The organism is Bacillus cihuensis, from assembly GCF_000504145.1.
In the GTDB taxonomy this organism is placed as follows: Bacteria; Bacillota; Bacilli; order Bacillales; family DSM-1321; genus Peribacillus; species Peribacillus huizhouensis.
In genome coordinates, this window is the sequence record NZ_KI632495.1 from 599334 (window position 1) to 657004 (window position 57671).

Annotated in this window: 63 protein-coding genes, 2 other RNA genes and 5 pseudogenes (2 of these 70 cut by a window edge); 9 read left to right on the top strand and 61 right to left on the bottom strand. The window is 36.0% G+C overall.

Going from position 1 to position 57671, the window contains the following annotated elements; genetic code table 11:
- Positions 1 to 759 (bottom strand): annotated as a pseudogene (locus tag V179_RS27545) (aldo/keto reductase) (it extends 174 nt beyond the left edge of the window).
- Positions 760 to 953: 194 nt separating this feature from the next.
- Between V179_RS27545 and V179_RS0108725 the strand changes: the two are divergent.
- Both V179_RS0108725 and V179_RS0108730 read left to right on the top strand, forming a co-directional pair.
- Positions 954 to 1871, top strand: coding sequence for an AraC family transcriptional regulator (locus V179_RS0108725; RefSeq protein WP_028391108.1), 918 nt, complete (start codon positions 954 to 956; stop codon positions 1869 to 1871).
- 385 nt (positions 1872 to 2256) lie between these two features.
- Positions 2257 to 2967 carry a hypothetical protein gene (locus tag V179_RS0108730; protein ID WP_028391109.1) on the top strand — a complete coding sequence of 237 codons (711 nt, stop codon included), beginning with the start codon at positions 2257 to 2259 and terminating at the stop codon, positions 2965 to 2967.
- A 238-nt stretch (positions 2968 to 3205) separates the two neighbouring features.
- Here the strand turns inward: V179_RS0108730 and V179_RS0108735 are convergent, their stop codons facing one another.
- From V179_RS0108735 to V179_RS0108800, 13 genes are all read right to left on the bottom strand, one after another.
- On the bottom strand, positions 3206 to 3874 hold the full coding sequence (locus tag V179_RS0108735) for an HAD hydrolase-like protein (RefSeq protein ID WP_028391110.1): 669 nt from the start codon (positions 3872 to 3874) through the stop codon (positions 3206 to 3208).
- A 125-nt stretch (positions 3875 to 3999) separates the two neighbouring features.
- Positions 4000 to 4410 (bottom strand): hypothetical protein, encoded by a 411-nt coding sequence (locus tag V179_RS0108740; RefSeq protein ID WP_028391111.1) that lies wholly within the window; start codon positions 4408 to 4410, stop codon positions 4000 to 4002.
- Positions 4411 to 4742: 332 nt separating this feature from the next.
- Positions 4743 to 5273: an SMI1/KNR4 family protein gene (locus V179_RS0108750; protein WP_028391112.1), complete on the bottom strand. Its 531-nt coding sequence runs from the start codon at positions 5271 to 5273 to the stop codon at positions 4743 to 4745.
- Between the two features lie 193 nt (positions 5274 to 5466).
- Entirely contained in the window at positions 5467 to 5811 is a 345-nt protein-coding gene (locus V179_RS0108755; RefSeq protein WP_028391113.1) for an Imm8 family immunity protein, read from the bottom strand.
- 505 nt (positions 5812 to 6316) lie between these two features.
- Positions 6317 to 6778, bottom strand: a complete 462-nt coding sequence (locus V179_RS0108760) for a DinB family protein (RefSeq protein WP_028391114.1) — start codon at positions 6776 to 6778, stop codon at positions 6317 to 6319.
- A gap of 245 nt (positions 6779 to 7023) precedes the next feature.
- Complete coding sequence (locus V179_RS0108765) at positions 7024 to 7920, bottom strand: RCC1 domain-containing protein (RefSeq protein WP_028391115.1); 897 nt, start codon at positions 7918 to 7920, stop codon at positions 7024 to 7026.
- A 217-nt stretch (positions 7921 to 8137) separates the two neighbouring features.
- Positions 8138 to 9103 (bottom strand): hypothetical protein, encoded by a 966-nt coding sequence (locus V179_RS0108770; RefSeq protein ID WP_028391116.1) that lies wholly within the window; start codon positions 9101 to 9103, stop codon positions 8138 to 8140.
- A 340-nt stretch (positions 9104 to 9443) separates the two neighbouring features.
- Positions 9444 to 10856, bottom strand: a complete 1413-nt coding sequence (locus V179_RS0108775) for a sensor histidine kinase (RefSeq protein ID WP_028391117.1) — start codon at positions 10854 to 10856, stop codon at positions 9444 to 9446.
- 3 nt (positions 10857 to 10859) lie between these two features.
- Positions 10860 to 11570, bottom strand: coding sequence for a response regulator transcription factor (locus V179_RS0108780; RefSeq protein WP_028391118.1), 711 nt, complete (start codon positions 11568 to 11570; stop codon positions 10860 to 10862).
- A gap of 159 nt (positions 11571 to 11729) precedes the next feature.
- Positions 11730 to 12089 carry a YxeA family protein gene (locus V179_RS0108785; protein WP_028391119.1) on the bottom strand — a complete coding sequence of 120 codons (360 nt, stop codon included), beginning with the start codon at positions 12087 to 12089 and terminating at the stop codon, positions 11730 to 11732.
- A 14-nt stretch (positions 12090 to 12103) separates the two neighbouring features.
- On the bottom strand, positions 12104 to 14035 hold the full coding sequence (locus tag V179_RS0108790) for an ABC transporter permease (RefSeq protein WP_028391120.1): 1932 nt from the start codon (positions 14033 to 14035) through the stop codon (positions 12104 to 12106).
- The gene (locus V179_RS0108795; protein WP_028391121.1) at positions 14036 to 14791 is read right to left on the bottom strand and encodes an ABC transporter ATP-binding protein; all 756 of its coding nucleotides are present in this window, start codon (positions 14789 to 14791) and stop codon (positions 14036 to 14038) included.
- A gap of 503 nt (positions 14792 to 15294) precedes the next feature.
- Positions 15295 to 15711, bottom strand: a complete 417-nt coding sequence (locus tag V179_RS0108800) for a hypothetical protein (RefSeq protein WP_028391122.1) — start codon at positions 15709 to 15711, stop codon at positions 15295 to 15297.
- Between the two features lie 190 nt (positions 15712 to 15901).
- On the opposite strand from V179_RS0108800, the gene V179_RS0108805 reads away from it, so the two are divergent.
- The 3 genes from V179_RS0108805 (at position 15902) to ffs (ending at position 18731) form a co-directional block, all read left to right on the top strand.
- Positions 15902 to 17176, top strand: a complete 1275-nt coding sequence (locus V179_RS0108805; protein WP_028390633.1) for an IS110 family RNA-guided transposase — start codon at positions 15902 to 15904, stop codon at positions 17174 to 17176.
- 841 nt (positions 17177 to 18017) lie between these two features.
- Positions 18018 to 18402, top strand: an RNA gene (gene rnpB, locus V179_RS29915) — RNase P RNA component class B.
- Positions 18403 to 18466: 64 nt separating this feature from the next.
- Positions 18467 to 18731, top strand: an RNA gene (ffs, locus tag V179_RS29920) — signal recognition particle sRNA large type.
- Between the two features lie 316 nt (positions 18732 to 19047).
- On the opposite strand, the gene V179_RS0108810 is transcribed toward ffs, so the two are convergent.
- The 19 genes and pseudogenes from V179_RS0108810 to V179_RS32380 all read right to left on the bottom strand — a co-directional run bounded on the left by V179_RS0108810 (position 19048) and on the right by V179_RS32380 (position 30272).
- Positions 19048 to 19611: a hypothetical protein gene (locus V179_RS0108810; protein ID WP_028391123.1), complete on the bottom strand. Its 564-nt coding sequence runs from the start codon at positions 19609 to 19611 to the stop codon at positions 19048 to 19050.
- 372 nt (positions 19612 to 19983) lie between these two features.
- Positions 19984 to 21189 (bottom strand): macrolide family glycosyltransferase, encoded by a 1206-nt coding sequence (locus V179_RS0108815; RefSeq protein ID WP_028391124.1) that lies wholly within the window; start codon positions 21187 to 21189, stop codon positions 19984 to 19986.
- A gap of 762 nt (positions 21190 to 21951) precedes the next feature.
- Entirely contained in the window at positions 21952 to 22281 is a 330-nt protein-coding gene (locus V179_RS31640) for a DUF5661 family protein (RefSeq protein WP_235179091.1), read from the bottom strand.
- An 18-nt stretch (positions 22282 to 22299) separates the two neighbouring features.
- Positions 22300 to 22866, bottom strand: a pseudogene (locus tag V179_RS27550) (cupin domain-containing protein); the annotation flags it as partial.
- A gap of 144 nt (positions 22867 to 23010) precedes the next feature.
- Positions 23011 to 23235: a hypothetical protein gene (locus V179_RS31015; protein WP_028391125.1), complete on the bottom strand. Its 225-nt coding sequence runs from the start codon at positions 23233 to 23235 to the stop codon at positions 23011 to 23013.
- 363 nt (positions 23236 to 23598) lie between these two features.
- Positions 23599 to 23694, bottom strand: coding sequence for an IS3 family transposase (locus V179_RS30620; protein WP_161632340.1), 96 nt, complete (start codon positions 23692 to 23694; stop codon positions 23599 to 23601).
- Positions 23695 to 23794: 100 nt separating this feature from the next.
- On the bottom strand, positions 23795 to 24571 hold the full coding sequence (locus V179_RS0108830; protein ID WP_028391126.1) for a sulfite exporter TauE/SafE family protein: 777 nt from the start codon (positions 24569 to 24571) through the stop codon (positions 23795 to 23797).
- Between the two features lie 50 nt (positions 24572 to 24621).
- A complete protein-coding gene (locus V179_RS0108835) occupies positions 24622 to 24849 on the bottom strand; it encodes a sulfurtransferase TusA family protein (RefSeq protein ID WP_028391127.1) in 228 nt (75 codons plus the stop codon).
- A gap of 23 nt (positions 24850 to 24872) precedes the next feature.
- A pseudogene (locus V179_RS0108840) lies at positions 24873 to 26007 on the bottom strand (MBL fold metallo-hydrolase).
- Between the two features lie 39 nt (positions 26008 to 26046).
- Positions 26047 to 26426: pseudogene (locus tag V179_RS27555) on the bottom strand (DsrE/DsrF/DrsH-like family protein).
- Positions 26419 to 27015 (bottom strand): sulfurtransferase TusA family protein, encoded by a 597-nt coding sequence (locus tag V179_RS0108850; RefSeq protein ID WP_028391129.1) that lies wholly within the window; start codon positions 27013 to 27015, stop codon positions 26419 to 26421. The pseudogene V179_RS27555 and the gene V179_RS0108850 overlap by 8 nt, the downstream one beginning before the upstream one ends.
- Before the next feature lie 52 nt (positions 27016 to 27067).
- Positions 27068 to 27364 (bottom strand): rhodanese-like domain-containing protein, encoded by a 297-nt coding sequence (locus V179_RS0108855; protein ID WP_028391130.1) that lies wholly within the window; start codon positions 27362 to 27364, stop codon positions 27068 to 27070.
- Between the two features lie 23 nt (positions 27365 to 27387).
- Positions 27388 to 27750 carry a rhodanese-like domain-containing protein gene (locus V179_RS0108860; RefSeq protein ID WP_028391131.1) on the bottom strand — a complete coding sequence of 121 codons (363 nt, stop codon included), beginning with the start codon at positions 27748 to 27750 and terminating at the stop codon, positions 27388 to 27390.
- Positions 27751 to 27779: 29 nt separating this feature from the next.
- A complete protein-coding gene (locus V179_RS0108865) occupies positions 27780 to 28259 on the bottom strand; it encodes a DsrE/DsrF/DrsH-like family protein (RefSeq protein ID WP_028391132.1) in 480 nt (159 codons plus the stop codon).
- A 68-nt stretch (positions 28260 to 28327) separates the two neighbouring features.
- On the bottom strand, positions 28328 to 28519 hold the full coding sequence (locus V179_RS0108870) for a sulfurtransferase TusA family protein (RefSeq protein ID WP_028391133.1): 192 nt from the start codon (positions 28517 to 28519) through the stop codon (positions 28328 to 28330).
- Between the two features lie 84 nt (positions 28520 to 28603).
- On the bottom strand, positions 28604 to 28864 hold the full coding sequence (locus tag V179_RS0108875; protein WP_028391134.1) for a metal-sensitive transcriptional regulator: 261 nt from the start codon (positions 28862 to 28864) through the stop codon (positions 28604 to 28606).
- A 393-nt stretch (positions 28865 to 29257) separates the two neighbouring features.
- Positions 29258 to 29401 carry a DUF302 domain-containing protein gene (locus V179_RS32375; protein WP_407637245.1) on the bottom strand — a complete coding sequence of 48 codons (144 nt, stop codon included), beginning with the start codon at positions 29399 to 29401 and terminating at the stop codon, positions 29258 to 29260.
- 145 nt (positions 29402 to 29546) lie between these two features.
- Positions 29547 to 29930, bottom strand: coding sequence for a hypothetical protein (locus V179_RS0108880; protein WP_028391135.1), 384 nt, complete (start codon positions 29928 to 29930; stop codon positions 29547 to 29549).
- Between the two features lie 99 nt (positions 29931 to 30029).
- Entirely contained in the window at positions 30030 to 30272 is a 243-nt protein-coding gene (locus V179_RS32380) for an Ig-like domain-containing protein (RefSeq protein ID WP_407637246.1), read from the bottom strand.
- 317 nt (positions 30273 to 30589) lie between these two features.
- Between V179_RS32380 and V179_RS0108885 the strand changes: the two genes are divergently transcribed.
- Complete coding sequence (locus V179_RS0108885) at positions 30590 to 31429, top strand: carbonic anhydrase (protein WP_028391136.1); 840 nt, start codon at positions 30590 to 30592, stop codon at positions 31427 to 31429.
- A 596-nt stretch (positions 31430 to 32025) separates the two neighbouring features.
- Here the strand turns inward: V179_RS0108885 and V179_RS27560 are convergent.
- The 7 genes from V179_RS27560 to shc all read right to left on the bottom strand — a co-directional run bounded on the left by V179_RS27560 (position 32026) and on the right by shc (position 37846).
- Positions 32026 to 32472 carry a flavoprotein gene (locus V179_RS27560; RefSeq protein WP_235178996.1) on the bottom strand — a complete coding sequence of 149 codons (447 nt, stop codon included), beginning with the start codon at positions 32470 to 32472 and terminating at the stop codon, positions 32026 to 32028.
- Positions 32473 to 32896: 424 nt separating this feature from the next.
- Positions 32897 to 33277 carry a DUF6518 family protein gene (locus V179_RS0108900; protein WP_028391138.1) on the bottom strand — a complete coding sequence of 127 codons (381 nt, stop codon included), beginning with the start codon at positions 33275 to 33277 and terminating at the stop codon, positions 32897 to 32899.
- A gap of 293 nt (positions 33278 to 33570) precedes the next feature.
- Positions 33571 to 33843, bottom strand: a complete 273-nt coding sequence (locus tag V179_RS0108905) for an HU family DNA-binding protein (RefSeq protein WP_028391139.1) — start codon at positions 33841 to 33843, stop codon at positions 33571 to 33573.
- A gap of 210 nt (positions 33844 to 34053) precedes the next feature.
- Positions 34054 to 34194, bottom strand: a complete 141-nt coding sequence (locus V179_RS32195; RefSeq protein ID WP_084552282.1) for a DUF3888 domain-containing protein — start codon at positions 34192 to 34194, stop codon at positions 34054 to 34056.
- Between the two features lie 211 nt (positions 34195 to 34405).
- Positions 34406 to 35308: a TIGR01777 family oxidoreductase gene (locus V179_RS0108910; RefSeq protein WP_028391140.1), complete on the bottom strand. Its 903-nt coding sequence runs from the start codon at positions 35306 to 35308 to the stop codon at positions 34406 to 34408.
- Between the two features lie 33 nt (positions 35309 to 35341).
- A complete protein-coding gene (locus V179_RS0108915) occupies positions 35342 to 35887 on the bottom strand; it encodes an HXXEE domain-containing protein (RefSeq protein ID WP_028391141.1) in 546 nt (181 codons plus the stop codon).
- A gap of 90 nt (positions 35888 to 35977) precedes the next feature.
- Positions 35978 to 37846 carry a squalene--hopene cyclase gene (gene shc, locus V179_RS0108920; protein ID WP_028391142.1) on the bottom strand — a complete coding sequence of 623 codons (1869 nt, stop codon included), beginning with the start codon at positions 37844 to 37846 and terminating at the stop codon, positions 35978 to 35980.
- A gap of 123 nt (positions 37847 to 37969) precedes the next feature.
- On the opposite strand from shc, the gene V179_RS0108925 reads away from it, so the two are divergent.
- Positions 37970 to 39100 carry a DUF2515 family protein gene (locus V179_RS0108925; protein WP_235178999.1) on the top strand — a complete coding sequence of 377 codons (1131 nt, stop codon included), beginning with the start codon at positions 37970 to 37972 and terminating at the stop codon, positions 39098 to 39100.
- A gap of 649 nt (positions 39101 to 39749) precedes the next feature.
- Here V179_RS0108925 and V179_RS0108935 read toward each other — a convergent pair.
- From V179_RS0108935 to V179_RS0108945, 3 genes are all read right to left on the bottom strand, one after another.
- The gene (locus V179_RS0108935; RefSeq protein ID WP_028391144.1) at positions 39750 to 40859 is read right to left on the bottom strand and encodes a lactonase family protein; all 1110 of its coding nucleotides are present in this window, start codon (positions 40857 to 40859) and stop codon (positions 39750 to 39752) included.
- A gap of 275 nt (positions 40860 to 41134) precedes the next feature.
- Positions 41135 to 41845: an ankyrin repeat domain-containing protein gene (locus V179_RS0108940; protein WP_028391145.1), complete on the bottom strand. Its 711-nt coding sequence runs from the start codon at positions 41843 to 41845 to the stop codon at positions 41135 to 41137.
- 199 nt (positions 41846 to 42044) lie between these two features.
- Positions 42045 to 43355 (bottom strand): purine/pyrimidine permease, encoded by a 1311-nt coding sequence (locus tag V179_RS0108945; protein WP_028391146.1) that lies wholly within the window; start codon positions 43353 to 43355, stop codon positions 42045 to 42047.
- Positions 43356 to 43649: 294 nt separating this feature from the next.
- On the opposite strand from V179_RS0108945, the gene V179_RS0108950 reads away from it, so the two are divergent.
- Entirely contained in the window at positions 43650 to 44549 is a 900-nt protein-coding gene (locus V179_RS0108950; protein ID WP_028391147.1) for a LysR family transcriptional regulator, read from the top strand.
- A gap of 123 nt (positions 44550 to 44672) precedes the next feature.
- On the opposite strand, the gene V179_RS0108955 is transcribed toward V179_RS0108950, so the two are convergent.
- On the bottom strand, positions 44673 to 45116 hold the full coding sequence (locus V179_RS0108955) for a carboxymuconolactone decarboxylase family protein (RefSeq protein WP_028391148.1): 444 nt from the start codon (positions 45114 to 45116) through the stop codon (positions 44673 to 44675).
- A gap of 28 nt (positions 45117 to 45144) precedes the next feature.
- Positions 45145 to 45798, bottom strand: coding sequence for an FMN-dependent NADH-azoreductase (locus tag V179_RS0108960; RefSeq protein WP_028391149.1), 654 nt, complete (start codon positions 45796 to 45798; stop codon positions 45145 to 45147).
- 199 nt (positions 45799 to 45997) lie between these two features.
- On the opposite strand from V179_RS0108960, the gene V179_RS0108965 reads away from it, so the two are divergent.
- A complete protein-coding gene (locus tag V179_RS0108965) occupies positions 45998 to 46489 on the top strand; it encodes an RrF2 family transcriptional regulator (RefSeq protein WP_028391150.1) in 492 nt (163 codons plus the stop codon).
- Positions 46490 to 46542: 53 nt separating this feature from the next.
- Here the strand turns inward: V179_RS0108965 and V179_RS0108970 are convergent, their stop codons facing one another.
- From V179_RS0108970 to ltrA, 16 genes and pseudogenes are all read right to left on the bottom strand, one after another.
- Complete coding sequence (locus tag V179_RS0108970; RefSeq protein ID WP_028391151.1) at positions 46543 to 46968, bottom strand: DUF4304 domain-containing protein; 426 nt, start codon at positions 46966 to 46968, stop codon at positions 46543 to 46545.
- Between the two features lie 34 nt (positions 46969 to 47002).
- Complete coding sequence (locus V179_RS31995) at positions 47003 to 47137, bottom strand: hypothetical protein (RefSeq protein WP_268745183.1); 135 nt, start codon at positions 47135 to 47137, stop codon at positions 47003 to 47005.
- 291 nt (positions 47138 to 47428) lie between these two features.
- On the bottom strand, positions 47429 to 47842 hold the full coding sequence (locus tag V179_RS0108980) for a cupin domain-containing protein (RefSeq protein WP_028391152.1): 414 nt from the start codon (positions 47840 to 47842) through the stop codon (positions 47429 to 47431).
- A 15-nt stretch (positions 47843 to 47857) separates the two neighbouring features.
- Complete coding sequence (locus V179_RS0108985; protein ID WP_028391153.1) at positions 47858 to 48178, bottom strand: carboxymuconolactone decarboxylase family protein; 321 nt, start codon at positions 48176 to 48178, stop codon at positions 47858 to 47860.
- Positions 48163 to 48597 carry a MerR family transcriptional regulator gene (locus tag V179_RS0108990; protein ID WP_028391154.1) on the bottom strand — a complete coding sequence of 145 codons (435 nt, stop codon included), beginning with the start codon at positions 48595 to 48597 and terminating at the stop codon, positions 48163 to 48165. Before V179_RS0108990 ends, V179_RS0108985 begins: the two co-directional genes overlap by 16 nt.
- Before the next feature lie 44 nt (positions 48598 to 48641).
- Positions 48642 to 49379, bottom strand: coding sequence for an SDR family oxidoreductase (locus V179_RS0108995; protein ID WP_028391155.1), 738 nt, complete (start codon positions 49377 to 49379; stop codon positions 48642 to 48644).
- 191 nt (positions 49380 to 49570) lie between these two features.
- The gene (gene rpsI / locus V179_RS32385) at positions 49571 to 49633 is read right to left on the bottom strand and encodes a 30S ribosomal protein S9 (protein ID WP_407637247.1); all 63 of its coding nucleotides are present in this window, start codon (positions 49631 to 49633) and stop codon (positions 49571 to 49573) included.
- A gap of 93 nt (positions 49634 to 49726) precedes the next feature.
- Complete coding sequence (locus tag V179_RS0109000; RefSeq protein WP_028391156.1) at positions 49727 to 50221, bottom strand: CDI toxin immunity protein; 495 nt, start codon at positions 50219 to 50221, stop codon at positions 49727 to 49729.
- Between the two features lie 239 nt (positions 50222 to 50460).
- Positions 50461 to 50943 (bottom strand): hypothetical protein, encoded by a 483-nt coding sequence (locus V179_RS0109005; protein WP_051404897.1) that lies wholly within the window; start codon positions 50941 to 50943, stop codon positions 50461 to 50463.
- A 536-nt stretch (positions 50944 to 51479) separates the two neighbouring features.
- Entirely contained in the window at positions 51480 to 52250 is a 771-nt protein-coding gene (locus tag V179_RS32000) for a serine hydrolase domain-containing protein (protein WP_028391158.1), read from the bottom strand.
- A gap of 17 nt (positions 52251 to 52267) precedes the next feature.
- Positions 52268 to 52975, bottom strand: coding sequence for a serine hydrolase domain-containing protein (locus V179_RS32005; RefSeq protein WP_028391159.1), 708 nt, complete (start codon positions 52973 to 52975; stop codon positions 52268 to 52270).
- 696 nt (positions 52976 to 53671) lie between these two features.
- Positions 53672 to 54103: a hypothetical protein gene (locus V179_RS0109020; RefSeq protein WP_028391160.1), complete on the bottom strand. Its 432-nt coding sequence runs from the start codon at positions 54101 to 54103 to the stop codon at positions 53672 to 53674.
- Positions 54104 to 54283: 180 nt separating this feature from the next.
- Positions 54284 to 55066: a class I SAM-dependent methyltransferase gene (locus V179_RS0109025; RefSeq protein ID WP_028391161.1), complete on the bottom strand. Its 783-nt coding sequence runs from the start codon at positions 55064 to 55066 to the stop codon at positions 54284 to 54286.
- A 676-nt stretch (positions 55067 to 55742) separates the two neighbouring features.
- Positions 55743 to 56081, bottom strand: a complete 339-nt coding sequence (locus V179_RS0109035; RefSeq protein ID WP_028391162.1) for a YolD-like family protein — start codon at positions 56079 to 56081, stop codon at positions 55743 to 55745.
- A 164-nt stretch (positions 56082 to 56245) separates the two neighbouring features.
- On the bottom strand, positions 56246 to 56683 hold the full coding sequence (locus tag V179_RS27565; protein ID WP_051404898.1) for a DUF4362 domain-containing protein: 438 nt from the start codon (positions 56681 to 56683) through the stop codon (positions 56246 to 56248).
- A 418-nt stretch (positions 56684 to 57101) separates the two neighbouring features.
- A pseudogene (gene ltrA, locus V179_RS31655) lies at positions 57102 to 57671 on the bottom strand (group II intron reverse transcriptase/maturase); it runs 516 nt beyond the window's last position.

Here is a 57671-nt window from a genome sequence, read left to right on the forward strand (position 1 = left end):
AGGCTTCTGAACAAGCACCCATGCAAGTGCAATTTGAGCGGGGGTCGCGTCTTTACCTACAGCAATCTTTTTTACCAGGTCGACCTATACCTGATTTGCTTCGATATTCTCAGGTTTAAAGCGAGGAACAACACTACGGAAATCAATGCTACCGAACGTTGCATCTTTATTAATTGTTCCAGTAAGGAATCCCTCGCCCAACGGACTGAAAGGAACAAAGCCGTTTCCAGACTGTTCAAGGGTAGGCAGTAGTTCTTTCTCAGGACTTCTCCACATCATTGAGTATTCACTTTGAATCGCAGTGAGTGGATGAACAGAGTGTGCACGGCGAATCATTTCCACCCCTGCTTCAGAAAGTCCCAAATGCTTAATCTTACCTTCCTTGATTAAGTCTTGTATTACTCCGGCTACCTCCTCAATCGGAACACTTGGGTCCACCCGATGCTGATAGTAAAGATCAATGGTGTCAACCCGAAGCCGTTTAAGTGAGCCTTCAATTGATTGCCTAATACGCTCCGGTTTACTGTCAAGAACCTGTTTGCCATTTTCCATTTGGACACCAAATTTTGTAGCGATAGCCACTTTTCCCTTGAATGGAGCAAGAGCTTCTCCTACCAATTCATCATTGACATATGGACCATATACCTCGGCAGAAGAAAGTAAACCCCGGTCAATTGCCTCATGGATCAGCGAAATCATCTCTTTCTTGTCCGAAGCAGGACCGTAACCATAGCTCATACCCATGCACCCAAGGCCGATAGAAAAAGATTCAACTCCTTAACCTATTGTGGAGATGTAAGAATAAAAAACTGTGACTCCCTTATTATGCAATAAAAAATAAGAAACCCTTATACTAATCCTACCAAAATATTGCCTAATCCTCTCACATTACTTACATTCTGGGGGAATATGTATTAATATGGAACTAAAAATAAGGACACTAGGAGGTTTTTATGTCCGAACAAATCGATAAACAGCGAGCTGAACTCACCCAACTTATTGAGAGTTACACAGGCAAGGACGGTTCTTATGCTACTACTATTCCTTCTTTATCTTTCTCTCGTTTCTCTGATATTACAGGTCCAAATTACGGAGTTTACAAGCCTTCATTATGCATTATCGTTCAAGGTAGGAAGGAGGTATTACTGGCACAGGAGAGCTATGTATACGGTCCTGCCAATTACCTTGTTGCATCTGTTAACTTGCCAATTGCCGGACAAGTTACTGAAGCCTCTCCCGAAGTTCCTTATCTGGCTCTCAAACTGGAATTCACAACGAGTGAAATATTAGAGGTGTTACGTGAATTCCAAATGGGAGATGACAAGAAGGAAAATGCTAAACGAGGTATGTATGTCAGCAAAATAGAGCCATCTTTGCTAGAGCCGGTAACAAGATTAGCTCGTTTGCTAGATACTCCGGAAGACATCAAGGTACTTGCTCCTCTAATCGTAAAAGAAATCATCTATAGGGTTCTGCAAGTAGAACATGGGGGGATGCTGAAACAAATAGCAATAAAAGGAAGTTCTACCCATCAAATCAGTGATGTGATTGAACATATCATGAACAACTATGAAAAGTCTTTTAAGATTGAGGAACTTGCGGAAATAGTAAATATGAGTGTTTCTTCACTTCATCGGCACTTTAAAGAGGTAACCGCGATGAGTCCAATTCAATTCCAAAAACAACTGAGACTTCAAGAAGCCCGAAGCCTGTTATTATCCAAATCAGCAGATGCAGCAGATGTTGCATTCCGGGTAGGTTATGAAAGTCCATCACAATTCAGCCGTGAATATTCGCGCATGTTTGGTCTACCACCAAAAGAAGATATAAAGCGCCTGAGAGAGCAATATGACCAAAGGGTAAAAGCTTGACGGGGGTTCATTCTATGTACTAAATTATAGTGGCAGTTACACTTTAAATAATATAAAAAGGTGCATTAATCCACTCCCGGATTAATGCACCTTTTTATAATCTTCCTCAACAAAAAACAGAAGTCTTTTACTTAAAGCATCAATTCCAACAGGTATTGGATAATAGAACACACAACTATAAACAAAACTGACCGTATATGTTATCTCTATAATCTGCTAAGGAACAGTACCCGATATCTCCATACAACTCTTATGTCGCTTTGGATAAAGTTTGATTAAAAAGAAATGAAAATCTCTGATTCCCATCTACAAAGCCCATAATTTACACTATAATATTAAATGCAGTACCTTATCAAACAAATGGACAAGTTGGGGGCCGTATTTATTGAAAGCGTTAAAATCAATCTTATTGGGCTTATTCGGTATAATTGCTGTGCTTATTTTATTCCTAGCCATTGTGGCATTCATTTCATTTATTCAAGAAAAATTATTTGTTCCTGATAATTCCCTTTTGTGGATTTTTAAATCTCCCGCATCAAAGTTTATTTTTTTATATGAGTTTTACCTAATGTTTAGCCTTTTCCTTCTTCTTAATAAAGATTTAAGAAAATGGTTTTCTGTATTTTTTAAAAAACATCGCAGAACAGTATTTCCCATTTTCTGCATAGTTAACATTATGTTGTTTTATGCTATTGTCACGGATGTGGCGGTTGTTACTAAAAATAAAATTATTAACCATTCTTTCCTAGTACCTCAAGGAAAGCAATACAGCTTCAATAATATTACTAACATTACCACAGGCATTTATGGAAAAAAACAATTCTTTGGTCCCTCAAAAGGTGACTTTTATTACATCATAGAATTAAAAGGCAATACAAAAATTGATTTGGGAGATAACGGAGTAAGTCCAATTATTTTCAATGAAGATGATAATGATGAAGCAGACTTCCGGTTTATTCTTGCAAAACTCGACCGGCAATGGGTTGACATGGGTGTTCCAAAAAAAGCCAGTATGTCCAATTTCAAATATACCTTTGCTTCTTTAGACAGAACTTATTCAGATAAAATTCGCAGTATTTTAGAGAATAACAAATAAATGTACATTTTCCACAAATAGAACTTACAACTAGAAAAACCAGGTGGCTTTGCCCGGTTTTTCTTATTTTCGTTTAGTAAAACATTTTTATAGAAAGGAAAGTTGTTGCTTATCTTTTCTTCAATTAAATGGCCCTATAACGGAAAAAAGCGATCTTCTTTATTGAAGAATCACGCCCTATTCTGGAAGATTGATATGTAAGGTATAGAATCCACAGATGTTAAGAAAAGCCCCCTGTTCAATAAGCTATTTTATTTAATTTAGGTAATATTGTTTGTAGTTCAATTAAGTCATCAATTACCATATCAGCCTGAGAAAGTTCATCTTCTTGTGCAAAATCAAAATTACACCCTATTGAAACTAAACCATTATCTTTAGCTGCATTTATATCTGATAGGCGATCTCCAACTACTACTCCATTGGTAATGTCATATTTTTTTATAATACTCTGAACTAAGTCTGATTTATTCAACGATTCAATTTGTTGGATACTAAATGTTTCAGTAACCCAATTATCCAAATTATAATAACTCACAATTGCTTTTAAATATTCCGTTAAACCATTACTTGCTATGTATATTGAACAATTATTCTCTTTTAAATTATTGAAGACTTCCTTTACATTGGGATATAAAGCACCTTTCCCACTTTTTATATTTTCAACTAATCTTTCCAAAAAATAAGAATCTGTTTGTTCTCTTACTTCTATGGAATGATTAGGTAACAAAGTTTCCCATACTTTTGGTAAAGGTACACCCATAATTTCACGGTATTTATCAATAGGGGTTACTGTATCCCATTTATTTAGTGACCGTAAATGGTTAAAAGTATCATCAAGTGATAATTCTAATATTTTATCTGTCTGAAATAGCGTTCCATCCATATCAAAGATTAGTGATTGAGACATTATTTTTCTCTCCCTTTTAAAATGACTGATTACTTTCAAAGTTAATTACATATTCGATATAAGTCTATTTTTCACCTTTTTATCAATTCTTTTCTTTAAGTATCAAATGAATAATTTATACAAATCTAGTTTACATAAAGACTCTTATCGGCAATAACAAAAGGATCTTCGATTGGAGATCCTTTTTTTATTCTTTTTACAAATAAGTTTAATGCTTCTACTAAAGAATCGATTAGATACTTTTTTATCTCAATGGATGATTTATTTTGCCACTTACTTTTTGGCATTCCGATATCTACAGTAATATATCTTTGTTTCTTATATAATCTTAATTTTTCACAACCTTCAAACTCAAAAAACCAAATGTCTCCATCCACTCTCAAAATAGGTGCAAATTCATCTAGCTGTGGTGAATATATTTTATTACAATGCTTCTCTAATAATAACCTTAGTTCAATGAGATGTGGTTGTTCAGCCTCTGCGGAATATCGGTCACCCATTTGAGATCCAAATGTAATGTAACATTTATCATCCATCTATCTTCTACTCCTTTTCCCATGCTATCTTTCTCTATTTTCTGGACCTGGATGTCTTTCAACCTATCTTCTTTCTAACTGTAACATTCTTTTCCTTGGGAGAGTCGAGGAATGTATATGATATACAAATCTAGTTAACATAATCACAATTACAGGAAGTAACCAACAAACAAACCCCTTGGTGCTCAAGGGGTTCCGAATGGTTCATTTTTATCGTTTATACATGATTTTATACATCGTTGCTGAATCAACATTTTCGGCTTCTGAAGAAGCCTTGTAGCTGCATACAAAAGGGGTGTTTTATGCAAATTCTTCTTACACTAAATCACCCTTTACTTCAATAAACCATTTTTTTTCATTTCGGCTAAAAAATCAGGGTCAACCCATACTTCCTCTACTTCGTAGCCTTCCAAATCTTCGCCAGAATAGGATTTAATCATTTTAAGGAAGTCCTCGAAATGATTAGCAATAGGTAGGAGGTTTTTATTTTCAATATAATCATTTTGACATTCATTTTCGTGGTCCCAAAGGAATAAATGCCCGTTGTCACCATCTAAACAGACCAAATTACCGCCTTCTGTTCTAGCAATAGGTATGTAACCTTTTGGTATTCTTTCTTTGAAAACTTTGAAATTCTCCTTTAAATCATTAATTTTCTCTATACCTATTCCAAAAAAATCGGATATTGAAATTGAAAGAATTTCTCCATTTGGAAGTTCAATTATATTGTTTTCGTGGTCTCCTCCATTGTATTCCATTAAAAAATCAATATAGTCTTGTGGTAATTTATATCCAATAACATCTTCCAATTCTGCTAATTCTTTATTATTAAGTTTTTTATTATTAGGTCTTATCGGTATCAAATTGTCCCCTCCCGGTCAATGGATAATTTAATTATAAACCGATTTCCTTCTTCAACTAACCTGCCAGTTCGTTGAAGAAGGTTTTTTTGAATGTATGATTTTAGATAGAATCATACATTCGAAAAAGGCCGTCATTTGGCAGCCTTTTTATGGCGCTATCGCACCCGTTAGTTCAACAAGAATCGATTAGGTATTACTCATCCGCATAAATCATATACCTGCTTATTGCGTGAATTACATCATCCCAAATTTCCCTTTTACAAAACCTAAGTAGTTGTTCAATCTTGCCTTCAATTCTGGGAAGGCTATAATCACTTGTAATAAAACAGCCCCGACCAAGTTCTATTTCTATTGTATCACTTAATTTTTTAACCAATCTTTTAGGACTTATGATTTCAATTCTGAAAACTTCGAACGAATGTGAATTTTTCTCGCCCTGTTCACCAATGAAGACATCTAAACAAATATAAAAGTCATCTGGTTCGTTACACCAGTCACTGTGCATAATATGTGTTCCAGATAATACTGGTGTAATCATATTTTTTAGCCCCCTTTTTTTTATTTTCTACTAATATTAGAGAGGTCTTCTTGAAATTCCTTCTTCCACTAAACTGTCTATTAGTTGAAGAAGGGTTCTTTTCGAATGTATGATTTTGTATATTTTCGTACATTGAAAAGACCATCAAATTGGTGGTCACGCTGTTGAATCAAAGCGCCCTTTAGTGAAGTAAAGTAAGAATTTAGCTCATTCTTTTAAAAAACAAGAAGTAAGAGAAACTACTAAGCCTAAAAATGAAACCAAAAGTCCAAATGAAGTTGCTGAACCGCTTGATGTTAGTATAAGTGCTATTCCAAAAAGTGAAATGGAAATTCCTAAAAGTGAAATTCGCATTCATGTTCCTACAATAATATAAAATGTCATTTATATTTTAACATAAATATCCAATTTAATAGACGGGTATTATTCCACAATCTGGCCCGATTACTGAAAAAGACACAATACCTCTTCAAGAATTGCGCCCTTTACTTGAATAAGAACTAAATTATAAGTCGTAATTTTTAATTAAGATTTGATTGTGAATATGATGTTCCATATGCTCAATATAATCTTGTATAAGCCACTCTAGTGTCTTATGTTGATTATTTCCAATGTCACAAAGGTTGGATAGCTTTTCGTTAGGAATATTCTTAACAATATTAACAATTTGCTTATTTAATGTCTGAAAAAGGTTCACTATTTCATCAAGTGGTCTATCTTGATAATTATGAACCATTACCCATTGGTCTTGATTATACGATTGAACAACATACACGGGTTCTTCATATTGTATTTTTATAAACCTTTCAATATTATTTATCGCAGAGTCACATAGATGTCCTAAAATCTCTTTTTTAGACCATTTATTTGGTAATGGTCGATTAGAAATTTCTTTTTCAGACATAGAGTTGTACTCTTCTGGTAATCTTTTTATCCAATGATTAATTCCCTCAACTACCTTTTGCATATTTCTACTCCCCCTAAATTTCTTTATAAAACCAATATTCAGTTACCATCCTTAAAATTCCTTTATTAAGCAATCCTCTCATACGAATCATCCCTGTTCAAAAAGCTTGTTCCATAATCTGGCCCTTAAATGAAAATTAGCGCTGATCCTTTTTACAAAAATGCTCCCTTTAATGGAATAGCCTTTTTTCTGAAGCAATGCTCATTAACTCGTTCAGTGATTCTCTGGTTTGTTGTTATTAGAAACTAATTGCCGGGCAGTTGGATGCTGCACCAGCCGCTTACATCGCATTGGCCATATTCATTATCACCCACAGCCACCACCGTGCCATCCGATTTAAGACCGACTGTATGAGTACAACCCGCCGCGATCGCCACAATATCGCGCCAATCACTTACATTACATTGGCCATACTCATTCCAGCCCATAGCCGACACTGTACCGTCCGATTTAAGGCCGATGGTATGATTACTCCCCACTGCTATCGCCACAATATTGCGCCAGTCGCTTACATCGCATTGGTGATGTTTATTCAAACCCACAGCCGACACTGTACCGTCCGATTTAAGACCGATGGTATGAAGATAGCCAGCCGCGACCGCCACAATATCGCACCAGCTGCTTACATTGCATTGGCGATACCGATTATTACCCACAGCCGTTACCGTTCCGTCCAATTTAAGACCGATGGTATGCCAGTCACCCGCCGCGATCGCCACAATATCATGCCAGCCGCTTACATCACATTCACCTTCATTATTTCGGCCAAATGCAACCACCGTGCCATCCGATTTAAGCCCAATGGTACGACGCCAACCCGCCGCAACTGCTACAATATCGTGCCAGTCGTTTACATCGCATTGGTCATGCTTATTCCAACCCACAGCCACCACAGTACTATCAGATTTAAGACCGACTGTATGAGCATTACCCGTGTTCGTTGCCATATGAACATTACCCGCCGTGACCGCCACAATATCGCTCCAGCCGTTTACATCACATTGGCCATATTTATTATCACCCACAGCCGACAACGTTCCGTCAGATTTAAGCCCAACGGTATGACGACGACCCGCCGCTATGGTATCTTTAGGCCACCGTTTCACCTTTAGCACCACTTCTTTCAGTGAAATGTAATCCACGTTTTACCTCCTCGAATATAAGCAATCCTGCAGTTATCTGACAAGTATATGTAACTTTACGATTACTCGTCAAACGTAAGCAACTGTATGGTTGTGTGATAAAGGAATCATTTCTAACCGTCCTTCTAGTTTATTCCATTATCTGGCCCGATTGTTGAATAATAAAAGCGCCCTTACTCTATTGAAGCACAGCATCATCACAAGACATGCAAATAAATTACGTTCTTTTATGTGTCCATATAATTGAACCAAGACCACCAAGTTTGGAACCAATTCCATGACCAACATCGTCTTTCTGTTTTCCAAGTGCTCTTGCAAAATCCCTAGAAGCATCATTTGTGCTTGTTCCCGTTTTAATATGATGCCGTTCGATTTTTGCGAAAACAGATCGTAGTTCTCCATTACCTCCGTGCATTGTTCGATAAGTTAGCCCTCCGGCAGTCGTTATTTCATGCCTTGTTAATCCTTTTGCAGTTTTTAATACTTTTGCTGCAGCAATCTTACCGAATGGAAAACCACTTATCCCCAAAGTAAAGATAGTTGCCGCTGCATATTCAGGTGTAAGTAATTTTCTGGGATTCCGTATCATATCAGCTGTTTGATGACCACTGGCTGCAAATCTAACCCCGGCTGAAACAGCTCCAAAAGCAGACCAAAACCCAAGAAAAGGGACAGATACGGCAAATGCCCCGGCAATAATTATTCCCTTCTCCCATCCAGATAGTCCGATCCACCAGTTTTGCAGACTGTCAAATAAACAAGCAAAACAAGCTTCCTGGCCGCCATATGACCTTTCCCAATTGACTAGAATAAGTGCGAACAAGACTATTGCTGCAATTAGAGTAACCGCTTGATAATACTTCTGAATGTTTGTCATTAATGCAGGTAAACGATTCTTTGCTTCTGTATTTCCATGTATTATTGTAAAACCAAGGTCTCTTCGTTCACGATAAAAATACAGTAAATTGCCTAATCGCCGTCTATCCTTTATTAGAGATTTGATCAGGTTCCACAATTCGGTTACAGGATTAATGGTTTTTTCATCTTCAAGTTTCGGAATATGCTCCCGTACTCGATTCAATTCCCAATAATCAATGAGTATAGCAACAACTAGCATCAGTAAGTTTTGTCTCTGGTGAGCAGAGAAAAGAGTGATTACAAACACCTTTTCTCTGAACTTCATCCACTCTTCTATTTATGTATCTTCATGTATTGTTCTTTCATATATTCTTGTTATCAGCTGATGAGTTAATGGACTTTTTACCCCTTTGGATTATCTAACGGGGTGTTTAGTTGTAAAAGGACTAACTTAATTAAGTAGTTCAGTGTAAACTGAATTTTTAGGGGTCCTGCCGACAAAACGCGAATATTATACGTTAAGACATTTTTGGGAAGGGAAACCCTGATTTTTCTACGCTAAGAGGAGAAATCAGGGATTTAAATCATTGTTCGTTTTTGAAAAAACAAATTGGTGCAGGTAAATCTTACAATATTGATATTTACATTAATTTTACTAGAGGTCTTTAAAATTGAATTTCAATCGTTGTCCCATGACCAACCACACTATCAATTCTAATCTCCCCATCATGTGCCCGAATGATATCGTTGGCTATGGCCATTCCAAGTCCAGAACCTTTGTGGGACTCTCCGGTATTCGTTCCTCGATAATAGCGATCAAAAATTCGATTGAGTTCTTCTTTCTTTATCCCTTTGCCATCATCTTTTATCGTAATATGTGTTCGGTCTTTCTTTTTAACACTCACAACTATTTTCACTTTGCTGTCATTATGGACGATTGCATTATATATTAAATTCGTTAGTGCTCTTCGTACCAGAATTTCATCAACATACTCTCGGATCATTTCTTGGTGTACCTGAAATTCTATATTTCGATTGGAGTATCTGGCATCATTTAAAATATCGATCACAATATTCCGTAATAGCGTTACAATGTTAATCGTTTTTTTGTTTAAAGTTAGTTCTTTATTTTTCAATCTCATTGTTAAGTTTAAATCTTCTAATACATCCTTCATATATAGCGACTTTCTTTCGATAATTTCTGCGTATTCTCTCATTTCATCTAATGAAAATTGATATTCTGGGTCCTTCATCATTTCCGCATAACCTCGAATAGAGGCAAGTGGTGTTTTCATATCATGGGAGATGTTTCCGATCCACTCCTCTTTCATTTGTTCCAATTTCTTTCGTTCCCTTTCGTTTTCAGTTAGCTGATTGGATAAATAATTGACATTATAAAAAACATCTTTATAGATTCCTTTAGGTTCATAATTTATATTATAGTCCTTATTTGCTAGTCTTTTTATTCCATCAATTAATGTATGAAGTGGCTTTGTAAGTCGTTTGCTAAATAAATAGCCGATTAATAAAGCAATAAGACCATCTATGAGTAATATAAGAATACTCCCTATTTTAAAATTGTGTAAGAGGTCACGGGAGTCATAGGATAATGTGATTTTTTCAATAGAAGGATTTTCAAATCCAATTAAGTAACTATAATTGTAGTTATCGATCTTTTTACCACTCACAAAAACAGTGGCATATATATCTTTCTCTACATATTTGTAAATATTGACAACTTCTAAAGGTGTGTACTTTTTCTTTATCCCTTCAGGTAGCCTATAACCGTATAGCTCCTTTCCATTTTCGTCTAAAATTTGGAACCATGCTTCATGCTTGATAAGTTCTTTTTTTCCTTGGTTGCTAATGGCTATTTCATTATTTGAAAACGTAATATGTTCCTGAAAACGCCTTGTAAAGGATTCTGCAGAAATGGTTTCTCTGTCTTGAAAAATCGGTACATTAAATGCAGATTGGGCAATAAACAATGCCAAAAAGGTGAGAATATTTATGAAAATAACGAGGATGACAACTATAACGACAGATAGGAGAAATCTTCCTGTTAACCTCCATCTCATTTCCTAATCACCCTTTACGACAAGCTTGTAGCCTAACCCTTTTACAGTCATTAGGTACTTGGGGTTTGAAGGCTGTTCTTCAATTTTTTCTCGCAATCTCCGGATATGTACCATGATCGTATTATCATATCCGATAAAATCCTCTCCCCAGACGCTATCACAGAGACTTTCTTTACTAATGACCAAATTAGGGTTTTGAAGAAAATATTTCATTAATCCGAGCTCTTTTCGTTTTAATTCTATGATTTCACCGTTCTTCGATAATTCTGCTTTTTGTTCATTTAACTCAAAGGGACCTTCTTTAATAATGGAATCCATCTTTTTTTCTGTCTGTGAAAAATCGGCCCTTCGTAATTGTGCTTTTACTCGATATGCTACTTCCTTTGGGCTAAAGGGCTTTGTAATATAATCATCCCCACCAAAGGCGAACCCTAAAATCCTGTCAATTTCTTCTACTTTTGCGGATAAAAAGAGAATCGGCACATTAGAAATATTCCTTATTTGCTTACAGACATCATAGCCTTCCCCGTCTGGCAGCATGATATCGAGTAACACAAGATCAGGTTGTTTTTGTTGAAATTGATTGAATCCATCTTTCGCTGTAGTGGCGGTTATGACATTTTCGATACCTTCTTTCATTAATACCGTTTGAATAAGCCTTAAAATATCCTCTTCATCATCTATGATTAAAACCTTTTTATTCGTTAGCGACATTCCAATTACTACCTCCAAAATTGTTATAGCTATTCCTTCATTATATAGAAATTGAGTCCCGGATTGAAATCAGGCTAAAAAGTGTCTTTTTCTATCAGAAAGCTTCCTTTAATTCAAAAAAGAACCCTTAATCAAAAAGATTCTTCCCTGAAGTATTCTTTACTTTAATTTATCTTTTGCTTTTTCAGGTAGTTCTTCTTTTGTAACTTCCTGATATGATGTAACCCCTTTTCCATCCTTTACGAACAGACTTAAATAAGCTTTTTCGCGGAGTTGTTTAGTGGCAGTAAACGTAAGTGTTTTTTTCTTGCCCTCTTGATCATAAGCAGGTAATTCGTATTCATAACTGACATATTTCTGTCCATTGTCTGCTTTGTCTTCGATTTTCTTACCTTGCCCTTCAATCCGGGTATAGTATTCATCGGCACCTAATCTGTTAAGGTTTACGTCTTGAATAAACACTAACCCTCCTATTAAAATAGCTGCTATAACCGTACACGATATGATTACTTTCTTCATTATTATTCTCCTTTTTATTTTGATTTCGTTACAATTTTGTAGTAAGCATTCACGGTTAAGAAATAATAAACGATGTATATACATGTATACACGCCCATGCATATCAAAACCGGAATAACCAAGCTGGTTTGCATTAATCTCGATAAAGCCGTTAGGGCAACGGAACAATGAGCGATCCCTGCTATTAATGGCAGAGCAAAGACAAATAAAACTTGTTTAGCAATGGATCTCTTTACTTCTTTTTTGTTGACACCGATTTTGTGTAGAATTTCATAACGACCCTTGTCTGAATTTGCTTCTGTTAGTTGCTTAAAGTAAATGATACTTCCTGTAGCAGCAAGGAAAACTAATCCTAAGAATCCACCCATAAAGATCATTAAGCCTGATGATTCCATTCCAGCAGAATAATCTGCATAAAAGCTTGAGAATCTTGCTTCGTCTGGCAGAATCAATTGTATATCTTTTGTTAATTGTTTAGCTTCATCTTCATTAGTAATTTCGTAAACTTCCATTTTCACACTGTTTGTTTCTTTTCCTAATTGAGTAAACAACTGATCACTAACCACAAGGGTTGTACTAGCTGTATAATAATTGAGGACATTATATTTTTTCAGACTCTTAAATGTAATATTCTCGACGCGATCGTTCACCTTCAAAGAAATCGTTGAACCTATATAATTCGGTGACAATCCTTCATAGTACCCTGCATCCAGTGCAGCTGCTTCATTTCCCATTAAGGAAAGCTTGTCGGTTCTTTTTTGTACTTTTGCTAGAGTATTAAAGTCATTAACCGAAATTACGGTATACATCATTTCATTACTGAACAAATTATTTTTTAAGGTTGTGACATCTGCATTGATTTGCAGTGTTGGAATCGACTTATGATAAATAACGTCATAATTTTTATTGTTTGAAATAATATCTCTTACTTGATTCGTTACGTTCTTGTCTTGATTAATAAACATCATGCTATTTGGATTGGCGAGTTCTACATTACTTCTATTGTTGTAATACAAGCTGTAGGCTGTTCCAACAGCAGTTAATGTTGTCGCACTTAGCACAGCAATGATCGTTAACGTACGAGCATTCCCTTTTATGCGATAGAGGAGCTGGGATGTTCCGATTAAGTTAATCCCTTTCCAATAGGACCTTTTATTCTTTCTAGACATCTTTAATAAGTACACGGTTAATGTACTAAATAAGAAGTATGTCCCTAGAATGACCGTCGCTAAAATAACAAGGGGCGTTACCATTAAGCCCATTTCTTTCCATGCATTTGACTCCATTAAATTTTGAAGTGCGAGCCAATAACCGATTCCGACTAATATAACGGATAATAGCGCCATAATGAACGACGATTTAGGCTCTTGTTCCCCTTCTTTATCGGCTTGGAATAATTCGATTAATTTAAAACGATAAATTAATCGGTATCCTTGAAACGACGTAATGATGGTTATAAGAGAGAATACCATGATTGTGTTCACAATGGCTGCTAATGAGATGGTGAAATCTCCAATGGCCTCAAAGCCCATGACACCCATCAAAATCGATACAAAAAACTTCGATAAAACGGAACCGAGTAGAATTCCGATAATCAGAGCTAAAATCCCCATAATAAAGTTTTCGTAGAAAAGCATGCGACCAATTTGTTTCTTACGAACACCCAGTAAAGAATAAAGACCGACTTCTTTTTTCCGTTTCCTAGTAAAGAATGAGTTCGAATACCAGATAAAAATAGCCACAAAGACCATTAAGACAACTGCTGCCCCACTAAAAGCTGAGCTGATTTTAGGTGAAGCATCAGAAGTAGCTTGGAAGGTTTCATTATATTTTAATGAAACGAAGGTAAAGTAAATGACGATATTGAAAATCATTGAAGCAAAATATAGAAAATAGTTAGTAAAATTTTGCCGAATATTTTTTCTAGCAATACTAAAGAGCGTCATTTAATGCCCACCCCCAAGAGAAGCGAGGACATCTAAGATCTTTTGAAAGAATTCCTGACGAGATTGGTGATTTTTATGAATTTCTGTATAGGTCCTACCATCCTTAATAAATAAAACCCTTTTACAGAAGCTTGCAGCGTAAGCATCATGAGTGACCATCATAATGGTGGATTGATTCTGTTCGTTTAATGCGTTTAAGCTTTCTAGTAGACTTGTAGCCGATTTGGAATCTAGTGCCCCTGTTGGCTCGTCTGCTAAGATTAAGCTTGGATTTGCGACAATGGCTCGTGATGCTGCTGTTCTTTGTTTCTGACCTCCGGATATATGATAAGGGTATTTATCTAGAATTTCCCGAATTCCAAATGTATCGGCGATTTCATTCACGCGTTTTTCAATCTCATTTGCCGGTACTTTTGATAGCGCAAGTGGAAGCAAAATATTTTCCTTTACCGTTAACGTATCAAGCAGGTTATAGTCTTGGAAAATAAAACCAAGCTTATTTCGGCGGAAGTCAGATAATTGTTCCTCATTCATTCTGACAATATTTTGATTGGCAATCATGATCTCTCCTGATGAAGGCGTATCAATCGTGGACAAAATATTTAGCAAAGTTGATTTACCAGCCCCAGAAGGTCCCATAATTCCAATAAATTCACCTTCTTTAATTTCCAAATCAATATCCTCTAACGCTTTATATAAATTTCCCTTAGTTCCAAATACTTTTTGAACATTTTTCGCACGTAAGATTGTTTGCATTGATATATCCTCCTTGTATGACTACAAATCAGATTATACTGACTGATCCTTACACTATTTTAATCTAAACCTTACATAAACCTTAAAAAATAACAGCAAATACCTTCATGGTAACTGCTGTTTTTAAATAATCATTGCTTTCTTGGAATAATTTCTGCCACATAATCAAAGTAAAAAGTACGTTTCCCCTTTTTGGCCATAATGAATAATAGGGCATCAGTATAGTTGCCCGCATGATAATTACAAATAGTAAGATAGCCGTTGTTATCCACACATGAATGGTATAAAAGTGGGATTCAATTTCTAATAATCAATCTTTTTTATAAAAAAACAGTTCTAAAATAAAAGCAAGCAATCGTTTTGATCAATCTTTATTCAAAACGATTGCTTTTTACATTCAGTAAAATCAAGGATTTAGAGTGATTTATAATCAAACTTTATATTAAATAAACAAAAAACCCAGTTATTCTACAAGAATAACTGGGTTTCATATTCTTCAAAATCTAATATCGCTGATGGAATTGGAAATGGTCATATATGTCACCGACTATTTCTATGATATAATGGTCATCCTCTTGTTTATAAGGTGAATTTACAAGATGCATCGAATGAAAATTGAACATGTATCCTCCATTTTTGATTTTAACAAAATCATCTCTCCATAGTTCCGCTTCCCAAATATACTCATAAGTCGAAGTTGAAACTAACTTAAAAGCTGATTGCGGGATGTTTACTTTTCCAACGCTTCCCCCAAAATCAACCTCTCCCCAAACATATGCTGCGGGTGATGATTTCAAACGAATAATAAACTTTTCACCTGCATAAAACTTGTTTGTATCCTTATCATAGACGTCAGCTACCCAATTGTAGCTCCATTCCGGAGTATGAGTAACTAATGAATCTAACCTCGCTATATTCACATTTACTCTTTGTGTAATGGAAGCTGTTGCACCATCATTATCCGTTACAACAAGTGTTACATCATTGAAGTAAAGCTACCCGTTAGAATTCCTGTAGATGGTTAATATTCACCTTTGATAAAAATAGAGCCCCTCAGTAAGATGATTATACAGACACAACACAAAATCATTCTTAGGAGGAAGCTCTACTATGAAGTTTAAAATGCAAGACAAACAAAATCAACTGATTGAAAGAATTTCTAGCCAACATCTCGTTGTCGGTGTGGATATAGCACAAGAAGTTCACGTCGCTCGTGCTGTTAACTTTCGAGGGATTATAGTCGGTGATCCTCTCTCTTTTAATAATAATGAAGAAGGATTTGCTAGATTACTACAATGGATGAACCAGTTACAAACCCTAAAAGGATTTGATTCTACAATAGTTGGTATGGAACCTACGGGTCATTATTGGATTAACTTATCAAAATGGCTATATGAACAAGATATTGAAGTAGTAACTGTTAACCCCCATCTTGTAAAAAAGAACAAAGAAAACCGAGATAATTCCCGTTCAAAAAGTGATAAAAAAGACGCTCTTGTCATCGCTGATATGGTGAAGAATGGTTACTATTCCTTTATTCGTCCTGCTTCAGAGGCCTTTGAAAAACTACGAGTTTTAATGTCTAACCGTGACATGACAATTAAACGACTTGTTAGTGCTGTCAATCAAATCAATCGTTGGGTAGATATTGTTTTTCCTGAACTTCGACAGGTATTTAAAGATGTTAAAGGAAAAGGTGCAATTGCCACCCTTCGATTATTTCCAACACCACTTGAACTTCGTTCAATGAAAGCACAGGATATCGTTAATGGCTGGAAAACCCAGATGAAACGCCAAGCTGGATTAAAAAAAGCACAATTACTAATTGAATTAGCTAAGCATTCTGTTGGTACTCACCAAGCTCTTGATGCTTATAAATTACACCTAGAACAATTAATTGAAGAATTTGATCTAGCAACAATCCAACTTGAGCGAGTTGAAAAAGAAGTCACTGAGGTCCTTAAACAAATTACTTTCGCGAGAAAGTTACTTACCATTAAAGGAATCAGTGAAATTGCACTTGCAGGCATTTTAGGTGAAGCAGGAGATTTAAGTGGGTTCGCTCATGGTAATTCTTTATTACGTCATGCCGGTTTACATCTAGCAGAGGCTAGTTCGGGTAAATGGAAGGGTCAAATTGTCCTTTCTAAACGTGGGAGGTCCCGTTTGCGGCGTTTCTTGTACTTAGCGACAATGAGTCTTGTCATGAACAACCCTGATTTTAAAGAGCTACACTCTAACAATGTTCATGTAAAAAAGATGAAAAAAATGAAATCCATCATGAAATTAATTAATAAATTTGCAAGAATATTAGTAGGAATGGCGCGAAAGAATGAATCCTATCGCCCTGACGAAGTGCACCCTATCACACCATTGGCAGCCTAACGTAAACTTACTGCAATTCTTTTATAACCATATCAAAGTAGCTGATAGCTTTTAAGATTAATATCTTTCGAATATTGGCTTATTCGTAGGATCTCAAAAGAAAGTACGAAGTACCGGATTTATTGTGCAAAAGGGCTCTGACCCGTTCCGTTAGAAAGACTGGCCTCTACCACTTGGATAGGTGTGACGAAGGAATGAGAGGGCATTTGACCCGTTGAGACATGGGAGTGAAAACCTCCAAGGGTGGCGTGGAGAATACGTACATTATATGGAAATCATTGGAGCTATCACTGCCTCCTTTATTTAAGTACGCCTTCATGTAGCCAAATTGTCAAAACTCATTCAATCAATCCCTTATTTTTCTTTCAAGTGATTTGAAATCCTGCGAATAAGTGAGTATTCGAGAGATAATCGTATCTAACTGAGGGAGTACAATAAGCACAGCTTCACAAATATGTATAAATATCATTCCGAAAAGACATGTAGAACAGTATTTTGATTTAAGTGCTCAAGAAAGAAAAGCTATGGATAAGTTGTTATTTGAGGGTAAAAAGATCATAGAAGAACAACATTAGCCGGATGGTTTTAATATCAGCATCAATTGTTGTCAATTCGAAGGACAGACCAAATTCCATGTACATGTCCATCTCATTCCTAGATATATAGGAGATATGGAAGATCCGCCGGTGTTCGGGGCGTTATTCCTGAAAAGCGGATATATGGATCATTTACTGTCAAACTAATACGGAAACATGTACCAAAGTTGGAAACCGTTAACTAGTGATTTTCTCTTTTCTTGAATGGTACACTAAGAATGTAGCTGATGAACAACAAAACATGAAATGGTGAGTAGTCGCAGCTCTTGTTAGAAGAGTTGAGGAAAGTCCAGGCTCGCCCGGTGCTGAGATGCCCGGAGTGTTCGTGCCATCTGCAAAGGTGGGCAACAAGAATTTACTTGTCTGACGGCGGAGAAATCATGCTAAGTCCAACGTGATATGCTGAGAGTATTCTGAAAGTGCCACAGTGACGGAGTTCGTCTGGAAACGGACGAAATGGAACGAGGTAAACCCCACGAGCGAGCAACCCGAAATTAGGTAGGGGCACCATCCTGCGGGAAATGAACCAAAAGGATGGATCAATCATAGATCGATAGTTAGATGACTACACCTGTCGTGCGAGATTGGCATTCGTTTATAGCACGCAGGAACAGAACCTGGCTTACAGCCATTTCATGAGCCGAATTCAGCCATGAATGATCAAATCACATAAGGTATGTTTGAATTATACATACCGTACTAGACGGGGAGTTGGCGGTGCCCTGTAACCCGCAATCCGCCAAAGCGGGGTTGAATGCCTGCTTGAGGTTTGAACATGTAAGGTTTGCCTTGTAAAAGTGGTGATGAGAATGGGGTCCTGTGCAATGGAAACCTATGAACCTGGTCAGAGCCGGAAGGAAGCAGCCATAAGTAGATTCACCCATGTGCCGCAGGGTTGCCTCATTTGAGCTTACGTTTACAAGTAACGCTTGGTTGTTCCTATCGATGGCAGGGTACGGTGTTACATAAACGATGATAGAAAGTGTCCTAGGGTAGGACATTTTTATTTGTGATAGGATTCATTATTTTAGCTTTATTATTAAATTTGAGCATTTCTGTTTGTGTTGCTCCGCAATTGCGCCCTTTAATGGAGTAACTAAATTTGACCTCAATCTTAAAATTAATTAATTCTTATTAAACTAACGCACCCTTTAGTTTAAGTACATTTATTCACAAACTTCTTTTTTGGAATGGCAATGTTAACAATATAGTAGTTATTTCAATCATAAAAAAAGAACCAAATTAGGTCCTTTTTGTGTTTGCTTATTAAATTGTTCAATTGCTAGTTCTTAAAATATCCGACAATCCATTGTCATTCCCGTATTGAAATCCCCCGATTTTCCCTTCTTCGTTTGTAGAGAAGAGAACTTCACCTTCTACATTTACAGTTTTTTCTATGTCTCCATTTTTCTGATAACCGACCTTTGCTATGAAAGTATAACGATATGGAGTTTTCTCACTTTGCTCAATCGTGACGCCCTTAAAGCTTAACTTATAACCAGTGTTGTAAGCAAAGGCTGGGTATTGAGTACCAAATGCAGCTATGAATGAATCCAGCCCAGAATCTGTAAAGTAAGGTCCGTATACCTTTGCTACATACTTATCAAACTCTTTGTTCTCTTCTTTATTATTATGAACAGTCCTATATTTAGGATTCCATATTAGTTCCATAAACTCCTCATCTGGACCAGTAAACTGATGCTCAAGAACTTTTTTAATTGCTTCTTTATTTGTGTCTTCTGCATCAGCCTTTGAGCAAGCAGCTATTAAAAACCCTGACATTAACAACATTAAACTTATAAAAATAATGGATTTTGACTTGTTATTATTTTTTGACATTAGATTACTCCTCTTTTTAAAGGTAATACGTTCGCGATATATTTGCAATACATTTAATATTCAGATTAATACATTTTTTCTTCAACTAACCTGTTCCGTTACTTTAAGTACATTTCTTCACAAGCTCTTCTAATTATTAACATAGATACCCATTTTTCTTAAAAGGTGTTGTTCAACAATCTGGCCCGATTATGGAACAACTAGAAAAGTATATTTCTTCTAACTCATAATGAAACATTATAGGAAATGAAAAAGAATCTTCAACGAAAACGAAGATTCTTTAGATGATTCAATTGACCTGTTACCTCGGTAATCTCTTCTAGGACTAGGAGTGATTCAAATGTCAATCGACTATTTTTCTGACTGAACCCCTTATATGCCTTGGAAGATACCCGAACTTACCTTTTTTAAGTACTCATCTATAGCCGTTAGAGCTGCTTTTTCTCCACCTGCCTTTTTAAAGCTATTGCTCAACTTCTTAGCATTTTCCCGATAAGTAGGATTGGACAATACCTGTTGAACTGATTCTTGTAGCTTTTCTATGCTTACTTCATGTGGATCAATTTTAAACCCGGCTTGAAGTTCCTCCAATCGATTAGCGATCATAGGCTGATCTGAGGTCTGAGGGATGACGACAAGGGGCACTTCATAATAGAGAGCCTCGCTCGTACTATTCATCCCTCCATGAGTAATGAAAACGTCCGTATGCTTTAAAACTTCAAGCTGTGGTAGATATCTACGTACAATGAAGTTTTCCGGTAAAGGCTGCAGCATGGCTAAATCAGTAGCCATGCCCACTGAAAAGATGACTTTCCCCTCAAAGTCTCTAAAAGCCTCTATGCAAGTTTGAAAGAAAGATTCAAACCCTTGCAAGATGGTACCCATTGAAATATACAGTACTTTCTGGTCTTTTAGTTCCTCTAACGGAAAATCATGTGTTTGCACCCGTTTGGTGATGGAAGGACCGATAAATACATATGAATCATCCATATATTCTCCACCTGGTTGAAATTCTCTGCTTGTATAGACAATATTCAAATCAGAAGTATTCATCATAAATTGGAGAGGATGCTTTATCTTCACACCGAAACGTTCCTGGATCCGTTCCGTTATAGTCGAATTTTTTTTCTCTATTTCCAGCGATGGAGTTAGAGGTAGACCCCTGCCACTTTCTAGCATTTTCAGGAATTGCTCCTGAGGCATAGCGAAGGACGATGATGAAGAGATAGAAGGAAGGTTTAAATAGTCTTTGATCAGCAGTCCCGCACCAAACATATCATGATACACATAATCAAATGGTATGGAATCAGCTAATTCATGAACAACAGCCAATATATCATAGGAAAGTTTTAAATGGACTTGCATAAATTCATGAATACTGGTAACTTTTTGAGGTGTGAATCCCTTTAAATGATTTGGATGAAGATATACATACGCACCCAAACCTTCAATTCTCTCTTTAAATTCTTCAGTGGTTACGTAATGAACAGTATCTCCACGATCAATTAAAGCTTTTACTACACCCAGAGTCGGATTAACATGCCCCTCAGCTGGAAAGCTTATCATTAATACATTCATTAACTTTCATTCCCCTTTCCTATAACATATAAATCACTCAATCTATTTTCATGATACAATACCATTCTTATTTTTATCCAATATAAACCATCTTACTTGCCTAAAAGGAGACTTTAGTTCTAATGCGACAATAATTTGATAGGAATATAGAGCCTATATTACTATGCTAATTTGTGAATTATGATGCCATTTCAAACAACTTATGTATGAATTAAGCTTCTTCAACAAGTGAAATCTGATCTAGAAATGAATACTCTATACAAAACTAGTTAACATAAAATCAACTATATGAAGTTAGCAAAAACTACAAACCTAGACGTATCAAGGGATTGGCGTTTTTGTAACTGTTAGTTTGGATTAAAGTTTGATCAAAAATACCTCACAAACCCATATTTTATGATAAATAAAAAGAAGCCATTTTGACAAAAGATTGATCAAAATGGCTTCTTTTTCAGCAGATATAGGTTAGGTTTTTATAAAAAAGTTTGATCATTTCTACTTGTTTTGTTCCGAGCCCGATTGTGGAAGATCGAAAAATTTAACAGAGCATCAAAAATTGAGCTTTAGTTATTGTGTTAACGCCTCCATTAGTTTAAGTTTAAGTGTGTTTCTTCACAAACAACAGTCGATTGGTACACTTGAGAATTATTCTCTAAGTTAACTCTATTCAGAAGTCCATTATTGCAAAAATAAACCATCCTGAAACACAGGATGGTTCTTATATTTTATTTCAATATGAGTTTTGCAGAGGTATACTGTATTTCATTTGTTCCAATATGCTTTTGCTTCTTCCTCAAGTATTTTTAATCTTTTGTAATAATCAGGAAATTCATTGAGATGAGCTAGAGCAATTTTCCCAGTCATAATAGGGTCATCCCCAGTAACATTCGTTTGGCTGGACTGTTTTCCATGTTCAAGTTCAGTATTCACTCCCATCCAAAACTCATCTAAATCAAACTTACTTTTATCAAAGTCAATACCTAAAAGTAAAGCTATCGCTGCTGCCTCCTCTTTAGAAAAGCTAGTTTTAACGATGTTAAAATTATTAGTTTGAATCCTATTTGGATACTTTGTTGGATGAAAATAGTGCATATCACAATCAAAACGGTGTTCTGCAGCCAAAGCATCTGCTTTAGTTACATGTACTGTGTCAAATGGATGTTGTGGAGGTGCGTATATAGAATAAACTTTCAACGGGATATTACCTGTATTGGTTACATTATGCCATGTTCCAGCAGGTATCATAATGGCGGAATCGTCATAAACATTTCGCACAAAGTTTAAATTATCTTTTCTCTTGCCCATTTGAACAATCCCTTGACCTTGTTCAATGCGTAAAAATTGGTCAACGTTAGGGTGAATTTCTAAACCGATATCTTCCCCAGCTTTAAGACTCATCAATGTAACTTGCAAATGATTTCCTGTCCATAATGCGTTACGGTAGTTATTGTTTTGTTTTGTAGCTTCATTAATATTGATTACAAATGGTTTCCGTCCATAATCTTTTAGCCCGACTTTATTTCTTCCATTTGATGTTTGAAAAATATCCAATCGGTTAGCAACATTGTGCGTAGTCCAGTAATTGGGCTGTATTATTTTGTTATTTATTGTTCCATTAAAAAAATAAGGATTTGGATATTGATATTGGTGGGAATACGAAAAAGGAGCATCGTACATTTTTCTCAACGCCTTCACAAATTTTTCAAATTATCTTATGCACTATGTTAAGGAAATGTACTAATACTCAGGGTTACTCCATTTCATATATAGTGTGGTTGAAACGGCAAAAGAGAATGATTTGAGTTCCTGTAATTTTCTTCGCTATTTGTATGAAACGCTGCCGAATATGGATCTAACGAATAAAAAAGAAATAGATAAAGCCTTGCCGTGGTCTTCTAGTTTACCCTCGGCATGCAGAATACCGATAAAAAGTGAAGCAAACAAAACATAGTCCCGAAATACACCCACCCATGTAGTATTTGGAGGCAATTTGACGTTTACCTTTAATAAATCAAATGCAACATATGGACCGTTGCTCTTTTCCACAAACCATCCCCAATTTATAAGGTGAAATAATAGGCTTTGTGAAGAAATGATAGGGCTTAGATACAAAAGTCAATAAGCATGTTTGCCGCACACTCCGCAATATAAACCATAAATCTGGTCTCGTAGGAATGACAAGTGCAATTGATTATCATGGATTTCATGGTGTTCATGGAATACCTGGTTTACATGGCGTAGGTGGTTTCGGTGGCATTCATAGAAGTGTTGGCCAATAGAAATAAGTCCTTCATTAACTACACCCACACAAAAGCCCCTCTCAATTACTTAGGTGTATCCTTTGGAAAGGAAATTAAAAAAAAGCTAGGCAACTTGAAGGAGATACTGTCTGAATTTTGCAGGCGGCATCTATTTTAGGCTCGATTGTCCTCGATAATGGTTGTAATAGGTCATATAATTTTTTACTTCGCGTTTCACATCTTTTAATGTCTCACAGTTTTTCAAATCAATTTCATTTAAAAAGAATGCTTCTTAACTTTAACTGTATCTATTTCAATTATTCTGACTTAGGAGCGCCTATTTCTCTTGTATAATTTTGAAAAACTTAAAAAATTGCTATCCAAGTCTTCACTGCTGTCACTAGAATTAATATCCCCATTATGCCTTGCAAAACTTTTGTGTTCACTTTTTTTCCCATGTTGGCTCCAATAGGTGAAGCAATTAAACTCGCAACAACCATAATAAGTGCAGGCAGGACTGGTACTTGACCTGTTGAGATTTTTCCAGTAACAGCCCCTATTGACGAAATAAGTGTAATTGCTAAGGAAGAAGCAATTGTCATTCTTGTTGGTATTTTTAAAACCACAAGCATGATAGGAACTAATAGAAATGCGCCTCCCGCACCTACTATGCCAGCCCCTATGCCTACTGTAAAAGCAAATAATGCCGCAAGCCATTTATTAAATTTTACTTGTTCTAAAAGGATATCATCCATGCCCTTATGGGGAACAAACATCATGAAAACAGCAATAAGAGCTAAGATTCCATAAACGATGTTAATTCCACTTTCCGGCATGAGAGTAGAGCCAAATCCTCCAATCAAACTTCCAATCAAAATGCTAATTCCCATGTAAGTAATTAATGTTTTATTTAAATAACCACCTTTACGATAAGCCAAAACACCACCAACTGTCGCAAAGAACACTTGGATGGCTGTAATTCCTGAAACTTCATGAACTGTAAAATCACCTACACCTAACATGACTGGAATATATAATAACATCGGGTAGTTGATAATTGCCCCACCAATTCCTAACATCCCTGAAATAAAAGAACCTACAAACCCAATTAGGAAGATTGTCATTATTAAATTAATATCCATGTTGTCCCCCTCTTTAGAAAAAGGGAACCTAATTTGGTTCCCTTTACTTTTTAACCCTTTTTAATCCAAAATGTTAACACGCTGTTTTCTTCTTCATACTTTAATACTTCGTGTCCGCCGGATTTAGCCCATGCTGTTAGATCGTTTTTTGCCCCTTTATCAGTTGTATGAACTTCTAATACTTGACCTGTTTCAAGCTCTCCTATTGCTTTTTTGGTTTTAATAATCGGCATTGGGCAAGCGAAGCCTTTGGCGTCTAATACTTTTGTTGCTTCCATTTTGTATTCCTCCTTGTTTGGTATTATCGAACTGCACAACGGTTTGGTCCGATTTCCATTTCTCGTTGTTGATCCATGTCTGGATTGATTTTCCCCATATTTGTTTCTCGAATTTCTTGATATGCATTTGGCTGTGGAGGTAAGTTTTCAGTTACCAATTTCCTAAATTCATTTTCATCTTCGATATTGAGTCCGTGATTTTTTACGAACAATGCACCTAATTTTTCTGAAACACTACCATCATCATTTAACTCGTCTATGATCATAAAATGTGCTGGAAGGACAATTAGTTCTTCTGACAATTCTCTGTAGCGTTTATAAAGAGTTTCTCTTAAATCACCCACCCAATCTTCCGCCTTACCTGCCAGGTCGGGTCTTCCGATCGAATCAATGAACAAAATATCTCCTGAAAGCAAGAACTTTTTATCAACTGCAAAAGATGTAGAACCAATGGTATGACCTGGTGAATATAATGCTGCAATATTAATAGTTGTGTTACCGATTGTTATGTCATTACCATCTTCTAATGGTTGGTAATCAAAAGTTACTTCTGTTGCATCCTTTGGTGGTAGCCAGTAGACAGCATCAGTTTTCTCGGCAATTGTACGTCCTCCGGAAATATGGTCAGCATGAAGGTGCGTATCAATTACATGTTTAATTTTGGCTCCCATGTTTTCAGCAAAATCAAGATAGATATCTGTCATACGTGTTGCATCAATCACTGCTGCTTCACCATTTGAAAGCACCATGTAGGATAAACAACCTTTACCGATTCGAACGAATTGATAAATTTCGCCACCATCATTTAGGTCGCCCACTTTAACCGGTTCTAAATGTTCACTCCATGCTTTCATTCCACCCTTAAGGTATGACACGTTTAACCCGGCATCAGAAAGCATTTCTGCCACCATTACTGATGAACCTTCCTTTGCACAAACAACCAATACTTTTTTGTTAGTCGGAATTTCCTCCATAATTTCTTCTACACCATCAAGCAATTCAAAATAAGGAACATTTAAATACTCAAAGTTTTCTCCTTCGATTTTCCAATCGTTAAAATCACTTGCATTACGAACATCAAGAATAAACAACTCTTCATTATTAAAAACTGTTTTCGTCACTTCTTTTGAAGTCATTACATTTACAGTCAATCCAAATACCCCCTATGGTATTATTTTATTTAAAAAATATATTGATTTAAAAAGTTAAAGTTACATCTGCATCCTTTGTAAATTCTAAAAATGTTACTGCGCCACCTACTTCAATTCCATCAACAAAGTCTTCTTTTTCCAATCCCATTACATCCATTGTCATTTGACAACCTATAAATGCAACGCCTATTTCTTGTGCCATAGTAGCCAATTCCGGAATTGCAGGTACATTTGCTTGCGCAAATCCTTTACCTTCGGGCATTGGAAGTTGTTTGTGTGCTTCTTTATGGATCAAATTTAATCCTTCAACAGTAAAAAAATAGCCACTTCTTGGTCAGTTTCTGCTGCTGTCGTCGCAATATTAAATATCTTATATGCATCAAATAATCCACCATTACTTGCAATAATCGCTATTTTTTTATTCATTGTTTATTCCCCCTAAGTCATAGATACCTGTTGTATTACCATTCCATTGACTCATACCTGGTACAACATTAATTACATTAGTAAAACCATTTTCGGTTAATTTCTGCGCGGCAAGATCGCTACGATTTCCTGTTCGACAAACTACGTAGATTACATCGTCTTTGTTTAACTCATTTAATTTGTTTTCCAATTCATCTAATGGAAAGGAGATTGCATTAGGAATATGGTTAAAAACATATTCTGCAGATTCTCTTACATCGATAACCACGATGTTTTCATTTGCTTCTATCTTTTTCTCTAGTTCTTCATTATTGATAACATTAGGGTGCTTTTTTTCATTGAATTCATCATTAGAAGATTTACGAAGATAATGCTTCAGCACTTCGCCTTCTTCGATTGTCCCTAAATATTGATGTCCTGAGCTTTCAGACCATGCTTTCATGTCTGCTTTGGACCCTTTATCAGTCGCTTGAATTTCTAATACTTGCCCTGTCTCAAGATTATTCATTGCCTTTTTTGTTTTTACAATAGGCATCGGACATGCTAATCCTTTGGTATCTAAAATCACGTTTGCTTTCAAGTTTACCATTTTAAAACCTCCATTTTATACCCATTAGGGTATTGTTTTTGTTTAAAAAAATTTATTCAACTTTACCTTCCCAAGCAAGCATTCCACCAGCCATATTGATCACATTATATCCATAATTTTCAAGGATTTGTATGGCACGACCACTTCTTCCTCCGGAACGGCATATCATGATATACTCTTTTGATTTATCTAATTCATCCATGCGAAACTCAACTAAACCTAATGGAATATTAACGGCACCTGGAATTTTTCCAGCAGCAACTTCATCCACTTCGCGTACATCAATAATATTTAATATTTTTCCTTCGTCTAATAAAATCTCTACTTCTTTTGCAGCCATTTGATTCATTTTTAGTCCTCCTTATGATTGATTTAAGACCAAGTGTTCATGCCGCCTTTGACGTTTGTTACGTTTATAAATCCTAATTTTTTCAGGATTTTACTAGCTTGTTGGCTTCTCATCCCACTTTGGCAAATCACGATTACTTCCTTTTCCTTTGAAAGTTCTTTCGCTGCTTTTTGAGCCAGTTCATGAAGAGGGATATTTTTAAAACCTCTGATATGGTTTCCTTTAAATTCTCCAGATGTTCGGACATCAACAAATTGCTTGTTCTTGTTATTTAATTCTGTTTTCAATTCGGTTGTGGTAATTTGGGTAACACCTTTTATCGGTAAGAACCTCTTGAACATAACGAATAGAAATAATGCAATTAAAAGATAGCTTAGATAATCCATTTGTACCCCCCTCTGTAGTGGAAAAGCCCTTAGATAAATAAATTAACATTACCTTCCTCTGCATCTGCTAAATAGGCAGCAACTCCGGCATATTCAATGTTGTCTAACAGCTCTTCTTGGTTAAGTCCTAACAGATCCATCGTCATTGTACACGCAACAAGTTTTACGTCTTGTTCTTGAGCCATTTCAATTAATTGTGGTAAAGGCATAGCATTATGCTTTTTCATAATATTTTTAATCATTTTGGGACCAAATCCAGCAAAGTTCATTTTTGAAAGTCCCATTTTATCAGCACCTCTAGGCATCATTTTGCCAAACATTCTTTCCATGAACCCTTTTTTCACAAGAATATTTTCATCTTTACGTAAGGCATTTAATCCCCAAAACGTGTGAAAAATGGTTACTTCATGGTCATAAGCAGCTGCACCATTTGCGATAATATAAGCAGCCATTGCTTTATCATAATCGCCACTAAATAAGACAATTGTTGTTTTTTTCTTTTCTGTCATGTTAGTACCTCCTAAAAGTTAATTCATATACATATACCCGTACAGGTATTTATTTTTTTTAAAAAAAATTATCTTTTTTTAATCCAAAACTCTAATACATCGTTTTCCTCTTCATGTTTCAATAGTTCATGACCTGCCGATTTAGCCCAGGCAGAAAAGTCATTCTTAGCGCCTTTATAATTTGACCAGAAACCCTTCTTTGTTTTAACTAGGCATTGGACAACTAAACCTTTTGCATCTACCACTTTATCTATTTTCATTGTTTTATTTCTTCTAGACCCAAAAATACCTTTACCCCTATAGGTATAATACTAAGTAAAATAAAAGAGGGTGTCAACCCTTTTTTATCGACTTTTTACCAGTAGGTTTACAGCTTGTTCTACTAATTCTTCTGTATTTTCACCATTTTTATCAGCATTCCGAACACACTCGACTAAATTTGCGCTAACAATTAAACCAATTGTTCGGTCAAGGGCAGTTCTTGATGCAGATAATTGAGTAATAACTTCTTTGCAGTCTTTATTTTCTTCCATCATTTTCAAAATTCCTCTTAGCTGTCCTTCAATACGCTTTATTCTATTTTTCATTTGATCATTGTAATTCACTGTTTTTCCTCCTTTAACAATTAAATGTAAGTCATTGTTTGAAATATTCCTATTTCTTTTAAGATAAGAAATAGGAATATTTATTGCCCCATTGATTGGGTCCTTGTAAGATTCATTATAGTCTCACTTAAATCAATAAGAGCAATCCTATACAAATCAAGCTCGTTCTATTGAATACAAGGTAGATAAATAACCAGGAAATACCTTTTATATAAAATAAATGCTATTAATATTGCAGCTAAAATTACAAATATCATTTAGACCACCTTCAATTAACAATTGTCATCGATAAGCTCTATACTATACCCCTAAGGGTATCTTGTCAACGATAATATTTCATTAAAGTAAATATCTCGCAATTAACATAGCGGTCAAAAAATGATATATCCAAATTTAAGAACAATTTTCGGGCGTTATTAATAAAACAACTATCTTACAAGGCAAAAAGTATCCAGCCATTTTGTTTTCATTAAACCCTCTTTGTGCTTCATTTGGGTTACATACTTCTAAAACTTTTATCTCTTTTTGAAATTCTATTACCTTCTCCTAAAGCTTTTCCTTAATATCAAACGTCCACTAAACACCGAATTTTTCTCCTTTTAAGCTTTCCTCAATACTTTTGATGGCATCATCCATATTTTTATTTGTGAAACCGGATAATCAAACACAATCGACTCCACCGTCATTTACCTTTTTCTATTCCTCTTTTAACCTTAATTTCTCCTATCAATTGGTTAATAATATATGCAGATGTAATTAGTTCTTTGAAGTATAGTTTAATAGTATTTTTACCAGTTACTTCTGCTTTATCAAATAATGGAGCAGTAACTCCTGCAGGTACTAAAACGTTAGTTGAAGCAGCTGCGATTGGGTTACCAGCAGTATCAGCAACACGTAATACTTGTAAAGTTGCAGAAGCAGGTGTAGTTTGTGCACCACTAGCTACATCAGTGAAGTCAAGAACAACTGCTTTGTTGTTATCAATAGCTTGAACAGTTACTTTGCTGTCTAATGCAACTCCAGCAAATAAGTAGTTAAGTTTATTTTCAATTGAAGCCTTATCCATTACTTCGCTGAATACAATTTTTACTATCCTAGAAGATAGAAGTTGTGCTTGAGTACCTAAATAGTATCAAGGTCAGTAATTGTTGGAGCAACAATATCCTTAAGATACTGTAGAGCTGTAATCAGCAAGTTTATTTTGGTTAATTGATGTATCTTTAATATTCTTAATAGTTAAAGTATAAGATCCACCATTAAGTGCAGCAACAGGAATTGAGTAAGTGTTGCCAGTTACGTTTGTAATAGAACCGTCGATAGCAACTGTGTCCCCATTATCATCTTTAATTTCATAGTTAGCTGCAGTAGTAGCACCTGATACAGCTTCGCTAAATAAGCCTTCAATCAGGTTTAAACCTGATTTTTAACTTGAACTGTAAACAAAAAGGCAGCAAAGATTGGTTACAATAAAGTCGTTTATTTTCAATGCCATAAACTAAGATAACACCGTCCGTATATGTGGGCGGTGTTAAATAAAGTTGTTTATTTTTCACGCAAAACACTTTTTCTATATCAAAAATAAAACAATAAAGTCGTTTAAATTATTGAGTTGTGCAACAAACGCTCTCTTTAATGGAATAAATAAATGAGAGAGAACCGATTAAAATTAAATAATCGAGGTAGAATACACATATTACATCAGTCAAAATAAAAAGGGGTAAAATTATGCTAGCAAAAAAAATATTTTATTCATTTTTAATGTCTTTTCTTGTTTTGTCCTTAGTAGCTTGTTCTTCTACTACATCCGATGTGGCTAAAAATGATGTTGCAAAGGAAGATATTGAAAAAGAAGTGAAAAAGTCAAATGAAGTACATACAGCCCATTGGTCTTACGAAGGGGAAACAGGACCAGAACATTGGGGTGACATAAATCCCGATTACGCAGTATGTACAAACGGGAAAGAGCAGTCCCCTATCAACATCGAAACTTCACAAGTTATAGAAGATGAAATAATAGCAGATCTGGATATTAACTATAAACCTACTGGGTTCTCCTTAAGTAACAACGGACATACGATTCAGGGCAACCCTTCAAACATGGATAACTCTTTTATCGTTGACAATAAGGAATATAAGTTAGCACAATTCCATTTCCATACACCAAGTGAACACCAATTTAATGGGCAGAATTTTGATATGGAATTACATTTTGTACATAAGGATGCTAATAACCAATTAGTAGTTCTTGGCTTAATGATTAAAGAGGGAGCGTCAAATTCTTATCTAGAAAATGCTTGGAACGTCATTCCTACAGAAGAAACAACAGAAGACGTTAAATTGACAGAACCCATCGACTTAATGAGCTTATTGCCGAAAGATAAAGATTCGTTTCGATATAATGGTTCGTTAACAACTCCTCCATGTTCAGAAGCTGTTAAATGGGTTGTATTAGAGGAACCTATTGAAATGTCTAAAGAACAAATCGATAAATTCCGCAAAATTTTCCCTGATAACCATCGACCTGTTCAATCCTTAAATCAACGAGAAGTAAAAGAAGAAGATTGAACTGTTGCTTTGAAATAAAGTTTAATCAAAATACCTCACAAACCCGTATTTTACGGTAAAAAAGAAGAATCCATTTTGAAAGAAAATTTGATCAAAATAGATTCTTCTCTTGCATATATAAGTTTCGGTTTTATAAAAAAGTTTGATCATTTTCTAACAGTGTTGCTCAACAATCACGCCTGATTATTGATGATCGTTATTTAACTAAAGCCCCTGTTAGTTGAAGTTGAGGTGCCGATTAAAAAATGCAGATTTACAGCGTTAATAAATTGTTTATTTATACACTTTTTTATTCAGACAGCACACCTGCAGCGCTTTCTGCAAAATCTTGAAAAGTATTATTGTAGCTATGTTCATATACCTTTGCATAAAAAGCTGTATATGAAGGAAATGCAAAAAAACACTCTAAACATTGATAGTACAACGTTTAGAGTGTTTTTATGTGTCCCTAAACTTTGATTTGGGAACGTTTTTTATAATTATTTTGAATATTATATAATTCAAAGTTGCACTATACTACACATTATTAATAGAGACATACCATTGCAGAACGTCTCATAATTACTAGTAAGCTATTAGATACTTACTTAAAATGGCTAATTTTGCTGTAATAATACACCATCTTGTTTATCGTATATTTTATAATGTATACCAAACTCAGAACCTTCATAATAGGTAACTTCACAATACGCAGTTGTTAGTGAACCTTTGTCCCAATTATTTGGAGGAACACTAAAAAATACATCTTCTGACAATAGAATATTTAAATAAGAATCTTTTGTGGTTTCCCAATAATCAACTGTACAAGCACCTTTTACTATTTCGTGTTCTCCCTTAAAAATCTTAGGCATCACTGTTAGGGCATCCCAAAACACAGTGAGAGATAAAAGGCTAACTAATAAGAGAGCAGACTGGATTCCATAGTATTTAATAAGCGGTAAGGGTTTCTTTTTTGAGTCTTTCTTATATATAAAATGCCTACTAAACATAAAATAAAGATTAAAATCGTTAATAAAAATGCACCTAGTAGTTCTATCATTCAATTTAACACCTTCTTAAAATATTATTGAATCAAGAAACTATTATAAACTAAAATGCTCTAACCTTTTATAAAAGAATGTTATTCAATAATATGGCCCTTTTCATGAAGAAAGACGCTTTCCTTATTTCAGAAAAGCGCCCGATCGTGGAACAACATTTATATAGTCTATGACCCAAAATCACATATATCTCGGCTGAACCCCGATAATGCTTACCCCCGCTGAGTTGGTCGAAAACGAACGATAATAAAAATAAACAAGATAACTCCAAAAACCGCTTCGACCAACCAGACCATAGGATAATCAACATAGTAGGTAAAACCTGAAAAAAAACGAACATATAACAACCCAAAGCACGGTTCGAGTACAAACAGTGTTGCTGTAAATACCAAAAACATATTGGTTCTCTTTTGATGAAGATATCCTCCTAATATTCCAAAGATCGGACCAGAATAAAGTAGATCTTTCCGGATCTTATGCTGGCAAGAAAATCGGCTACTAATGGATACGGACTAAGTTCAGGATGTGGACCGATGTCAAGGACGAATATGTTGGCAACATAGAAACCAAAAAGTCCAATCATCGAGGCACATAAGCCAACTAAAGCCGATTGGATAACTCGATGTCTTGTCGTCATGGCAGCAGCAACGAACGGTAATATCAACCAGGGAGCACTCGAGTTACCGATAGCCATTCTTATTCCACTACCGTTACCCTTGAACACCGCCATTAATATCCCGAATACCATGGCGATTACTATAGCAATGGATAGTCTAAGGGATTTCATCAATTCATTATTACGTGTCATTACTGTCTACTCACCTCCTTTGCAAAAATTCTGACCTCGATTTTGATTTAGAACATTTTATATTAATCAATACTGACTTATAGTTTAAGTACAACTTTTCACAAAAACCGATTCTAACAATAATATCAATATTCAATTTTCCGTGAGATTCCTCCTCCATTATGTGGCCCTATAATGAAAAAAAGCGATCTTCTTTATTGAAGAATCGCGCCCTTTAGTAGAACAAACTATTATTACTAATTTTTTAGTTCTTTTCTTCTCATACCAAAGTTATTTACTGTTAAGATATATTATTATTTAACAGCTTCTTTTAATTCCTTGCCTGGCTTATAAGCAGGAACCTTAGAAGCAACAATATCTATTTCTTCACCGGTTTGTGGATTACGACCTTTTCTAGCTCTACGTTCGCTTACTTCAAACGTTCCAAATCCAATTAATTGGATTATTCCTACTTCAGCAAGTGTATTTGAAATAGTATTAAATGACGCATCAACTGCTTTTGTAGTATCCTTCTGTGTCAGTTCAGCTTGAGTTGATACAACTTTTACTAATTCTGTTTTATTTATTTTTTTATACACCTCCATATTCCTAAATCACTATGTAACAACTAAAATATATCAGATATTTCTATAAAGTATTATTAATCATAAAATTATTAACCTTAAAGCGCATGGACATGTCCTGACTTGTAAACAAGAGGTAAATACCTTGTTCACATACATGAGCCATGAGTTAAATAAGTTCATTCCTAAAGAATTGCGCCTTTTAGTTGAAGTTCAAGGATATGTTTTCAAATGCATAAAACTTATGAGTTCACCTCTTGTATTTATCACAACTTCATCTTCCCCATAACCCATATGAGCGCGATAGTAAGGGTACACATAAAGGGTTATCTCATAATAAAACGCCAATTCCATATAACTGTTTTATTTTGGGGTTCCGCCAACATTCCACGTTTAGCTTACGGTACACTATATGCAAAAAAGCTCTCTCCAAATGCCAGTCGGTGTTTTCTACGAACAGCTGATTAAGGACACGGCGTGCTATTCAACGCAGGGAGTGCCTGTCGTACTGTCATGACTAAAGCTTAATTATAAGTTTCCTTCTTCATACCGGCGCAATGTATCTTTAACCTAGAATATCAGAAAGTGCACTTTTTACGTCTGGAAATTGAAAGGAGTAATTGTGGTAAAGTGCTTTTTGAGGGAGTACCCGCTGCCCTTTTAATACCAACTGACTCATTTCACCAAGTACTACTTTTACTACAACTCCAGGAACATGAAGCCAATATGGGCGGTGAAGGACGTCTGCAATGGACTGTCCGAATGATGACATGCGTATTGGATGAGGCGAGGTCACATTCAACGGTCCATCTACTTCGGGGTTAATGATGGCGAAGTAAACCATCTCAACCGCATCTTGAATGTGCACCCAGGAATTCCATTGCATCCCACTGCCGATTGTCCCCCCAATACCTAATTTATACGTTAGCACCATTCGCGGAAAGGCACCTTCTTGACCCAGTATGATGCCGAAACGCGCGAAGACCGTTCGTACGCCTAATTCTTTCGCCATTGCCCCTTCTTTCTCCCAACGCTTTACAACACTGGCCAAAAAATCGTTTGCATTACTTTTGGAGGACTCATTAAACGTTTTGAAGTCTGACATCCCGTAGTAACTTACACCTGAAGCGTTAACAAGAACTTTTGGCTTTGGATGAAGATGTCTCAAAATTCGAATGACCTCTTTGGTGGCTGTAATACGGCTATTCAAAATAGCCTCCTTTTTACTTTGGGTCCACCGTCCGCTATTGATTGATTCCCCGGCTAAATTGACCATCGCATCGACATCCTTAAGTTCGTTTTCAGGTTGATGATCTGCAGAAAGCCAATCAACATAATGAACGAACTCACTTGTTCTTTTATGATCAGGAAGACGCGTTAATATGGTTACACGATGGCCTTTTTGAGTCAACAGGTGAGTCAAGGCTTGACCTACAAACCCGCTTCCTCCCGTTATAACAACATGCAATTTACTCACCCCCTGCAACTGCTTTCTTATAAGTTAGTGAATAAAATAACGACCTAAAAGATTGCCAACAAGAAAAATCGGGATCATGAGCAGACTGACGGGGAGACTTGCAAAAAGTAAATGCCCGTCTATCAGGCCGCATTCGAACAAACTGTCATAGGCAATAAGACAGTAAGGGATGAGAAGGAATAGCGCCGTTATGATGCCAGGTGTGTAGCCTTTGAAAAAGATGGACTGAACAATATGCATGATCGCCTGCAGAATAAATAAATTGAGAATAGCTGTATATAAAAGAAAGCCCCCTCCGTTTAATGTGAAATGGGCAGTCACCACTGTAGTGAATGAAATAATCAACAAAATCCAAGTAGCAGAAACAGAAAGCTGGGCAGCGGTCGAACCTAGTTTTTCCCTCATATTTAATATTAGATGGACGAAAGGAGATTTTTGAAACCTATTTTTGCTTGCCTTCATGGAAGATTCAATGGTTATGATCTCTTCTAAGTCATGGAAAATAAAAATGATTGGGAACAACCAAATGATTGTATGAAGATCGAAAAATTGGTGGAAAGTTTCAAGCATCTTTTGCCTCCTGCTTGTTGTAGTTTTGTTCATTGTATCGGACAGACTTTAAAAATATGCAAAAAGTCACTTGAAAGCACAGATCCCGGTTTAGCTCCCTTCAGCTAATTTTTGATAATGGGCCAAGGCCAGTAACGGAAAAACGTATTCGTAACAATGATAATTGATATAAAAGGCTCCAGCCATTCCCCTTCCTTTCGGGTAGGTCTTTGCCCAATCTTTTTCTTTTCCATCCACTAAAAAAGCTACACCGCGTTTAATGTCAGGTGTGACTTCAGACGCAGCCGAGATAAGTGTGTCAAGGGCCCATGCTGTATGAGTGCGGGTACTTTCGCCCAAAGGCACATAACAATTTTCGATATCACTTTTACAGGATTCTCCCCAACCTCCGTCTTGATTTTGAATCGCTTTTAACCAGTTTACAGCCTTCTGAATGGCAGGATTATTCGGGGAAACCCCAACCGCAATCATTCCCGTTACCGCCGCCCATGTGCCATAAATATAGACACCCCAGCGCCCTACCCAAGAACCATCCGACTCTTGATTCTTTAACAGCCAACGAATCCCGCGTTTCACCATGGGATGATGAAAATCCAAATGGGTATAGTTCCCGAAAAACTCTAATGTCCTTCCCGTTAAATCAACCGTCGACGGATCAATCAACAAATCTTTTCCGCCCTCGATCGGTAATAGGTTCAATATTTTCTTATTTACATTCTTTTCGAATGCCGCCCATCCACCGTCATTGTTTTGCATGGAAATGAGCCAGTTGATTCCCCGATCCCATGCCTGTCGACAATCCACCCTTTCGATGGCTAACGTTCGAATCGCTCTTAGTGCTACCGTTGTGTCGTCAATATCCGGATGGATTGTATTCATGTCCTCAAAGCCCCAGCCTCCCGGCAACAGGTTTGGTTCATGAATGACCCAATCCCCGTATTTGACATGTTGCCGGGAGAGGATATATCGGTTTGCCATCTGGACGGTATTCGATGAATAAGGGACTCCAGATTCTTGCAGAGCATAACTGATTAACGTTGTGTTCCAGACCGTAGCCGTCGCATATTGGCAGTGGAGTTCTCCATCAATCCGGCAGGTCATCGCTTTTAAGCCTTGCAAGGCACGGGTAATCACCGGATGTGTATTCGAATATCCCCTCGCCAATAAGGCAAAAATCATCATAGAAGTTGAACCGAAATAATTACATAAGGTGCCATCCGGTTCTATTCTATCCAGCATATATTGTTCGGCGCGATATAAAGCTAACTCGCGAAGGTTTCCGGGGTAGTCTTTCAGGCCTTTTATCCCTTTTTGAATCAAATGGATAACCGAGCGGAATTCCGGATCTTCTGTAAAAAAACGTTTTTCTTTTTTCAGATACAAATCAGAGAGATCAGGAGACCGTAGCGTTCTCCTGCTGAAACCCAAATTGGCCAGAATCAGAAACGGGATGATGTTCGTTCTGCCAGGCATGGAGAAATCAAAAAGATTGATTGGAAAAGAGTCCGATATAAGCAGCACTTCAATCTTAATGGGGAAAGGCGGCCACTCGCACTGTCCGGTTAGAGCCAACAGGATTTTAAAAAACATATGGACTTCTGTAGCCCCTCCGTTGGCAAGGATAAACCTTCTTGCTGCCTGGATATCCGGGTCATCCCGATCCCGGTAACCGGAGTAAAGAAGGGCATAATAAGCTTCCACAGTGGACGTAAGATTCCCTTTTCCTTCATCATAAAACAAACCCCATGAACCATCTTTCTGCTGTTTCCCTGCAATACGTTCCACCAGTTCTTTTATGAACGCCTCATCATTTATCTCCAATGTCCGCAATAAGATAATCATGTGACAGTCTGTTCCGATGCCGGTCTCGAAAGGATATTGCCAGGACCCGTCATCTGATTGGTCCCTAATGAACTGATCGACGATTCGGTTCATTTCCTCATGTACCCGATGTCCCATGTTACCCCCCTCTTTCGAATACTCACGTTGTATTCATATTCCTCTAGCAAAATGAATATGCATTTCTTTAATGGAAGAATCGAACGCAGTTAAAATGAACTGTTGAAAAGGGATGATGTATTTTTGCTTAATTCCTATTCTGATGTAAAGAAGGATTTGAAAAAAAAATTAATAAGTAAATCTTCCTGCCTCCTGCCCTCTTTATCCGAAAACGATAAACAACGCATTCACTATATAAGAGAACAGACAAAACAACATAATCAAAATAATGTTACACGGACTCGGGCTTATTATCATTTTTACCTTGAGCACCCAGAAATCCATTGGGCCCTCCTTGGACATATGGTATCGCGGAACGTTGGCTGGAACATGACCGATTTAAAAGGGGATTTGCTGACAAAACTTCTTCCGGAAAGAGATCAGAAGGCGATTTATTCTTTTTTGGAACGCGGCAGCTGGTTGATTTTTCAGGATGTGTATCCCCAGTGTTTGATATATGACCTAAGTGTAAAAGCCAACCAGGAAATGTTTCATCTTTTGCCCTTTTTTCACATTTCTACCTTTATGGAAACGATGTGGCGTTATTTTTGGAACAGTCGGGATTCCTACACTCTTGCTATTGCGACTGTGATAAATGAACAAAGTTATTTGGAAAAGAGAGTGATCCAAAATAATCATTTTAAAAAAAACGTAACCCGTACGGTCAGCTTCAAGTTGTATGATTTTTTGCGTTTAAATCACATTCTTTTTCCATACTGTGCAGAGGGAAATAGGCAACAAACCTTACTTGCCGGCGCTACATCAAGGCATTTCACTTCGCTTCACGAACGAATTTTATTCGGTAAAAGATTGTATACCCTTCTTTTTCAGCGAACAAATATTTCAGCGGGCATTTTGAAATGGGCGCACGATCATCCCCATACGGGTTCACGAAAAGATTATTGGCCCGATTTGTTTAACGATGTAAACGAATTTTTCCCCCGTTCCCTTTATAAACCTCGGGTCAAGAATTGTAAGTTGAGAAAAGGCGCCGCCGACCGATTGTACAGCCCACTGTTAAAATACGCCTGGCCGAATGCTTCTCATGAAGATGCAGAAAGCGGCGACTGGTTTGAGGATTGGCATGTTCTGGACTATATTCATAAGGAAGTCGATGTGAATGGAGATATATTCGGGAATTATTGCAAAACGCTTGAAACCATTGAGCTTGCGGTCATGGGAAAGGAAGCCCTTCTGTTACGGGAGGAGGATTAACCATCAATGTGCGGTGATTTTGACAGCTGTTCTACATATTTGCATTGGTCGCTTCTTTCATTTTGACTTTTATACCTCGAATTGTTGATTGTGTCATAACAGTAAGGGGGGAGTGTCAGGAAAATGCGCTTCCTGACGGTACCCCTCTAATAATAGAATGAACATAAGAGTAGGATTATTGCAGATATTTGGACTGTGTTTTCCAATAGACTAACCGAAAAATCACTCCTCACATTAAATGCATCTAATTTTTGCTGCTAGGTTTGAAGGTATTTACATTCTGCTTCAGTATGAAATAAATCCACCGCTTTTTTCTCAAATGATATATCATAAGTCTCTGCTTTTTCTCCATAAGAAATACCCCCTCCTAGTAGACAGATTAATTCGCTTTTTAAAACGTGTCTACTATAAGGGGAGCATACCATATTACGGAAAAGCTCCCTTTAATTGAATAACTAAAATCTGACCACACTCACTAATATCATTTAATTCTCATTAAACTAACTCCCCCGTTTATTTAAGTACATTTCTTCATAATCTTGCTGGCAATTAAGTTGTCTTATTACTATAGCCACCACTAAGTCGGTAGCTTTGTTTTTAGCAACTCCTGTATTTTTCTAATCCACGCAGTATAGTGAACCTAATAGAATCAAAGAACAGCTAAACCTTGTGACCCAAAGTAAGGAAAGTTAGTCCAGGCAGCAACCTGCAATCTTACTAAATTTCCATCATCTTGGATATTAAATACTGACACTGTACCCTGATTCCCGTTAAGGGTGTAAAAATGCCGTCCATCTTTACTCACTCCAACATCCATCGGAAGACCTGGTGCTGTACTTGGCGGTGTACTGGTAATATGCCTTACCACCGACAGTGCTCCATTGGGATCAATTCGGTAGGTGGAGATGGTGCCGCTTAAGGTGTTGGTAGTGTATGCAAAACGTTCATCCCTCGTTGTTACAACCCAACAAGCAGTCTGATATCCGTTTGGTACAGAGCCACTAACCACATGAAGAATTCCATCGTTACTCAATGAATAAGATGACAGCGCATTTGAAACTGCTTCAGTAACTAAGAGGATTCCAGACGATAGAAAATAAACGCCCAATGGTCCTTGACCGTAAGAATCATTAACGATTGGTCCTGTAACTGTACCATTTTTATTTACAGGGAATACACTGATATGGTTTGATGTAAGCTCGGAGACAACGATTTTACTGCCATCAGGAGTGAAGAGAACCTGCGCCGGCTGAGCATTGAAAGTACTGAGAGAATGGGTGGATCCAGGAATAGGAGTAAGTCTTCCGTTATCATCTATGTGAAAACCAGTGATATTTGATGCAAAATTGTTTGCGGCATTACCTACATTGGAGACATAGAGAAGATTACCAAACACATCTACGCTATTGGGTTGAGCACCTCCTGATGGCTTTACATCCACGAGAACAGGTGCTCCTGTGTCTGTTAAGATGAAACTACTGATACTATGGCTGCCTGCGTTAACTGCAAGTAGGAAACGTCCATCACGGGACAAAGTTAGGGCGCCTTGTGACGCTAAGGGATCGACGCCATCGTTTGCTGTTGCAGTGGAAACTTCCTTTGTACCAGTACCTCTTCCATAAGTTGGGAAGGATCCCGCGAAGGTGAGCATTCCATTCATGTCCATGGAAAAGGCAATGATTTGATTCATTACTTCATTATTGGTCATCATGTACACCATACTCGCACGTGCACGAAAATAATTGTTCATTATCTGCATTTTATGAACCTCCTTCTTCCATAATTTTATATGATTCTGTTGCCATTTAAATTCCCCAAATGGATGTAAATTGGTTTACAAATCGAGGTGAACTATCATCCATTTATCCTACTAACCTGTACCGTTAGCACAAAAAGCGACTGTTCTTATTGAACAATCGCGCCAGTTTGTTGAGGATCAATCCCTTACTGATAAATCCTCTTTTCTTTATGTGAACAGATAAGAGTTTAAAAAAGCTGTTATATGGGTTTGGTAATCATAACAGCTTCAAGTATTTATTTTGCCCCTGCTTTTATCAAAATTTTTTCAATCTCTTTAAACCCTTTCTCACGTGCATGCTGTAAAGGAGTCACCTTATCATTGTCTGGAATGTTCAAATCCGCCCCATGTTCTAGCAGCAATTGCACCGTTTGCTGCTGCTTTTCGTCTCCATTATTCAAAATAATTGCTTCTAATAAAGCTGTCCAACCAAGATTATTAATATGATTCACATCAATATCGGTATGAGTGAGAAGTTCTTTGATTACATCCACATATCCATGTTCTGAGGCGGGGATTAAAGCAGTTCCCCCATACCGGTTTGTAATCGCCGGATCGACCCCTGCTTCAATCGTAAGTTTTAGAATATCTATATATCCTTCTGCACCAGCATAAAGGAAGGGATTGTTTTTCATATCATCCTGGATGTTCACATCTGCCCCTGCGTTGATGAGCACTTTTGCGGTTTCTACATCATTGTTATAGGTCGCAATCATAGTGGCAGTCCGTCTCTTCGAGTCCTGTGCGTTGATATTCGCATCTTTCTTAATGAGTTCGCTTATGGTGTTTGCCTCTCCACGTTCTGCTGCTTGAAGTAACTGTTTATTTAATTCTTCGCCCACGATTTCCTTCTCCTTTTCTTCTTTTTTCGGTTCTCCACTAATGTTAGACATACAACCTTGCAGCAAGAGAATACATCCTATAAATGCCATCATCCACTTCAACAACAAATATTCGCCTCTATTCTAATATAGTTGCTCTGTTCTTTTTACCTGAGGAGTGAAATTTATATTCTACGGCTTTTTCTCTTGGAAAACATGTTCCGTTAAACATGTAATTTATTTATTCATTTCTTTCCAAAGAGCAAAATCTCCTTGCCAAATTCATAACTTCATCGTGAATCATTTAAAAACATTCCTTGAAAAGTTAAATATTAAATTTTTTTTCACTAATGTTTTTTGTTTTCCATAGTTGTTCTAACACAATTACGATGATCGTACTAACAATGAGACCATTGCTTAAAATATATTGGAGAATAGTAGGCAGACTCTGAAATATTCCTTTAGGAAGATACATTATTCCAAAACCGATTAGCAATGTGATTCCTAATATAGTTAACCGGCGTTGATCTAACTCGTCTTTCAAAAGGGACTGAAACGAAATCCCGATCATTTGGACAAAGGATGCTAAACTTACGGCACAAGCAATAGGGCCGGGAAGCATAGCTAAGAAGTTGACGATCGCCGGAACACAGGCTATACCTGTTAAGGCTAAACTTGCTACCAAGAAAGGCATCTTTCGTTTTTGCCCAGTTAATCGGATAAATCCCGCCGATACTGGCAATGGCACAATCCCAATCGTAGAAAAAAGAGCTGATAAAATATGTGTAATACCGCCTGCCCAACTGGCGCGGTTAATGGTTTGTTTTTCGGATTTTTCTGATTCTGGAATCGCTTGTTTAACAGCCGTAACGGCAGCTATTGTATTAGAGACTACAATAAACGTAAAGATAATGGAGGTTATAACCATCCCAGCATTTAACTGCGGAGTCCCCCATGCAAAAATGTCTGGTAATTTAATGAAGAAAGCCTGTGTGGAAATCGTATTGGGGGTTTTCCCTAATAAGTAATATAGTAACCACCCAATTAAAATTCCTAACAGCACGGAGTAACTTTTCATCCATCCTTTTCCTTTAATTGACAGCACTATCACGATAACAAATACGCCAAATGAAATCGCGGATATTTCATAATCCAGGTTGGACTGTTCTTGTATTCCGAGCATTCCCTCTAAAAAAACACCACTAAGTTGAAGAGTCAGAATCAATAGAAAAGAACCAGTAACTAAAGGAGTGAACAAAAACAGCAGCCGATTAACCAGGCCGGTTATACCGAGAATAAATAGTAAAAATCCGGTAACTAGCAAGCCACCTTCTAAAAGTTGTAAAGTTTCATACGTACTTTCCCCCTGCTGAATTGCCATGCCCGCTAAAATGACAAATACACTGACCCATGAACCTGCAGGCCCGTCAGCGATCGGATATCGATGCCCAAGCCAGCCTTGAATAAAAGAGCTAATGCCCACCACAAAAAAAGTTCGTTGCATTAATTCGGATATTTCCTCTATCGTTAAATGAAATACTCCTCCGATTATGATCGGTAATGCAATAGAAGTGGCCAGCAAGAAAAAAAACCATTGAAATATGCTTAAACTGCTGTAAAAACGTTGTTGCTTCATAATATTTCACCCTTATACATGATGTTTATTGTTGAGACTTCTAGTGAGAATAGAAATTTGTTCTACTTGGCTGAAAAATAAGGGTCTCCAACAAGAAAAACTTATATTTAAGTATCTCGATGTTCTAGCTAACACCTTGAAAAACTTTCCTATCGAAAAATCATCGCTGTTAAAGCCGTTTCGAGAAATTTCTTTTTATCTAAAATCATGATATCTTAGAATGAAGTATATGAAAAATATAAAAAAAATTAATTTTACTAAAGTTTTTCATATAGGAAGGGTGAATTTCCGCTTATGGATATTAGACAACTGCGATATTTTATAGCTATTGTAGAAGAAAGAAAAATTTCTGCTGCCGCTGAAAGACTTCATATCTCCCAGCCTCCACTAAGTCAGCACCTGAAAACAATGGAAGATGAATTGGGAACGAAATTAGTGGAGAGAAATAGTAGATTTTTAGAAGTGACGGAAGCAGGAAAATCCTTATATAAGTATGCGCTACAAATGACTCAGTTGATGGAAGAAGCCAGAATGGAAGTAAAGGATGTCGGAAAAGGGGTAAGTGGAAGATTGACGATAGGTATCAATACTTTTTCGGTAGTCGGATTACCTGAGTTACTTCACCAATTCCACAAAAACCATCCTAAGATTACCTATAAAATTCATCAAAATGAGTCATCTCATCTTTGTCAACTAGTGAGAGACCGAATAGTAGAGCTGGCGATTATACGATTACCGCTCGAGTTAGATGATTTTTCAGCTATCCATCTTCATGCAGAACCTTTTTTCTTTATTACTTCAAAGAAAAACGAACCTTTTAATCATCAGGTTATGCTTGCTGACATTCAAAACCACCCTTTGATTTTACCGAGTACAGAAGGACTGGGAGTTCATTATATGATTTTGGAAGCATTTTCTAAAGCTCAACTACATCCGAATATTATTGCCGAGTGCTCTGACATCTCCCTTTTATTAGATTTAGTCGCATGTAATTTTGGAGATGCTATTGTTCCGGAAACCGTCATTAAACAATATAAAAACTACAATATCCAGGCTTTCAAAATTAAAGATACAGAGCTATCTGCATCTACGGGCTTAATATGGCTGAAAAATCATTATCTATCAAAAACTGCTCAAAACTTTACAAACCTATTAACGGAGTACCTTCAGCAAAACACGGATTTACAGTGTTAAGGATTTAAAGTATTAAAAATCCCAATCTCTCAGTAATAATAAATGAGAAATTGGGATTTATTTATTCAACAATATTATTAAATGTATCCGAAACGAACGCTATAAGATGTTCACTGAGAGTTATTATTTTTCAGTTGCTATATTCCCCATTGCAATAGAAATTCTATTCCAACTGTTGATTTGATTGATTATTAGAACAAGGTCAACATATTGTCTTTCGTCATAATGTTCACGTACTAGTTGATAAAGCTCATCTGGCACACGTTTTGTCGGGATTAAGGTCACGTACTCTGTCAACTCAAGAGCTACTTTTTCTGCATCTGTGTAAAATGTACACTCTCTCCAAGCACTAATACAATATAAACGTTGTTCCGTTTCTCCCATTTTTCTAGCATCAGTGGTATGCATGTTAATACAATATGCACAACCATTTATTTGCGAAGCGCGAATTTTTATAAGTTCACGAAGTTTACGGTCTATACCTGTAGTTTTCGTATACTTCTCCATTTCCATCATTATTTTAAGTGCTTCTGGTGCTACATTATAATAATCAATTCGTTGTTCCAATTTAATTCCTCCTTTTATTTCTTTTCATTTAAGACAGTATTAATTCAGATGCTATTCTTGAAGCAGCTTCTTCAGCTTCTTTATATGCTTTTTGTAATACTTCATTTGGCTCCAGTAAAGCAGTTCCTTGCGCCCGAATGACTTGGTAATCTTCAATACCAATGAAATTGAACATTGACTTCAGGTATTTTTGAGAGTAATCAACTTCTGTATACCAATCATCATTTGTATAGATTGATCCACTTGCTTGTATGATAAGCATTCTTCGTCCGTCTTTAAGTAGTCCCACTGAGCCATTTTCAGTATATTTAAAAGTTTCACGTGCGATTAAGATATTATCCATATAATCTTTTAATTTTGATGGAATATTAAAATTATGCAAAGGTAAAACGATAACATACGTATTTGCACTTTTAAATTGTTGTAAGATTTCTGACATACGCTCCATTACTTTTTGTTCTTGGCTAGTTAGTTCCTGTTCTTTTCGTTGTTTTTCCCATGCACTTAAAACCGTTTTATCAATCGTAGGCACTAAATCACTGTACAAGTTAATTTGCTCAATTAATTCGCTATCAGGAATTAATTCTTTATAAGTTTTCAAAAAGTGGTTAAAAACCTGCAAGCTAACTGAAGAAGTATCATCAATTTTTGGGTGTGCATTTATGATAAGTGTTTTGTTCATTATTATTTCCCCTTTAAAATGAATTTTAAGTTCCGATTAAAGACTAACTTAATCGGCGATTAACATTGTCTATAATATATGTTATAATTATTTTTGTCAAAGGAATAAAATTTACCAAAAGAGATTTCTATTTGACTAGAACTCTAAATAGCCCTAAGATACAATTTGATAATCCTTAATCAAAAGTAGGTGATTTTATATGCAATATAGTGTCGGAGTTGAATATGCTTTACATTGTCTGGTTTATTTAATTGATGTTCCTTCCAAAGAAAGTGTTGGGATAAAGGATTTGGCAGAATTCCAAGGGCTTTCTGAGACATTTCTTTCAAAAGTTTTCGGTAAATTATCTAAGGCTGGTATTGTAAGTTCTGTCCCCGGTGTAAAGGGAGGATATAGGTTATCTAAGTCCCCAGAAGTTATTACCTTTTGGGATGTAGTTGAAGCAGTTGAAGGTCCTAAACCTATTTTTCAATGTAAAAATATTAAAGATAATGGTTATTTGTATAGGGAAGGCTGCTGTTCATCTCCCTCCTTTTGCACCATCAATTTAGCTATGCTCGAAGCAGAAGAAAAAATGCGTGATTATTTACGTAGCAAAACACTCTCATGGTTAAATGAAGAGCTTGATCGTGTCTTGCCCAAACAAATACGTAAAGATACCAAGAAATATTTTTCAAAAAGTAGCATATAAAACAAACCTCTCATGAAATTCCTTAATTAAGAGGAATTTAGAGAGGTTTTTTCTTAGTTCAAGGAGTTGAATAACTTTGAAATCCAAAAACGGTCTGAATAATTTAATAAAACTAAAACACTCGAAGCAACTTTCTCGAATTCTTCTTCTGTTTTTGCATTCTCAAAATCAATCCATATCCCATCTTCATCTCTTGATGTTGCCCCTAACCTAAATCTATTATTTAGATGATGGGAAGTAACTTTGTTAGATGGAATGTGTTCTCCCGAATACATTGTTACACCTTCTATTGGGCAAGTCGCCGCTTCAATTACAAATGAACCTCCCCATTTGTTGAATTGGAAAGTAATTAAATCAATATTTTTTTCATTCTTTCTCCTAAAGTGAGGTAATGAACCTTTGAATTCTTGTTTTCTTAATACAGGTATCACAACTTTTTTCAAGGCATTATCCATCATTTTTCTTTCATTCAATGACATTCTTTTCTACTTCCTTTAGATATTTATTATTAAACTAAACTACCTTCTTTAGTGAAAAAACGACCCTATTCCAATGGTCATGCTTTTTATATCGCATGAGATTAACAACAGGAAGTATCCAAGCAATTAATCCAAGAATGAGGCTGCCAAGATTAAACAAACCAATCATATCTACTCCCCCTTTATATTTTTTTATTCTTGTTCAACAATCCTGCTACGTCAGTCGAATAAGAAAAAGCTGCCGAAGCAGTCTTTCCTACCTAAACTAAAGCACCCTTTACTTTAAGTACATTTCTTCACAAACACTTTCTGTTCCTAGCTATTACCTTTGCTTTTTCTGCCACTTAAAATCAATCTTCACATCGTTACGTATATCGGTTCTGTTTCTCGCTTTGTTTCGAACAGCTCCGAAATCCTATATCTATAAAGGCGTCAGAGTTGAAACCCTGACGCCAAATTTTTATTTCACTTTATTTGCTTCCGCGTACTGCTCATCATTTACAGGCTCAAACCATTCTGTTTCTGGTTTGCTTGGGTCACCTGCAGCTGCTAAATGAACAAACCATGAGTCGTCTGCTGCACCATGCCAATGTTTTACACCGGCTGGAATGTTCACCACGTCCCCTGCTTTTAAGCGTTGTGCGGGTTCACCTTTAGCTTGATAGTAACCTTCACCAGCAGTCACAAACAATAATTGCCCACCTGCATGAGAATGCCAGTTATTACGGCAACTTGGTTCAAAAGTTACGTTTCCAATGGCATTTGGTCCAGGTGAGAGCATTTTCAAATAACTTTTCCCAACGAAAAATTGAGAATACGGATTTTGTTCTCCTGCATCGAATAAAATGGTGTCTTTCATGTCTTTAATAATCATGAGCTTTGTCCTCCCTTAGTCCTTATAAATTTCTTTTGCTAAATTAAAAGCTGACCATGCTTTAGGCCACCCACAATAAAAAGCTAAGTGTGTAATCACTCCAACCATTTCTTTTTTTGTGACTCCGTTCACTTTTGCCTTCATCATATGGCCTTGTAATTGTTCGAAGTTCCCGCCTGAAAGAAGTGCCGAAACAGTAATCATACTTCGGTCACGTGGGCTCAACTCTGCTTCACGGCTCCATACTTGACCAAATAATACATCATCGTTTAATTCTGCAAATTTCGGTGCAAACTCACCTAAAAAATCACGTCCGGCTGTTACCTTTTCGGCCATTCTAATACCTCCTTCTTCTCTTCGAATACAGTACAATTACCATCTTGTAATTTCTTTTCCAAAGGAACCATGATATCTTCGTAATTTTCTACTTTAAGTTTCAAATAATCACGAGCATGCACCATTGTTTCAATTCGTTCTTCCAATTCGTCCAATTGATCTTGAAGTATTTCTTTTCGTGATTGAATGTTTGAAGCATCACCTTTTTGGAAAAGTGAAATATAATCAATCAGGGCTTCCGTACCGACTCCTGCATCCCGCATATGTTTAGAAAATTTAATCCAACCGATATCAATATCTGAAAAATTGCGAACGCCATTTTCATTTCGGATAACCGGTGGAATTAATCCAATACGCTCATAGTAGCGAATGTTTTCAGGCTTTACACCAGTTAATTCACTAGCTTTTTTGATATACATAGGCTACTCACCTCCATACTTCTAGTATGCACTTGTAGTGAACTTTAAGGTAACTGAATTGTTGGGCGGATAATGATCTCATTCAAACAAGTGTCTTCTGGTGAGTTAATCGCAAATGCAATTGTATCAGCTACACGGGATGCTGGGATTTGAACCGCATCGTAAAGAGCTTGCATACCAGCTTTCGCTTTAGGGTCTGAAATAGTTTCAACTAATTCTGTTTCAATTGCACCTGGAGAAACGATTGTCACGCGGATATTGCTACCAGCCATAGCTTCTTCTTGACGTAAACCTTCGCTCATTGCACGAACTGCAAATTTAGTACCTGAGTAGATACCACCACCTGGCCATACGTGATGACCAGCGATTGAAGAAATATTTATAAAGTGACCAGTTTTGCGTTCACTCATTTTTGGAAGGGCAGCACCAATACCGTACATTACACCTTTAATGTTGATGTCGATCATTGCTTCCCATTCTTCATAATTGTAATCTACGAAGTTTGAGCTTGGCATAATGCCAGCGTTATTCATCCATACATCGATTTGTCCGTATGTTTCGATTACGAAGTTAACAAGTGATTCAACCTGTTCACGTTTTGTGACGTCAGTAACTTTGTACGCAGCTTTCCCACCTTCAGCTTTGATTTCTTCAACCATTTTCGTTAAATGATTTTCACGACGAGCTGCGATTACTACTTTATTCTCTTGGCTTGCTAATAATTTAGCTGTTGCTTCTCCAATACCTGATGAAGCGCCTGTAATTACGATAACTTTTGACATTTATTATTCCCTCTTTCCTTTCTGATGAGTTCACTATAAACCTTAAAGTGCACTTTAACGCAAGAGGAAAATCTAAACTTCTTAATTTTTTTACGTTTAGAGTGCTTCGTTTTTGGGTGGCTGAAGGTAATGCTTTAGGAATAAAAAAGACTCTTTCCCATATACGAAAAGAGCCTTGGAACGTAGATATATTAACGTTTTGAGAAATTCGGTGCGCGACGAGCGCCTTTAAGACCGTATTTTTTGCGTTCGATTAAACAACCTAATTACCTTTTCTTCAACTAAATTGCCCAGTTACTTGAATAAGAAAATTTAATTCATTGGCAGTAAGTGAACTTATTCGTTTATTATTCTTGCCACCCAGCAATTATCTCTCCACTCCATAGAACCTCTATTACATATTTTTCTCTTGGACAATAAATAAACTGTTCTTCATATGATATATTTTCGAAACTGATTATTATATTTTCTATTGTTGTAGAAATAACTGGGGTTTGGTTAGGGGATGACGATGTTTTTCTCATAAGATAAACAACACTATTTTCAAAACCACCTTGTTTGATGAAGGAAGATAGGTGATGTGCTCCATCTATTTGAAATTTTATACTCATTTTCTCCCAATCAATTCGTGCAACACTTCCTGAAGAATCAAAAGGAAATTCTTCCACAAACCTATCTACTGTTTCTTCGCTTTGCTCCACAGTTAACACATTAATACTTTCTTTCTCTAAAAGTTCATCACAAAATTCAGTAGCAAGTTCTTCATACTCCTGCTTGATGGCATTTTGTCTATTTAATTCGATAATATCTTGTAATCTTTTTTTTCTTTCTTCTCTATTCATAGCAACCTCTTATTAACCTAGTATTTTAAATTATTATTTTCATTCAAACATCGCACTCCATTAGTGAAACAAGAACCATTACTTACTGTTTCTTCTCAATTGATTCTTGACATCTTTCACAATAGCTATGATTAAGGCTGCCTTACTTAATTTTAATTGCTAATTTCTATTTATTAATTTCTTTCTACAGCTATCCTGGCCGTTAGTGGAAGAAGAAAAAGCTGATTTGATGAAATCTATTAAAGAAATTTTAATTTTGTTATTGCTTTAAGGACTTCATCCCTGTTTTTCGAAAGTTTCATCCATTTTGGTAGTCTACTTTTAGCACTTAAATAATATAAGCCAGAAGGTCTTACATGTTCTTTAATATAATTCTCTATATCGAAAAGATGTTCATAATTAAAGAACCAAAGTTTATGCCCACAACATTGAGTTTGAAGATACAAGGGCAAACCAAAGTACCAATCAACTCCCTGTTTCTCATTATATAATTCGTGGCTAAACGCCCATAGATTATCCCATCTTCTTTTGGGATGGATATCTTTGGTGTAGCCACATTTGACACATAACAACCGTTTCGATTCATGTCCCAAATATCTAGGTTCATCTTTACCTTTTGCGTTATTCGGAGTGAAAATTCTGGCACAACTGCTACACCTAGGACACTGAACAAGAAACAAGTCTGAATAGGCTAATAACATTCCACCTACACCATCAAGCATTAGAAACCACCACCTACAATCAGTAAACGTTATCTTTATTATAAATTATTTTTTATTATTAAAGTCGATTCTTCTTCAACTAACCTGCTGTGTTACTTTAAGTACAAAGTTTCACAATCTCTTCTAAGCTCTAACATACATATCCTATTTTCTTTAAAGGAGTTACTCCACAATCTGGCCATATAACGGTAAAAAGCGATCTTTTTTATTGAAGAATCACGCTCTTTAATGGAAGAACTATAATAAGTTCTCAAAACTATAATCACTTAATTCTTATTTACCTAACGTCACCGTTACATAAATAAGAAATCATTCCAATTATAAATGTTGAATATCAATATTAAAAAATGACTTTCTCAAATAGATGGTATAAGCCAAAACAATTATAGACCATATTAAATTTCCAATTAAGATGTGTTGAGAATCATTAATCTCTTCTAAGATTACATGGTGTTATTTCAGAAAATGTTCCTTAACATAAAGAAAGATCCTACATCTCGCTACATAATTGCGGCTGATAGTTGCTGTTCTTGCAGTTATGAAGAATAATTTGAATGTAACTTTTTTTGGCTACTCCATACTTTAACAAGTACTAGTTTACCAATATTAATTACTCCAATAATTATAAGGAATAATGGAATGATGAATAAAGCATGGCCAATACCTGGAGCAAATATTGTTGCCACTGACAATGGAACTACTTGAGTTACAAAATACAAAAGTAAAAATGGTATTAAGAAGTTAAAAACAATCAAAGATACTAAATTAAGAAACAACCAGAAAGGTGTTATTTTACGTTTTTGTTGTTTAAATATTTTATAGATGGAAAAGAATATGTACGCTATCGCTACAGCAATTATTAAATCAAATATGATATAAATCATAAAAGGGCTTTCTTCACTGGTTTTAAGAGGTTCATTATGTTTAATAAAATTGTATAGATTCGTCACTATCTCATCGTACCGATTACTATTATAATAATCGAATGAATTGATCAGTAAGGTAATTCCATACTCTTCATCTAAAATGACTCTTGAATATGTATTTTCCGTCCAGCCATTATGTGTAATCACATTCTTATCTACTTCCCATCCCATCGCATAATAAATATCATTCCTAATGAAAGATGATGGCTGATGCATTTCGTTTAAACTTTGTTTTGATAAAACACTCTTACCATAAAATTGTCCTTTTTTTAATATTGCAATCATATAATTTGCCATATCTTCAGCACTTGAAATGAGATAACCATGAGGTACGTTCGCTTCATGGTTTAATTGTTCTGTTGGCATTTTAAATCCAAACATTGTTTGATATCCAACAGCTATCGTATTGTTTTATCTTCTTTTGGATCTGCATAACTATTTTCCATCTGAAGCGGTTTAAAAATATTGCTGCTTATATATTCAGTATAAGGAGTCTTCGTGACTTCTTCGATGACTAAACCTAAAATACTGTAATTCAGATTGGAATATTGGTATGTTTCACCGACTCCTTTTGTTAGGTGTACCTCCCTTAAGCCCTCTACAAGTTTTTTTATCGATTGATCACCTTGAGAAATAGCAACTTGTCCATCATATTCAGAGATGCCACTCGTATGATTTAATAACTGTCGAATGGTAATTTCTTTTGATGCTGCCTCATCTGCCAAAGTAAACCATGGTATATATTGTTGAACTGGATGATCCAATTGAATCATTCCCTGGTCTACTAATTGCATGATGGCTAGTGCAGTAAATGATTTACTAACAGAACCCAGAACAACGGGCGTCTTTGGTGACATTGCCTTTCCATTAGGACCTGACATTCCATATCCTTTGATATACTGTATCTTTTCATCTTTTACTATCGCTATTGAAGCACCAGGGATATTAAGTCTCTCAAGTTCATTATTCATGTATTTATCAATTATAGAAATGTCCACATCATTATGATTCTCAGTAGCCAAAGCCTTCTCATTTAATAATGTAATAAAAAGGAAAAGTATGATTAGTATTAGTTTTCTGATTTTTGATAATTTTAAATTTTTCACTGTATTAGGTCCTCCAATTTCTGTAAAACGAACTATATTCTAAAATCAATGAAAATATTGTATATTTCTTTATTTCATACGTGTTTTTATATCTGCTTTATTCACACTTGTAAAAGCTATCTAATTTAACACTATTTGTCCCCTTTTTTGTATGTCAATATTTGAGTACGCCAGCCAAAAACATACATAATTTTACCATAATAACCCGATTATTAATTTTAATTAACGTTATTAATTTGTTAAAAATTGAAAATAGAATAAAATTTATCTGACGTAAGTTGTATAGATACTATCTTATTCCATAAAATGGCCCGATTGCTGAACAAAGTTAAAAAAGCACACATTTTATTATTTGTTCCAAAACTCGTCTATAATTTAAAAGTTTTAGACACGTAGTTTTATTAGTATTTTACATTGTTATTTTTGGAGATATTTTGTACTTTTTTTAATACTTATTTTGCGTGAATAGAAAAAAGGATCATACATATTAGTCCTTCTAATATGTATGATCCTTTTATATTTATTCCACAAACGCGCCCTTTAATGGAGTAACTAAATTTGACCTCAGTCTTAAAATTAATTAATTCTTATTAAACTAACGCACCCGATAGTTTAAGTACATTTCTTCACAAATGGAAAATTTCTATCCATGATAAAAAGGTAATTGCCTCTTTTATCATTCAACTGTATACACGGCTACGGACTTGTTAATATTAACTTTCTTGTTTTGACATCATATATTTTGTAACCAATTTCAAACATATGGTCCTTTGTAACTGTCACCTTACAATAATAAGGGATTGACTTTCCATAAGCATCAAGTGCAGGAATATCATTGAAAGTAAACAGTTCATCTGTATCGAGCATATTAAAGTCCGCCAAAGAAGAACGACCTGATGAAATTTCAACAACACATTTTCCACTGACGACATCATATTCCTTTAGCACAACATATTTTAGGCTTGGGATGGTAGCAGCTAAAAGAAAAGCACCAATTACAAAGCTTCCTAAGATTTTACCTACATTTAATAATGAATATTCTTTATCAACATACATAGCAAAAAAAGCAAATACTGCGCCTATTACTAATAAAGCTCCTACTATGAGCATTAAATAATAAATGATCATCTTTTCACTTCTATAACAATTGAATGGTAATATTACCAAATGATAATTGTTCTTCAACTAACCTGCTTCGTTAGTTCAATAATCAAAAAGAGCCGCCAGTGTTGGCAGCCCTGATCTTCAAGTAAAGCACCCAGTTAGTCAGTAAGAACGGTGACACATTAGTTGCTTCGCCTACATTATTTAATCAATATTAATCTTGATAGCTCTTGTCGCAATAAAACATTTTATATATTTATCTAACGGTCTACTTCCACCAAAATCATCTTCATATAGACCATTGAGCGTAAATCCCGCATCAAATTGTCCTTGAATTTGGTCTTCTAATGTATGTCCAAATTCAATTGTTTTATTGGCTTTAATATATTCTTCAATCTCTTTTTCTGTCAGATTATCCAAGGATGATGATGGAATAGAGTTTTTAACCACTAAATTTCCCTTCATATCTTCTTCATCATCAAAAATAAATAGAAGAGGGTTTGTAAAACCAGAAATAAGGACTCCTTTATCTTTTAACACTCGTGATGCTTCTCTCCATACAGGATGAACATCTTTTACAAAAAGATTTGAAACAGGATTTACAACCATATCAAATTCTCCTTCCCCAAAATCAGAGAGGTCAGACATATCACCTTGAACAGTTCTTAAATTTAATCCATCACGATTTGCGACAATTTCATCCTGTTCCAATTGTTTTTTGGAGATATCGATAACTGTAACATCAGCTCCTGCTGCTGCTAATACTGGACCTTGTTGACCTCCACCAGAAGCTAAACATAAAATTTTTAGTCCTACTAATGATTTTGGAAACCAACTTCTTGGTACAGGTTTTCCTGCTGTTACGCTAATCTCCCAGTCACCTGATTTACTTTTTTCGATTATTTCCTTAGAAACAGCCTTTGTATAGACCACTTGTTCATCAACTTTTTTATCCCAAGCACTACTATTATGATTAACAGTATCCATATAAAATCCCCCCCATTTTTTGGACATAGTTCCCTTAAAAGGATAACATATCAACATCTGTTTTTTCTGACTCTTGTTAAGCTTACCTGCCCTTTAGCCATCCATGAAGCGCAAAAATCAGCGCTTCACCACAGAGTATGAAAATAGTTAAGAAGAGCTAATACTGATACTGATCTTAATCCAGTCAACCCATTCCATAGATCAATGAATTGTAGCTCTATCCATTTTTTTTTACGATGGATAAGGGGTCTCTTTGGTATTGCCTTTTTTCGAAGTTAGAGAAGTTTATTTTCGTGGTAGTTCAATAAAAAAGGAGTAATCTCCTATTTGAAGTATTGCAACCTGTTACTTCAATAGGTATCTGTTAATCTTCAGCCAAAATGATGTTTTTAAAATGTATTTAAAAGAGGCACTATTATTATTGATAAACCTAAACTTATTAAGATTGTAATAAGCCAATCCCTTTTTTTCGTCGTCTTAAGTAGTATATTTAGTACCGAACCAATACAAATAGAAACTAAAAATACGAAAAAAATCATAATAATCGTTTCCATAAAGTACCTCCAGACATCTGTTGTGTAATATTTTACCACTATTCCCTTTGTTAATCTAACCTGCTTTTTTTTAGTTTAATAAGAAAAAACGCCAACCAACGTAAGGCTGACGCTATGTTCCCCTAATTCACCACCTTCACCCCAATAATACTATCGAACGTCACTCGCTCAAACTCTCCTAGCTTTACCTCAATCCGCAGCTCATGCGTAATAGGATCAACGTAATGGACACGGCCAGTAATATCAAAAGTAAAGCCTTCATCCCAAACAGTTAGCTTTACCGAATGGTCGTATTCCATTGCGTAAATAATCCGCAAGTCGAATTCTTCCGCCTCATGTTCGTCAATGATTGGCTTAGCTTGTCGTTCATTATCCCGCCAAAAATCCCACTGAGTTTTCGCTAGTTCTGGCAATTGGAATGCGGCTTGCCACTTCATAATTCCTCGGTCTCTAAACGCCATATAATCGCCTCCTTTAAGATTATTATATACGAACTAATGTTCCGTATGTAATAAAAAGAAAAAGACCATTTTTTGACGGCCTTGAGTTCTTCTTATTTCACTAAAGCACCCCGTTACTTTAAGTGCAAAACTTCACAAAGATTTTTTAAGTGCTGTCATTTACTTTAGTGTTTTTTCTCAATCCTAATTAAAATGCGTTCAAGATTCTTGGAACAACCACTTATTAAATATCCGATTTCGCCTTGTGTATTTTCTTTTTCAATTACTTCTTTGCAATCATCGGTCTCTTTACCTTTATCTTTTCCAGCATATTCATCATTTGAATTATCGTAAGTGTAATGAATAACTTCTCCATCAAATTGTAAATCTTGGAAAATAGGGTCTCCTTCGTGAGTATAGCCTGTAACCCGTAGGGTGTCTTCTTTTTTGTTAGATAAATTAATTAAGAACTGCTCAAACCTTTCTAAATTAACAACTTCATTTTGGTGAACAACATCGCCTCTTTTAATCGCTTCCTCTGACCCGTAAGCCCCACTCTTTGAACAACCAATACTACTAATAGCAACCAAAAATATAATTATAATTAATATAAATCTTTTCACTTATTTCCTCCCTAATTAGATTATCTATATAAATTTATTTCTTCATTCTTCTCGTATATACCTTCTTGCACTAGTCGAGTAGAAGGGAACCTTTCTACCTTTCGGTAGATTGTGTTCCTCCCCCCTCACAGAACCGTGCTTGCGCTATTCACGCACATGGCTCCTCCTAGTTATCATTCACAAAATGTAGCTAATCTCTTTCCTTAAGTCATATATATTAACCTTAACTCTTGGTGAAGGTAGCGGATATTTATTAAGAAAGAGTCTAAATTTATCCTAAGTAAATGATTTCCTTTGACTTCTTATATTGAGCCATTTATACAGAATGTATCCGATTTTTTCTTTGAATTTGTATACACTTTGGGTGTTATCTGTGATGCAGTAATAGTTGTAATAACCAATTAGTGAGCGTTTAAATCTATCCATAATCATAAATATCTTTATTTCTATTAATCTTCAACCATTCTTTTGATTCCTTTAGTTTGCCTTGGACTTTCTTTCTGCTTGATTTCCTTTTCACTCGAAAGTTTCCTTGTTTACTCTTCCCACAATAGTGTGTAAAACCTAGGAAATCAAAGGTTGCAGGTTTTCTATTTCCCTTTTGTTTTGAATCTTTCTCCGCAAACCTCCCGAAGGGAATAATTTTAGTTTTATCCTCAGCTATTTCTAGGTTAAACTTCTTTAATCTAAGTTTTAATGATTGGAAGAATTCCTGAGCTTCGCTCTTATATTGAAAACAACAAACAAAATCATCTGCATATCTCACTATGTATGCTTGTCCTTTGCACTGTTTTCTTACCCTTTACTCAAACCAAAGGTCGAGGACATAATGGAGATATACATTGGCTAATACCGGAGATATTACTCCACCTTGCGGTGTACCATTATCTGTTCAGTGTTTCTTACCTTCCTCCATATATCCACCTTTAAGAAACCTACCAATTATTCTTAGTAAGTTAGGGTCGGAGATTCGTAGTTTTAAGAACTC

Bases quoted from the DNA above. Each gene is read 5' to 3' on its own strand.
- V179_RS0108785 (WP_028391119.1), bottom strand. From the start codon at position 12,089: ATGAAGAAAGTAATCATATCGTGTACGGTTATAGCAGCTATTTTAATA.
- V179_RS0108970 (WP_028391151.1), bottom strand. From the start codon at position 46,968: ATGTCATTGAATGAAAGAAAAATGATGGATAATGCCTTGAAAAAAGTT.
- V179_RS0108935 (WP_028391144.1), bottom strand. From the start codon at position 40,859: ATGCAGATAATGAACAATTATTTTCGTGCACGTGCGAGTATGGTGTAC.
- V179_RS0108915 (WP_028391141.1), bottom strand. From the start codon at position 35,887: ATGCTTGAAACTTTCCACCAATTTTTCGATCTTCATACAATCATTTGG.
- V179_RS0109005 (WP_051404897.1), bottom strand. From the start codon at position 50,943: ATGCTTGATGGTGTAGGTGGAATGTTATTAGCCTATTCAGACTTGTTT.
- V179_RS0108980 (WP_028391152.1), bottom strand. From the start codon at position 47,842: ATGATTATTAAAGACATGAAAGACACCATTTTATTCGATGCAGGAGAA.
- V179_RS0108810 (WP_028391123.1), bottom strand. From the start codon at position 19,611: ATGTCAAAAAATAATAACAAGTCAAAATCCATTATTTTTATAAGTTTA.
- V179_RS0108870 (WP_028391133.1), bottom strand. From the start codon at position 28,519: ATGAAAATAGATAAAGTGGTAGATGCAAAAGGTTTAGTTGTCCAATGC.
- V179_RS0108990 (WP_028391154.1), bottom strand. From the start codon at position 48,597: ATGTATATCAAAAAAGCTAGTGAATTAACTGGTGTAAAGCCTGAAAAC.
- V179_RS0108945 (WP_028391146.1), bottom strand. From the start codon at position 43,355: ATGAAGCAACAACGTTTTTACAGCAGTTTAAGCATATTTCAATGGTTT.
- V179_RS0108860 (WP_028391131.1), bottom strand. From the start codon at position 27,750: ATGGATTATCTAAGCTATCTTTTAATTGCATTATTTCTATTCGTTATG.
- V179_RS31640 (WP_235179091.1), bottom strand. From the start codon at position 22,281: ATGCACTATTTTCATCCAACAAAGTATCCAAATAGGATTCAAACTAAT.
- V179_RS0108855 (WP_028391130.1), bottom strand. From the start codon at position 27,364: ATGAATCAAATGGCTGCAAAAGAAGTAGAGATTTTATTAGACGAAGGA.
- V179_RS0108960 (WP_028391149.1), bottom strand. From the start codon at position 45,798: ATGAACAAAACACTTATCATAAATGCACACCCAAAAATTGATGATACT.
- V179_RS0108775 (WP_028391117.1), bottom strand. From the start codon at position 10,856: ATGAGATGGAGGTTAACAGGAAGATTTCTCCTATCTGTCGTTATAGTT.
- V179_RS0108885 (WP_028391136.1), top strand. From the start codon at position 30,590: ATGCTAGCAAAAAAAATATTTTATTCATTTTTAATGTCTTTTCTTGTT.
- V179_RS0108835 (WP_028391127.1), bottom strand. From the start codon at position 24,849: ATGGAAGCAACAAAAGTATTAGACGCCAAAGGCTTCGCTTGCCCAATG.
- V179_RS31995 (WP_268745183.1), bottom strand. From the start codon at position 47,137: ATGATTGGTTTGTTTAATCTTGGCAGCCTCATTCTTGGATTAATTGCT.
- V179_RS0108760 (WP_028391114.1), bottom strand. From the start codon at position 6,778: ATGCAAAAGGTAGTTGAGGGAATTAATCATTGGATAAAAAGATTACCA.
- V179_RS0108755 (WP_028391113.1), bottom strand. From the start codon at position 5,811: ATGATTACACCAGTATTATCTGGAACACATATTATGCACAGTGACTGG.
- V179_RS0108790 (WP_028391120.1), bottom strand. From the start codon at position 14,035: ATGACGCTCTTTAGTATTGCTAGAAAAAATATTCGGCAAAATTTTACT.
- V179_RS0108985 (WP_028391153.1), bottom strand. From the start codon at position 48,178: ATGGCCGAAAAGGTAACAGCCGGACGTGATTTTTTAGGTGAGTTTGCA.
- V179_RS0109000 (WP_028391156.1), bottom strand. From the start codon at position 50,221: ATGAATAGAGAAGAAAGAAAAAAAAGATTACAAGATATTATCGAATTA.
- V179_RS0108725 (WP_028391108.1), top strand. From the start codon at position 954: ATGTCCGAACAAATCGATAAACAGCGAGCTGAACTCACCCAACTTATT.
- shc (WP_028391142.1), bottom strand. From the start codon at position 37,846: ATGGGACATCGGGTACATGAGGAAATGAACCGAATCGTCGATCAGTTC.
- V179_RS32000 (WP_028391158.1), bottom strand. From the start codon at position 52,250: ATGTTTGGATTTAAAATGCCAACAGAACAATTAAACCATGAAGCGAAC.
- V179_RS0108805 (WP_028390633.1), top strand. From the start codon at position 15,902: ATGAAGTTTAAAATGCAAGACAAACAAAATCAACTGATTGAAAGAATT.
- V179_RS0108740 (WP_028391111.1), bottom strand. From the start codon at position 4,410: ATGGATGATAAATGTTACATTACATTTGGATCTCAAATGGGTGACCGA.
- V179_RS0108850 (WP_028391129.1), bottom strand. From the start codon at position 27,015: ATGGTAAACTTGAAAGCAAACGTGATTTTAGATACCAAAGGATTAGCA.
- V179_RS0108780 (WP_028391118.1), bottom strand. From the start codon at position 11,570: ATGTCGCTAACGAATAAAAAGGTTTTAATCATAGATGATGAAGAGGAT.
- V179_RS0108815 (WP_028391124.1), bottom strand. From the start codon at position 21,189: ATGAATGTATTAATGATAAGCTTTCCAGCTGAGGGGCATGTTAATCCG.
- V179_RS0109020 (WP_028391160.1), bottom strand. From the start codon at position 54,103: ATGATCATTTATTATTTAATGCTCATAGTAGGAGCTTTATTAGTAATA.
- V179_RS0108830 (WP_028391126.1), bottom strand. From the start codon at position 24,571: ATGGATATTAATTTAATAATGACAATCTTCCTAATTGGGTTTGTAGGT.
- V179_RS0108880 (WP_028391135.1), bottom strand. From the start codon at position 29,930: ATGGATAAGGCTTCAATTGAAAATAAACTTAACTACTTATTTGCTGGA.
- V179_RS0108795 (WP_028391121.1), bottom strand. From the start codon at position 14,791: ATGCAAACAATCTTACGTGCGAAAAATGTTCAAAAAGTATTTGGAACT.
- V179_RS0108770 (WP_028391116.1), bottom strand. From the start codon at position 9,103: ATGAAGTTCAGAGAAAAGGTGTTTGTAATCACTCTTTTCTCTGCTCAC.
- V179_RS0108950 (WP_028391147.1), top strand. From the start codon at position 43,650: ATGGATATTAGACAACTGCGATATTTTATAGCTATTGTAGAAGAAAGA.
- V179_RS32195 (WP_084552282.1), bottom strand. From the start codon at position 34,194: ATGGAATTGGCGTTTTATTATGAGATAACCCTTTATGTGTACCCTTAC.
- V179_RS0108735 (WP_028391110.1), bottom strand. From the start codon at position 3,874: ATGTCTCAATCACTAATCTTTGATATGGATGGAACGCTATTTCAGACA.
- V179_RS0109025 (WP_028391161.1), bottom strand. From the start codon at position 55,066: ATGGATACTGTTAATCATAATAGTAGTGCTTGGGATAAAAAAGTTGAT.
- V179_RS0108865 (WP_028391132.1), bottom strand. From the start codon at position 28,259: ATGACAGAAAAGAAAAAAACAACAATTGTCTTATTTAGTGGCGATTAT.
- V179_RS0108900 (WP_028391138.1), bottom strand. From the start codon at position 33,277: ATGACACGTAATAATGAATTGATGAAATCCCTTAGACTATCCATTGCT.
- V179_RS0109035 (WP_028391162.1), bottom strand. From the start codon at position 56,081: ATGGCGTTTAGAGACCGAGGAATTATGAAGTGGCAAGCCGCATTCCAA.
- V179_RS0108995 (WP_028391155.1), bottom strand. From the start codon at position 49,379: ATGTCAAAAGTTATCGTAATTACAGGCGCTTCATCAGGTATTGGAGAA.
- V179_RS0108965 (WP_028391150.1), top strand. From the start codon at position 45,998: ATGCAATATAGTGTCGGAGTTGAATATGCTTTACATTGTCTGGTTTAT.